Source organism: Rouxiella silvae, from assembly GCF_002093625.1.
Lineage (GTDB): Bacteria > Pseudomonadota > Gammaproteobacteria > Enterobacterales > Enterobacteriaceae > Rouxiella > Rouxiella silvae.
This window is the reverse complement of the sequence record NZ_MRWD01000019.1, coordinates 1-57671: the sequence shown is the minus strand read 5'-3', so window position 1 is coordinate 57671 and position 57671 is coordinate 1. Positions and strand designations below refer to the sequence as shown.

At 52.2% G+C, this 57671-nt stretch carries 44 protein-coding genes and 1 pseudogene (1 of these 45 running past the window's edge); 15 read left to right on the top strand and 30 right to left on the bottom strand.

Annotation, left to right across the window (positions count from 1 at the left end):
- Positions 1 to 384, bottom strand: the start of a protein-coding gene (locus BS639_RS09810; protein ID WP_084982986.1) for a carboxylesterase/lipase family protein. Its footprint begins 1161 nt before the window's first position; the window shows 384 of its 1545 coding nt (coding positions 1-384); it begins with the start codon at positions 382 to 384; its stop codon lies off the left edge, out of view.
- 553 nt (positions 385 to 937) lie between these two features.
- Between BS639_RS09810 and chaA the strand changes: the two genes are divergently transcribed.
- Positions 938 to 2038: a sodium-potassium/proton antiporter ChaA gene (gene chaA, locus BS639_RS09805; protein WP_055779922.1), complete on the top strand. Its 1101-nt coding sequence runs from the start codon at positions 938 to 940 to the stop codon at positions 2036 to 2038.
- Between the two features lie 124 nt (positions 2039 to 2162).
- Here the strand turns inward: chaA and phoH are convergent, their stop codons facing one another.
- From phoH to BS639_RS25115, 4 genes are all read right to left on the bottom strand, one after another.
- Entirely contained in the window at positions 2163 to 2951 is a 789-nt protein-coding gene (phoH, locus tag BS639_RS09800; protein ID WP_084982985.1) for a phosphate starvation-inducible protein PhoH, read from the bottom strand.
- Between the two features lie 61 nt (positions 2952 to 3012).
- Positions 3013 to 3405, bottom strand: a complete 393-nt coding sequence (locus BS639_RS09795) for a hypothetical protein (protein ID WP_072156492.1) — start codon at positions 3403 to 3405, stop codon at positions 3013 to 3015.
- A gap of 215 nt (positions 3406 to 3620) precedes the next feature.
- Positions 3621 to 4802, bottom strand: coding sequence for an N-acetylmuramoyl-L-alanine amidase (locus tag BS639_RS09790; protein WP_084982984.1), 1182 nt, complete (start codon positions 4800 to 4802; stop codon positions 3621 to 3623).
- Between the two features lie 237 nt (positions 4803 to 5039).
- On the bottom strand, positions 5040 to 10712 hold the full coding sequence (locus BS639_RS25115; protein WP_084982983.1) for a hypothetical protein: 5673 nt from the start codon (positions 10710 to 10712) through the stop codon (positions 5040 to 5042).
- A 175-nt stretch (positions 10713 to 10887) separates the two neighbouring features.
- On the opposite strand from BS639_RS25115, the gene BS639_RS09780 reads away from it, so the two are divergent.
- On the top strand, positions 10888 to 11784 hold the full coding sequence (locus BS639_RS09780) for a LysR substrate-binding domain-containing protein (RefSeq protein WP_055779932.1): 897 nt from the start codon (positions 10888 to 10890) through the stop codon (positions 11782 to 11784).
- A 188-nt stretch (positions 11785 to 11972) separates the two neighbouring features.
- Here BS639_RS09780 and BS639_RS09775 read toward each other — a convergent pair whose 3' ends face one another.
- On the bottom strand, positions 11973 to 12254 hold the full coding sequence (locus BS639_RS09775) for a CBU_0592 family membrane protein (protein ID WP_055779935.1): 282 nt from the start codon (positions 12252 to 12254) through the stop codon (positions 11973 to 11975).
- A 201-nt stretch (positions 12255 to 12455) separates the two neighbouring features.
- Between BS639_RS09775 and BS639_RS09770 the strand changes: the two genes are divergently transcribed.
- Genes BS639_RS09770 through BS639_RS09750 form a run of 5 tightly spaced genes read left to right on the top strand, consistent with a single transcriptional unit; the run spans position 12456 to position 19518 of the window.
- The gene (locus tag BS639_RS09770; protein ID WP_055779938.1) at positions 12456 to 14042 is read left to right on the top strand and encodes an ABC transporter substrate-binding protein; all 1587 of its coding nucleotides are present in this window, start codon (positions 12456 to 12458) and stop codon (positions 14040 to 14042) included.
- On the top strand, positions 14042 to 14989 hold the full coding sequence (locus BS639_RS09765) for an ABC transporter permease (protein WP_055779942.1): 948 nt from the start codon (positions 14042 to 14044) through the stop codon (positions 14987 to 14989). The genes BS639_RS09770 and BS639_RS09765 overlap by 1 nt, the downstream gene beginning before the upstream one ends.
- A gap of 22 nt (positions 14990 to 15011) precedes the next feature.
- Entirely contained in the window at positions 15012 to 15845 is an 834-nt protein-coding gene (locus BS639_RS09760) for an ABC transporter permease (RefSeq protein ID WP_055779945.1), read from the top strand.
- The gene (locus BS639_RS09755; RefSeq protein WP_055779948.1) at positions 15842 to 17467 is read left to right on the top strand and encodes an ABC transporter ATP-binding protein; all 1626 of its coding nucleotides are present in this window, start codon (positions 15842 to 15844) and stop codon (positions 17465 to 17467) included. The genes BS639_RS09760 and BS639_RS09755 overlap by 4 nt, the downstream gene beginning before the upstream one ends.
- 29 nt (positions 17468 to 17496) lie before the next feature.
- Positions 17497 to 19518: a CocE/NonD family hydrolase gene (locus tag BS639_RS09750; protein ID WP_084982982.1), complete on the top strand. Its 2022-nt coding sequence runs from the start codon at positions 17497 to 17499 to the stop codon at positions 19516 to 19518.
- Between the two features lie 93 nt (positions 19519 to 19611).
- Here BS639_RS09750 and efeB read toward each other — a convergent pair whose 3' ends face one another.
- The 4 genes from efeB to putP all read right to left on the bottom strand — a co-directional run bounded on the left by efeB (position 19612) and on the right by putP (position 24801).
- Positions 19612 to 20922, bottom strand: coding sequence for an iron uptake transporter deferrochelatase/peroxidase subunit (gene efeB / locus BS639_RS09745; RefSeq protein ID WP_055779955.1), 1311 nt, complete (start codon positions 20920 to 20922; stop codon positions 19612 to 19614).
- Positions 20923 to 21005: 83 nt separating this feature from the next.
- Positions 21006 to 22145, bottom strand: coding sequence for an iron uptake system protein EfeO (gene efeO / locus BS639_RS09740; protein WP_084982981.1), 1140 nt, complete (start codon positions 22143 to 22145; stop codon positions 21006 to 21008).
- 43 nt (positions 22146 to 22188) lie between these two features.
- Positions 22189 to 23037, bottom strand: a complete 849-nt coding sequence (gene efeU, locus BS639_RS09735) for an iron uptake transporter permease EfeU (protein WP_055779961.1) — start codon at positions 23035 to 23037, stop codon at positions 22189 to 22191.
- Between the two features lie 279 nt (positions 23038 to 23316).
- Entirely contained in the window at positions 23317 to 24801 is a 1485-nt protein-coding gene (gene putP, locus BS639_RS09730; RefSeq protein ID WP_055779964.1) for a sodium/proline symporter PutP, read from the bottom strand.
- 443 nt (positions 24802 to 25244) lie between these two features.
- On the opposite strand from putP, the gene putA reads away from it, so the two are divergent.
- The 3 genes from putA to BS639_RS09715 all read left to right on the top strand — a co-directional run bounded on the left by putA (position 25245) and on the right by BS639_RS09715 (position 32078).
- On the top strand, positions 25245 to 29216 hold the full coding sequence (putA, locus tag BS639_RS09725) for a trifunctional transcriptional regulator/proline dehydrogenase/L-glutamate gamma-semialdehyde dehydrogenase (protein ID WP_084982980.1): 3972 nt from the start codon (positions 25245 to 25247) through the stop codon (positions 29214 to 29216).
- A 351-nt stretch (positions 29217 to 29567) separates the two neighbouring features.
- Positions 29568 to 31736 carry a catalase/peroxidase HPI gene (gene katG / locus BS639_RS09720; protein WP_173882084.1) on the top strand — a complete coding sequence of 723 codons (2169 nt, stop codon included), beginning with the start codon at positions 29568 to 29570 and terminating at the stop codon, positions 31734 to 31736.
- A gap of 132 nt (positions 31737 to 31868) precedes the next feature.
- Positions 31869 to 32078 carry a hypothetical protein gene (locus tag BS639_RS09715; RefSeq protein WP_055779974.1) on the top strand — a complete coding sequence of 70 codons (210 nt, stop codon included), beginning with the start codon at positions 31869 to 31871 and terminating at the stop codon, positions 32076 to 32078.
- Here the strand turns inward: BS639_RS09715 and BS639_RS09710 are convergent.
- Entirely contained in the window at positions 32068 to 32982 is a 915-nt protein-coding gene (locus BS639_RS09710; RefSeq protein WP_084982978.1) for a LysR family transcriptional regulator, read from the bottom strand. The genes BS639_RS09715 and BS639_RS09710 overlap by 11 nt on opposite strands.
- Positions 32983 to 33131: 149 nt before the next feature.
- Between BS639_RS09710 and BS639_RS09705 the strand changes: the two genes are divergently transcribed.
- A complete protein-coding gene (locus BS639_RS09705; RefSeq protein WP_082457414.1) occupies positions 33132 to 33740 on the top strand; it encodes an FMN-dependent NADH-azoreductase in 609 nt (202 codons plus the stop codon).
- Between the two features lie 84 nt (positions 33741 to 33824).
- The gene (locus BS639_RS09700) at positions 33825 to 34871 is read left to right on the top strand and encodes an LLM class flavin-dependent oxidoreductase (RefSeq protein ID WP_084982977.1); all 1047 of its coding nucleotides are present in this window, start codon (positions 33825 to 33827) and stop codon (positions 34869 to 34871) included.
- Between the two features lie 53 nt (positions 34872 to 34924).
- Here BS639_RS09700 and BS639_RS09695 read toward each other — a convergent pair whose 3' ends face one another.
- Positions 34925 to 35497, bottom strand: coding sequence for a sugar O-acetyltransferase (locus BS639_RS09695; RefSeq protein ID WP_084982976.1), 573 nt, complete (start codon positions 35495 to 35497; stop codon positions 34925 to 34927).
- Between the two features lie 201 nt (positions 35498 to 35698).
- Here BS639_RS09695 and BS639_RS09690 point away from each other — a divergent pair, with 201 nt between their 5' ends.
- Positions 35699 to 36250 (top strand): TetR/AcrR family transcriptional regulator, encoded by a 552-nt coding sequence (locus BS639_RS09690; RefSeq protein ID WP_084982975.1) that lies wholly within the window; start codon positions 35699 to 35701, stop codon positions 36248 to 36250.
- Between the two features lie 19 nt (positions 36251 to 36269).
- Here the strand turns inward: BS639_RS09690 and BS639_RS09685 are convergent, their stop codons facing one another.
- From BS639_RS09685 to tcyJ, 17 genes and pseudogenes are all read right to left on the bottom strand, one after another.
- Positions 36270 to 37142, bottom strand: a complete 873-nt coding sequence (locus tag BS639_RS09685; RefSeq protein ID WP_206601155.1) for a helix-turn-helix transcriptional regulator — start codon at positions 37140 to 37142, stop codon at positions 36270 to 36272.
- A 23-nt stretch (positions 37143 to 37165) separates the two neighbouring features.
- Positions 37166 to 37795, bottom strand: a complete 630-nt coding sequence (locus BS639_RS09680) for a YbhB/YbcL family Raf kinase inhibitor-like protein (RefSeq protein WP_084982974.1) — start codon at positions 37793 to 37795, stop codon at positions 37166 to 37168.
- 193 nt (positions 37796 to 37988) lie between these two features.
- On the bottom strand, positions 37989 to 38399 hold the full coding sequence (locus tag BS639_RS09675) for a copper-binding protein (RefSeq protein ID WP_173882083.1): 411 nt from the start codon (positions 38397 to 38399) through the stop codon (positions 37989 to 37991).
- Positions 38400 to 38401: 2 nt separating this feature from the next.
- The gene (locus tag BS639_RS09670) at positions 38402 to 41575 is read right to left on the bottom strand and encodes an efflux RND transporter permease subunit (protein ID WP_084982973.1); all 3174 of its coding nucleotides are present in this window, start codon (positions 41573 to 41575) and stop codon (positions 38402 to 38404) included.
- Entirely contained in the window at positions 41572 to 43125 is a 1554-nt protein-coding gene (locus BS639_RS09665) for an efflux RND transporter periplasmic adaptor subunit (RefSeq protein ID WP_084982972.1), read from the bottom strand. The genes BS639_RS09670 and BS639_RS09665 overlap by 4 nt, the downstream gene beginning before the upstream one ends.
- On the bottom strand, positions 43115 to 44416 hold the full coding sequence (locus BS639_RS09660) for a TolC family protein (RefSeq protein ID WP_055780001.1): 1302 nt from the start codon (positions 44414 to 44416) through the stop codon (positions 43115 to 43117). Before BS639_RS09660 ends, BS639_RS09665 begins: the two co-directional genes overlap by 11 nt.
- 240 nt (positions 44417 to 44656) lie before the next feature.
- Positions 44657 to 44968, bottom strand: coding sequence for a hypothetical protein (locus BS639_RS09655; protein ID WP_139804079.1), 312 nt, complete (start codon positions 44966 to 44968; stop codon positions 44657 to 44659).
- A 221-nt stretch (positions 44969 to 45189) separates the two neighbouring features.
- Entirely contained in the window at positions 45190 to 45870 is a 681-nt protein-coding gene (locus tag BS639_RS09650; protein WP_055780008.1) for a DUF1989 domain-containing protein, read from the bottom strand.
- A 14-nt stretch (positions 45871 to 45884) separates the two neighbouring features.
- Complete coding sequence (locus BS639_RS09645; protein ID WP_084982971.1) at positions 45885 to 46550, bottom strand: amino acid ABC transporter permease; 666 nt, start codon at positions 46548 to 46550, stop codon at positions 45885 to 45887.
- Positions 46550 to 47207 (bottom strand): annotated as a pseudogene (locus BS639_RS09640) (amino acid ABC transporter permease). Before BS639_RS09640 ends, BS639_RS09645 begins: the two are co-directional and overlap by 1 nt.
- A 3-nt stretch (positions 47208 to 47210) precedes the next feature.
- Positions 47211 to 47861 (bottom strand): urea carboxylase-associated family protein, encoded by a 651-nt coding sequence (locus tag BS639_RS09635; RefSeq protein WP_084982970.1) that lies wholly within the window; start codon positions 47859 to 47861, stop codon positions 47211 to 47213.
- Positions 47845 to 48474 (bottom strand): DUF1989 domain-containing protein, encoded by a 630-nt coding sequence (locus tag BS639_RS09630; protein ID WP_084982969.1) that lies wholly within the window; start codon positions 48472 to 48474, stop codon positions 47845 to 47847. Before BS639_RS09630 ends, BS639_RS09635 begins: the two co-directional genes overlap by 17 nt.
- A gap of 2 nt (positions 48475 to 48476) precedes the next feature.
- The gene (locus BS639_RS09625; RefSeq protein WP_055780023.1) at positions 48477 to 49313 is read right to left on the bottom strand and encodes a transporter substrate-binding domain-containing protein; all 837 of its coding nucleotides are present in this window, start codon (positions 49311 to 49313) and stop codon (positions 48477 to 48479) included.
- A gap of 249 nt (positions 49314 to 49562) precedes the next feature.
- Positions 49563 to 50414 carry a MurR/RpiR family transcriptional regulator gene (locus BS639_RS09620; RefSeq protein WP_055780026.1) on the bottom strand — a complete coding sequence of 284 codons (852 nt, stop codon included), beginning with the start codon at positions 50412 to 50414 and terminating at the stop codon, positions 49563 to 49565.
- 119 nt (positions 50415 to 50533) lie between these two features.
- Complete coding sequence (gene tcyN / locus BS639_RS09615; protein WP_084982968.1) at positions 50534 to 51286, bottom strand: L-cystine ABC transporter ATP-binding protein TcyN; 753 nt, start codon at positions 51284 to 51286, stop codon at positions 50534 to 50536.
- A complete protein-coding gene (gene tcyL / locus BS639_RS09610; protein WP_055780032.1) occupies positions 51283 to 51951 on the bottom strand; it encodes a cystine ABC transporter permease in 669 nt (222 codons plus the stop codon). Before tcyL ends, tcyN begins: the two co-directional genes overlap by 4 nt.
- 12 nt (positions 51952 to 51963) lie before the next feature.
- On the bottom strand, positions 51964 to 52767 hold the full coding sequence (tcyJ, locus tag BS639_RS09605) for a cystine ABC transporter substrate-binding protein (RefSeq protein WP_084982967.1): 804 nt from the start codon (positions 52765 to 52767) through the stop codon (positions 51964 to 51966).
- A 343-nt stretch (positions 52768 to 53110) separates the two neighbouring features.
- On the opposite strand from tcyJ, the gene lldR reads away from it, so the two are divergent.
- Together lldR and lldD are read left to right on the top strand one after the other, a co-directional pair.
- Positions 53111 to 53866, top strand: a complete 756-nt coding sequence (lldR, locus tag BS639_RS09600; RefSeq protein WP_084982966.1) for a transcriptional regulator LldR — start codon at positions 53111 to 53113, stop codon at positions 53864 to 53866.
- A 33-nt stretch (positions 53867 to 53899) separates the two neighbouring features.
- Positions 53900 to 55045: an FMN-dependent L-lactate dehydrogenase LldD gene (gene lldD / locus BS639_RS09595; protein ID WP_055780040.1), complete on the top strand. Its 1146-nt coding sequence runs from the start codon at positions 53900 to 53902 to the stop codon at positions 55043 to 55045.
- 104 nt (positions 55046 to 55149) lie between these two features.
- On the opposite strand, the gene BS639_RS24910 is transcribed toward lldD, so the two are convergent.
- Positions 55150 to 57671: hypothetical protein (locus BS639_RS24910; RefSeq protein WP_158086931.1), on the bottom strand; the 2522-nt coding region annotated here is incomplete at its 5' end.

The window sequence follows — 57671 nt, the reverse complement described above, 5'->3', positions numbered from 1 at the left end:
AGGAGAAAGGCCGCCGGAGCCAATGGTATAACCACCGCCGTGGATCCACACCATGACCGGCTTCTTCTGCTCACTGCTCGGTAATGTCGTCCACACGTTGAGATAAAGGCAGTCTTCACTGAATACGCCAGGATCGCCCCCGCCGACTGCCGTACAGTATTCTCGGCTTTGCCAGCTTGATTGCCCAAAGAGGCGAGCATCTTTTACACCCTGCCATTTTTCCGCTGGCTGCGGTGCCCGCCAGCGAAGTTCGCCAACCGGCGGTGCGGCAAAGGGTATGCCTTTGAAGGTTGCAATACCGTCTTCCCATTCTCCCGCGACGATCCCAGCGTCAGTACTGACTAAAGGAGGCACATTGTTGGAGAGAAACTGCTGGTTGGGCATGCTGAGTCCTTATCTAATCGACCAATTTATTTGGGATACTGGGTGCCATCATCCCCTATTGTTTGAGAATGTTTGACCGTTGACCAGACTACTTGATGTTTCACCGCGTCAATTGATTCTAGCTGCTACGCTTGAAGATACTGCTTTTTGTGGCAATTAGGGGTATTGCGAGCGGCCTTGTTTTAAAAATTTCATGAGGACCACAACCAGCAAGTTAATTTACATATTTTTTCAAAAGCAAATAACCCGCATAAAAACAAATTAAACCACTGTTTTTTATACTAATAATATTTTAACAAATAAATTATAAACTCAGTTACACCCACTTTTTAATGCAGTTTACTGACATAAATGACAGACACACATAAAATAGCGTATGAGTTGTATTTTTACTATCATTTGAATGTTTTATGGGCTATAGTGTAACACGAAATTACTGTTATTTATTAAAGAGGTATCGTTCTCTCTTTCGGATCGGCGCAATGTTTCTCGTCAAGGCTATTTTCACCTTATGTCTTAACGACCAGCATCATATAGAAGGAAAATTCCCACCATGGTGTCAGCACAGGACCAACACAAGCAAAAATCCCGTCATAAAGAGTATTCCCTGGTTTTCCCTATTATCGCCCTGGTAGTTCTTATGCTTTGGGGCAACAGCAGCAACTTTGGTTACGTGGTCGGCATTAATGCAATAGCCTTGGTTGGTATTCTTGCCAGCGCTTTCAGCGTGGTACGACACGCCGACGTATTGGCACATCGCCTCGGTGAACCTTACGGCTCCCTCATTTTAAGCCTCTCGGTGGTTATCCTGGAGGTCAGTCTCATCTCTGCACTGATGGCAACCGGCGATGCTGCCCCCGCCCTGATGCGCGACACGCTATTTTCAATCATTATGATTGTGACCTCCGGACTGGTTGGTTTCGCGCTGCTGCTCGGTGGCCGCAAGTTCGCGACGCAGTACGTTAATCTTGGCGGCATAAAACAGTATTTAATGGCGATATTCCCGCTGGCCATTATTGTGCTGGTGCTGCCTGCGGCCCTGCCGGGTGGCAACTTTACGACTCTTCAAGCACTGTTTGTCGCGGCAATTTCTGCGGCCATGTACGGCGTTTTCCTGCTGATTCAAACAAAAACACACCAAAGTCTGTTTGTTTATGAACACGAAGATGAAGACGAAGATACTCCACACGGTAAACCGTCTTCACATAAAAGCCTGACCCATGCTCTGTGGTTAGTCGTGCATCTGGTGCTGGTTATCGCCGTCACCAAATTTAATGCTAATCCATTGGAAATGCTGCTGACCGAGCTGAATGCCCCGGCGCAGTTCACCGGCTTCCTGGTGGCGCTGCTTATTCTTTCGCCTGAAGGTTTGGGTGCGTTAAAAGCGGTATTGAAAAATCAGGTACAGCGCGCGATGAACCTGTTTTTTGGTTCGGTATTGGCCACTATCTCGCTGACCGTACCTGCGGTGACCATTATCGCCACCCTGACCGGACAGCAGCTGATGTTTAGCCTTGAACCCGCAAATATCGTCGTGATGCTGTCGGTGCTAATTCTGTGCCAGATCTCCTTCTCGACCGGGCGTACCAACGTGCTCAACGGTACCGCTCACCTGGCGCTGTTCTGCGCTTATATGATGATTATCATGCTCTAAAATTTAGACGCTTTAATTGAACAGCTAATCGTCAAGACTGTTAATAATAATAAAGGCCGCCAAAATTGGCGGCCTTTTCTTTTTTACGCTGCTGCTACAGGATTAACGTAAACTGGGTTTATTCTTAGGAATAGGCATTCAGCGCATGTTGGCACAAGTCTGAACGCACACAGTCCTCTTTGGTAAAGCGAATGATGCCGACCATCTCGTCTTCCTGGAAGCGAGTAAGCGCATCAGAAAGCCCTGACGCCACGCCGCGTGGTAAATCGCACTGCGTGATATCCCCGTTAACAATAACGGTCACGTTTTCACCGAGACGCGTTAAGAACATTTTCATTTGACTGGCAGTGACGTTCTGGGCTTCGTCCAGAATAACCACTGCATTTTCGAAAGTGCGTCCGCGCATATAGGCGAATGGCGCAATTTCAACTTTCCCTATTTCCGGTCGCAGACAGTACTGCATAAAAGAGGAACCCAGACGACGAACTAGAATGTCGTAAACCGGCCTGAAATAAGGAGCAAACTTCTCAGAAATATCACCGGGCAAGAAACCGAGGTCTTCATCGGCCTGCAACACCGGACGAGTCACTATAATCCTATCTATCTCTTTATGAATTAACGCCTCTGCCGCTTTCGCAGCGCTGATAAACGTTTTGCCACAACCTGCTTCGCCTGTGGCAAAAATCAACTGCTTATTCTCTATGGCTAATAAGTAATGACCTTGAGCTTCCGTACGCGCTTCGATAGCGGAGGTATCGCGAGAATCGCGAGCCATGCCGATAGATTCCAAACCGCCCATTTGTACTAATGAGGTCACTGACTCTTCCTCGCGTTGGCGGTGACTGCGTGAATCACGTCTAATAACACGTTTAGCTTCACGACGAGCTTGGATCACTGCTTTTTGTCTTCCCATAGTGGCACCTTACAGTTTGTTTCACTTAACGCTATAGGCCTAAGGCCCGCACAGTTATGTTTCACACACAGATTAGGTTTTGGTCTCCTTTTAGACCAAGTTGAGCCAATGAATAACGTGAAGAGGAAATAAAATGCAGTCGGTTAATAACTAACCGGCTTCTCCATTTCTTTTCACGTGGAGGCATTGTCATAAATGACAAACCACTGACCATGACAGTCAATAAGCCAGTAAAAAATCCAATGGAGGAGTTGGGTTCATTCAGTGAGAGAGTAAGGTCAGTTAAAGAACGTGGTTGCTGAGAAGTCTTAGAAAAAGAGAATAAATTAAAACGAACTTGGGTTGATAAAAGAGAGTCGATGTTCTGGCCCTCGTCTGCTGATAAGTCAGGACAACGAGTGGTTGGTGATAAAGCGTTATTTTTACAGCCTAGCCCAAACATGGACTTTACCATTCGCTATCCCCGCAGTTGCTGCTAGTTAATTTCAGTATAACGATATCTCAAAACTTCGCTAGCGGTGTTGCTTGAATGTAAAAAAAATATTTGAAGGAGTCAATAGGATCCCAGATCCTTTTTTAGATCTGACTATCCGGCTTTTTTCCGGATAGTTTTCAGAACCGTATCAATCTGTAGCGTGGGGAATAAAAAAAGTACTGTCGAGGATCTTTTTAAGCGATCAAATTCTCTTTACGCTCTTGCATTAAATAACCATGAATTCCCTTCGCCAGCGCCTTGGCCATTTTAAGCTGAAAACTCGGCTGTTGCAGCAGCTGCTCTTCCTGATGGTTGGTGATAAATGAGGTTTCTACAAGCACAGAAGGTATCCGTGGTGACTTGAGCACCACAAATCCTGCCTGCTCGATATGGTTGTTGTGCATATGATGGACAGTAGAAATATTGGCGGCCATATGTTTGCCAAAATCCAGGCTGCGATTGATGGTTTCTGTCTGATCGAGGTCGAACAAGGTCTGCTTGAGATAGGCATCATTTGTTTTAACATCATTGTCATATATCACATCAACGCTGTTTTCACTCTGCGAGAGATAGCGGGCCATCGCGCTGCCTGCCCCGTGCTCAGAAAGGGCAAATACCGATGCGCCAGACACCTGATCGTTGGTGAACCCGTCGGCGTGAATAGACACAAACAAATCAGCTTCGTGCTGATGTGCCAGGCTTACGCGGTGATACAGCGGAATAAACACGTCATCTTCCCGCGTCAACACCGCATGTATTTTAAACTCTCTTTGCAACTGCTGCTGAAGGTGTTTGGCGATATCCAATACGACGTGCTTTTCATAGGTCCCTTTGCCGCCAATCGCGCCGGGATCTTTACCGCCGTGGCCGGGGTCAATCATCACCAACAGCGGACGCGCGGCTATTTTTCTCGCGCTTTGCGCAGGCGCTTCCGTCGTTTCTTCTTCCACCACCGCCGGGGCCGCAGCAATCGCCCCTTTCATCACGCTGACGCTTACCCACTTTACACCATTGCTGGTTTGATGATTAATTTTCGCCGGCTGATTGAGCTGGAAAACAATACGCGCCGTTTCGGGATTAAAATGAGCAATTTTCGCATGCACAATCCACGGAAACTTTTGCCTTACCACCACCAGTGAGTGCATTAACGACGATGAAAAGGCTGTCATTGACACATCAATCACTACTCTGTTCGGATTGTCTAGCCTGAATACCCGTGCATGAGGATCGCCTGCCGGAAGAGAAATATGTAAACTGTCGCTGGTTGATTTGAGATCCAACAAAGCTATTTTTTGTGCGGCAAATATCTTTGGCGATACCAGACTCATGCCCATTCCAAAGATAAGCAGTTTTCTTCGGGCTTGATTAATGGTCATAAATTACTCACTCTCCAGGGAGCACGTTAGAAACAAAATTGGCGTGCTTGATTCTGGAGTAGCAACATTATGGAAACCAGTAACAATCTACTAATAATCCGTTAAATTAATCTCTGTTTATTTCTATTTCATTGAATATTTATCAAAGTACGTGAAATGTATTATATTTTTTCACTTTGAATTATTTATTCACAACCACATTCGCAAAAACGTTTATAAGGAATATCAGCGAAGTGATTAGACCCGCAGGTCGTTCCCCACTGCCTGTAAGTGTTTTTCGTACAGCGGTTTAAGTAGCAGGTTTATAAACAATTGCTCGGTTTGGTTAAACTCCACGTTAAAAGCGTGCCTCTTCACCCTGCTGGATGTGTCAGATGTGTCGGAAGGCGGTAATGTCTGCGCCCGCTCGTAGGCGAGCTGAAATAAACCACAAAATATATCTGGATTATAGTAAGCCATACTGAGTTTGATATCAGGTTGTGAATAGAGATAATCAACCAGCGGCCTCAGCGATCTCTTCTTTAATGAATTATCTCTCAAATAGGTTGAGTCGGCGGTATTTTTATCCCAGAAAAGATTGTAGTAATTTCTCAATGCGCGCTTGTGCGTGTAATTATTCGAATGAGCATAAAAATGGCGATAAAACGCATAGGCAAAGCGGGAGTTTTTAGCGAGATAATCAATAAAGAATTCTTTATCAATCATAAGTTGTTTCGCCAACCTTGCCGCACCGGCAAAGCTGAAGTTCTTGGAGATACTGCCCGGCTTTAAATATATCTCCTCTTGAAAGACATAGTTTTTGTCATCGAAGACTAAATGCCCTAGTTCATGGGCAAGCGCAAACTCCAGAAAATGGCTATTAGATAAATAGTCGAACAGATAGATGCTTTTATCCTCATCGCTGTTGTAAACGAAGCTGTAGGCACCGTCACCATAAATCAGCTTTTCGACCGGCGTTTTGAAACATCCAGAGACTAACTTACCCTCGGACATTCGGTCGGCAACCACGACGATGTCATCCATTTTAAAAGACGCTATTCGGTCTAAGTATTTTTTAATTTTATAATTAAATTCATGAACTTGCCCCGTCGAAAAGTCCGCATTAAAGAAGGTGGATAGCAGTTGGGTTAGATAGTCAGGCGTGGCCAATGCTTCTGAAATTGTCGTCGCCATTTTGTTCAAATTCGTCAAAGCGCTGATAATCCCCCGGTGCAAAAAGGGGTATTTACGCGCTATTTTTTCAGGCGTTGCTGCTTTAATCACATAGTTACCTTCGGCTTTTCCCGCATAACGTATCCGGTTCAACCATCGATTTAACCAATGATTGGCTTTTAAGTTTCGTGAGATATAGGTCTCATAATAAGCCTTACTGCTTTCTTTAAACTCCTCTTTTAGTCGTTTTTGTTCGCTGACCTTCTCTTTCAACGCTTGATATTCAGTAATGAGCTGACTCACCCTAGCCATAAAATCGTCTCTCACTGCCAACTGCTCGGCGCTAAGATTATTTTTACTTTTAAGAGAGAAAGCATACTCAAATAGTTTATTTGAGAAAGCCCCTATCTCATGAACATTAACCACATCGACCTTCCAGTCACCAATATTGATAATAAATCTGCGCAACATTTCAGGAACAGTTTCCCAGATATCGGTGAATTTCTGACTAATTTCTTTAGCCATTGTGGCGCAGGCTATTTTATTTAACACCACGGGTTCAGCCAGATTTTTTAACTGCCGAGTTAATGCCTCAAGGGCAGTGGCTCGCGCTGGGCAGTTTACGTGCGGTACCGTTAAATACCCACAGTGCTCGGGAGAAAAAAGCTCGGCAATTAATCCCTGTGCTAGAGGATCGTTGCGTTTCTGGCGGCTATTGTGCAACGTGACCGTTTGACAAAAAACACCGCGATGCTGACTGTCCCACAAGAGCCATCGCCCCTCGCCGTCGGGATGCCGATAATGAATTTTCCCCTCAGCGTCCTGCCAGCCGACCACGATACGCTGCGTGCTTTGCTGCTCTATCCATATTGATTCAATACGCCAACCGGCGGGAACATTCTCCAGTTCACCCAGTAAACTGGTATACACATCCTCAGTTCCTGTAAGATGGCTTGACCGCGGGGTCGAACTAAAATGAATAGTATTATCGTTGCGATAGCGTAATTTACCGTCATGCTGCGCAACCTCAATCCACTGATCCTCAGGCATGCCATTGGGTGAGATTATATAAATATTCTTATTCCCGAGACGTTTTTGGGCCGGGTAATATCGCGGACCCTCGGCGCTATCTTCTCTGAGCGCAATAAGCGGCGCGCTTATTTCCGCAGCCTGAAGGTGTGAATATTGCGCTAAATTATCCATGGTCTCCCGCTGGTAAATTGCCCTGCGTAGCATGGATATATCTCGGCGATTTAACGTTGTACGCAGCGTCGCGCTGTCTTGCAGACTCGGTGCTCTTTCAATTAGGGCAAGCAGTGAGGGGGTATGATTGGGCATCAGTAATTTATTGTGCTCATCGAGACGGTAAACGCGCTTCTGCCCTTCAGCAGTATTGAAAATAAAGTACAGGTTGTCGTGCAGCGGGTCGCGCCAAGCGAGGTACGGCTGGAAACTTTGCGGAACTTCATCTAAAGCCAGCGTGGCATAGGCGGCCGGTGGCGCGAGCAGAGGCACTAACTTTAGGTTGGCCGTAAGTCGATGGCGAACCTGATTACTAGACAATAACCCAGAGGTCATCTGCTCTTCAACTTCACTTATCAAGCTATCCAGCTTTGTCAGTATTATTTCATGCGTACTGGTTGCAATATTGTCCTCAAGACACTTTTTCAACACATTTTTGATCACGTTGCCCACCGTTTTCAGCCCCTCTTCCTCTTCACTCCCTGCTGGGAAAAAGGCATAAAGGCAAAAAGCACCGTCGAGAATAAACGTTCCAATATGTGCATTAATTAAGTCCACCACGGCGTCTTTACAGCTCCCCAGCGGGGTAAGATAAATCAATTCGTTCAATAGGCGGGCAAACCAGCTTGTATGATGTGCTTCGGGTTTAGCCTCGCTCGCAGGCGAATCAGCGTTCGAAGGCAATATGGGAGAAACAACGGCAACAAACTGTCGTTGTGTAATTTCACGCGCTAGGCTGCTGGCAGTCTGGGTCCAATTCTTTATACCGATATTAGAATAAAGCTTCCCTTGACTCTCCAGATTGAACCGATAGCGCGAAGGCTCTGTAAGCAAAGCGCCTGATAAACGTACAAGGAATTCGTTTTTCCCCTGATGATTCAAAAAGTTTTCGCGCTCAATAAGGGTTACCGGCATGATGCCGGTGAGATTAAATGCCAACCCTTGGGTGGTGTCGCTTTGAATCGGCATGAGGGAAATGAAGTAGTCGGTTTTATGCTGCGCGACAGTAGGCTGATCATTACTGCTGCCGCAGGAGAGAAAAAAACCAACATAGGGGGACTTCACTTGCGTGCCGCTGCCCTGTGAATCAACCATGCGCACAAATTGCAGGTCTACACCGTCAATATTTTGCAAATAACGGAGCAGAATATTTCTATCTTTCAGCGCAATTGTTTCGAGCGCCAACGCATAAAGTCCCCGTTTCACGGCGAGAAAGTTTTGATAGGCTTTAACACGCAACGAGTCATCATTCCTCAGGGTTTTTAATTCGGCCGCCAGCCTGCGTTTAGCTTCCAAAAATTGAATAACCAATACCCCTTCCCGCTTAAGGCTGTCCGCAGATTGTTTAATCCCCCGAGTAAAATAGGCGTCTGGCATGGTGAACAGCGCCTCCGTCTCTGCAAACTCATCCAACAGCGCCTCAGGGGAATTATTGAGCAACAAGTCTTGCCCCAGCTCGGCAAGTTCCTTTCGGCTGGCGGTTGCGATTGTTTCTCGGTCGTTTAAACGCCTAACACCCAGACTCATCATCAGGCCTTCACGCGACAGACAGGCTACGTCGCGCAGGTCTACCCTGCTTCTGAGTGCCATGAAGGGATACTCGAACTCCATCAACCGCTTGTGCCAGTGCATCATTCTGACAAGCCTGTGCCTTGTCAGATATACCGGCAACACGTCCTGTTCTCCCTGAATTAAACTTATGACCTGTGATTTAAACAGCTCCTGAACTTCGTTTAAAAGGTCATCAAGCCTGCTAAACGTTACCCGCCCTGCGCCATTGATAAGCCTCCTTATCTGCTGATAGCTGTGGGCCAGTAGCTGCCCGGGAACCGGCATTTGTCTGTCAAGCTGGCTAAGTAACAGCTTTGCCAGCATAAATTCGGCAATGGGAGAGGCCATCAGTGCAGCTCTCAGTTCTTCGTTTTTATCAAAAGGAGAATCAGCCAGCAGAAGAGTAATAAAAATGTTTTCCTCTTCTGGTGAGACGTACAATTTTCTGTCACTGGCTTGCCGTATCACTAACCGTTCTAAAGTAGTGATCACGTTAAGCAACCCAGGGTTATGCCCAGACGCCATGCTGGCACGAGCCCACCCCGTACTCTGGTTGTCGTGAACGTATTGCTGGATGATTTTGTGCAACCTTTCAACAGGTAGACGATGCATCCAGTCATCAACCTGTTCAAATAAGTCCCCCATATTTTTAGCCGAGGCGGGTGCGGGTGAATCGTTTAAACCGTTCAGGCAGTCTGGGGGCGAGTCGTCAGGGGCAAACAGTGGGCCAATCGAGCCATCATCAGCCAAGATGTTTAACATTTGCAGTTCTTCTCTCTGCGCAACGCCGTTGGCTGAGCGGACTACCGTAACGGTCCTGAGCCTTTCGAGTAACGCATGGCGCTGTGCCTGGCTTAATTCAAATTGCCTTTCGCGGTAGACCACCGATAAAGCCCCATCATTGATGACGCTTCGCCGACTTCTTGCAGCGGGTGCTGCCACAAACTGTGCCCCTGATGATGCCCACTGTACTGCACGTACGGCTATTTCTGCCGATTCGGCAACCGGAAACAACAAAGGATCGTTGAAGCCCAGTGAAGGCAGGGCCAGAGAAGCCGTGGCCGTGGGATGAGAATTAACATTCATCGCGGCACCGCCGGTGCTTATCGCGTAAAGTGCACGATTTTTGCTCTCTTCAATATGTACATACACGTTTGCTCCGGCTAAATCTGCCACCGCCCCACGGGTGACATTGTGCGACGGCGGCGCATGACAACGATTTAACAGGGTGTCGTGACAACGGCCGATGAACACGGCCGTTGAATCCGGGCGGATGCGATAAGAGGACGTAGGGCTAATCGGACCATACGCAGGTCGTGTGTCCGGTAACCCCAGTGAGGGTAATTCTCCAAGACTGAGTGGGTTTGGCGTATCGAAAAAATCGTCGTTCGAATTCTCCCCCGCCAGAGCCGAAGCCTGTATCCCATCGCTTTGCCAGGTCAGCGTTTGCGCAGGGATATTGTGCGAGAATGTCGTGTCCATTGAGAATTCGCAGGCACCGGCTAAATAGCTTGCCAGCTCTCGGGTATAAATCGCGGAGGGAGGGGTCTGCAACGAGTGGCCACACCATTTCGCCATCAGAGGATAAATCATTAAAAAGGTCGAGGCAGGTCCTAACAGTTGAGTTGAAGACAGCGCATATCCCTCGTTTCTCAAATAGTGGTTAAGACTGGCGAGCAGCGGTTGGTGCAATGAAGGGTACTCAGCTAGCCCAACGTCGGCCGCCGTGCTCTGGATCTGTTCAATCAGTGAAATTGCTAGCGCAAAGGCTCCGTCGCTGAGTTTCCAGATAAATGCTTTGGGTGATTGGGTCAGTGAAAATGAAACCGGTACTGGGAGGCTATTGACTGCGCCATCGATGAAACCTATGAGGGTGCGAACAAATGTGCTGCTTTCATCCGGACTCTCAATCCCTCTCCCGGTTAACTCTGCTTTATTTAATATCGCTCGTTTAATCAGCGGCATCGATGCTCCCGTCGTTAAAATTTAGCGGGCTTTATAGCAGACTTAACGAGCTGAAAACTCCAACAATTCGCTTAACAACTCACTGAGTTAGATAACCATATCGTGCAAAACGGCTTAACCACTGGCAGACTCAACGCTATGTTTCAGTTCAGTGACACTCAGGCAGGAAATTAGCGTGCAGATCGAACCGTTACCCCCGCTCAATACTTTAGTTGCGTTTGAATGCGTTGCTCGCTATTGCAGTTTTTCTCGCGCCGCCGACGAGCTGAATCTGACTCAAAGCGCCATCAGTCGCCAAATTCTTCAGTTAGAAGAGACACTTGGCTGTAAGCTGTTTACCCGCACTCAGCGTCAGGTCACGCTTACGCCGCGCGGGGAAGCTTATGCAGCAGACATTCGCAAATCGCTGAGAGACATTTCCCACTCTACCGCCGAGGTTATGGGCTGGAGCGGCATGCCGCAGGTTACGTTAGCCTGTACCAGCGCAATGGGTTCCCTGTGGCTCTCTTCTCGACTTTCGGCACTGCGCCAATCGCTGCCGGATTTGCAGATCCGCCTAAAAATCTCTGACAGTTTTTCGTCTTTAAAAACATCAGAATTTGATCTGGCCATCTTCTATTTGCGTGAGCCGCCGGAGGGGTTTATCGCCGAGCCGCTGTTTGACGAAATTTGCTATCCCATGTGCTCACCGGCCTATGCCAAAACGTTGCCGCACAATATCAGCGCCGAAGAGATGCTTAATCATCGCTTGTTGATTCAGGATGACCCTCAGCGCGAGTGGACAGGTTGGCGCGACTGGTTCAGCTCTCAGGGTGTTAATCACTTTGCGCCACGGTTAACCTGGCGGGCCAACAGTTATCCCTTTCTGGTGCAGTCTGCTGTTCAGGGAGACGGAATATTGCTCGGTTGGGAAGGATTAGTGCAGGACTCTATTAATTCTGGTCAGTTGGTAGCCGCGCATCAGGGCAAACTGGCCGCGGCGGGAAAATGTTATTTGATGATCCCGCAAGACCGTTACGTCCGTCCGGTTATCCGCAAGGTGAGCGAATGGTTAAAACAACACGCTGAATAAAGAAATAGGCACACTGCCCGTTGGCACTCCGCGCTGTTTATTTTTTGTGCAATCCATTCATTGGAGGGAAATAAAGTATAAAACAACGTTAATTTGCAATTGTACTGTGCGTTTGTCCTCTGCAATAAATATTAAATCCTCTCATTCATGCGCCTGTTTATAATAAAAAAGGCGTTTCTTATAATCGATTACTCATTAATATTTATCGTTGGCAGCTTGGTTTTATTAAGAAAGCGGCGTTTTCTTGCCGATTTCATACCAATCAAGGTGAAAAGCAGCCACATTGACTGTGAAATGCAGGACGCCAAATTAAAATCATGGCTCAAAGAATACAGCCCAAACACACCACCGATAATATTAAGATAGGCATAAATATCAGCATCAACCGCTAGTTTCCGCATTTGAACCAGCGCATAAGCCAACAGATAGCAAAACACGCCAATTAAGCCGACTACCGTGTGCAATTCCATGCCCTACTCCGTTTTTTTGTCATTCAGTGCAGGGAAATTAAATCTTTTTTGGCTGTCTTGCTGCGCAAATTTCGCATACTCTCATGATAAATTCTCATACTTGTTTCGCAATACGTTTTGATATAACTCATTCAGGCAAATAACAAAATCTACGATGCCTTCACAACAGACACAACAGACACAACAGACCGGGAGATATTAATGATTGATGATAACGATAAGCACCTGTCCCAATTAATACACAACGCCAAACTGAGCCGTCGCGGCTTTATTACCAGCGCTGCCGCTGTGGGATTAACCACCGCCTATGGTCTGTCGCCATTAAACGCCTTTGCCGCCGAACCCAAGAAGGGTGGCGTATTAAAACTCGGCATGTCCGGCGGCAATACCAGCGATACGCTGGACCCGACCTTATTCAGCGACTGGGTGCCGTTAAATCAGGCCTATATGCTGATGAACGGCCTGATCGAAATTGACGAAAATAACAAAGCCACACCCGAGCTTTTCTCCGCTTGGGAAGCTAAACCCGGTGCAACCCAGTGGTTATTTACGGTGAGAGACGGCGTCACCTTCCACAACGGTAAAAAACTCACTGCTGAAGATATTATTTACTCGATTAATCTGCATCGCGGTGATAAGTCGCGCAGCGCCATTAAAACGCAGCTAGCGCCGGTAACTGATATCAGTAAACAGGGGGATAACAAAATTCTGGTCACCCTGTCTAGCGGTAATGCCGACCTGCCTTATCTGCTCGCCGACTACCATCTGGTGGTGGTGCCTGAAGGCTTTACCGACTGGTCACATCCTATCGGCACGGGTGGGTTTATCTTCGATCAGTACGAACCTGGCGTGCGCTCCTATTTCAAACGCAATCCAAACTACTGGAAGCCGGATCGTGCCTTCGTAGACGCCGTCGAAGTACTGGTCATCAATGACCCCACAGCGCGCACCAATGCGCTGATTTCCGGCCAGGTACACGCGATTAACCGCGTTGACTTTAAGACGGTCGACTTCCTCAAGCGCAGCCCGATGCTCAACATTGTGCGCTCATCCGGCGGTCAGCACTTCACTTTCTTGATGGATTGCAGCGTCGCGCCTTTCACCGACAATAATATTCGTATGGCAATCAAAGAAGGCATCGACAGGCAGAAAATTCTCGACACTGTGCTGCGCGGCTATGGCTCACTGGGCAATGACCATCCAATCCCGAAAACCGACCGCTTCTTTAACCATCAGCTGGAGCAGCGTACTTATGACCCTGATAAGTCGGCGTTCTATCTGAAAAAAGCCGGACTCAGCGAGCTTAAACTTGAACTCTCATCTTCCGATGCGGCGTTTGCCGGCGCCCTGGACGCGGCGGCGCTGTACCAGCAGGAAGCGCAGAAAGGCGGCGTTCAAATCAGCATCAAACGCCAGCCAGCGGACAGCTACTGGGACGACGTGTGGATGAAAGCCCCCTTCAGCATGGGCTACTGGGGCGGCCGTCCAACTGCCGACCAAATGTTTTCGACCGCCTATCAGTCGACTGCAAAATGGAACGATACCCACTGGAAAAACGACAAGTTCGACGCCCTGCTGCTGCAGGCCCGCTCGCTGCTTGATGATGGTAAACGTGCCGAAATTTATGGCGAACTGCAAAGCATCGTACGCGACGACGGCGGCGCAATGATCCCCCTGTTTGGTGACTATCTCGACGCAGCCAACAAGAAAGTCGGCGGAATCAAACCTCATCCAATGTTCAACTTTATGGGTGGCCGTTTAGCCGAGCGCGTCTGGCTGGAGGGATGATGATTCAGCGTATTTTTTATCGTGTTTTATTAGGTATAGGTACGCTGTGGCTAGTTTCGGTGCTGATTTTTATCGGCACTGAAATGCTGCCAGGCGACGTGGCTACCGCTATTTTGGGCCAAAGCGCTACACCGGAAACCGTGGCGGCACTGCGTTTACAGCTAGGGCTGGATCAGGCGCCTATTCTGCGTTATCTGCACTGGTTGTTCTCGGTGTTGCACGGTGATTTGGGTAATTCGCTGGCTAACGGCAGGCCAATTAGCCTGGAACTGCTGCCGCGTCTTGGTAATACGCTGTTCCTGGCCGGTTATGCTGCGCTGGTGGCTATTCCGCTGGCGGTGGGTCTGGGCATTGCTTCGGCAATCTGGCGCGGTTCAGTGTTCGACCGCCTGGCCAATACGCTGACGCTACTGAGCATCTCGGTGCCAGAGTTCTTCGTGGGCTATGTGCTGGTGATCCTGTTCGCGATTCGCCTGACTTGGTTCCCGAGTCTGGCGATGGTTGACCCTACCACCACCTTCACCGGCCGGCTTTATGTCTGCACCTTGCCAATGCTGACCCTGACGCTGGTGGTGCTGGCCCACATGCTGCGCATGACCCGCGCCTCGGTGACGGCCGTGATGGCGAGCCCGTATATCGAAAGCGCGGTGCTGAAAGGTATTTCGCGCTGGCGAATTGTGGTACAGCACGCGCTGCCCAACGCGCTGGCACCGATCATCAACGTGGTGGCGTTCAATCTGGCTTATCTGGTGGTGGGCGTCATTTTGGTCGAAGTGGTGTTTGTTTATCCGGGCATTGGTCAGTATATGGTCGATGCGGTAACCAAGCGCGACCTGCCCGTGGTACAGGCCTGTGGTCTGTTGTTTGGTGGAACCTACATTTTGCTGAACACCACCGCTGACCTGTTGGCCATCTGGTGCAATCCGCGCCTGCGCCACGCCAGATAACGTTAAATGGAACCTGTACACAATGAATAAGAAACGTTCTTTTAGCGCCATCCCCCTCTCGGCCTGGATAGGCATTATTATTATTGCCGTGAACCTGATTGGCGCGATATTTGCCCCGTGGTTGGCACCGCACACTGAAACCGAACAGGTAGGTGATATCTGGCTATTGCCCTCTGCTGCCACGCCGTTCGGCACCGACAGTCTGGGCCGCGATATGTTGTCACGCATTCTGTTTGGCGCCCGTACCACGATTGCAATCGCACTGGCCATCACTTTCACCTCTTTTATCATCGGTATTGTCAGCGGTTTCGCGGCAGCAATTTATGGCAAGTGGATTGACGTGGTGCTGTCGCGCATCGTCGACACGGTAATGTCGATTCCAGTGCTAATTTTTGCCCTGATGGTGCTTTCAGTAATGGGCACCTCGATTCCTGTGCTAGTACTGACCATTGCCCTGCTCGACGCCACGCGGGTGTTTCGCCTTGCCCGCCTAGTGGCGCAGGCTATCGTCTGTCAGGAATATGTTGAAGCGGCCCGGCTGCGCGGTGAAGGGCTGCGGTGGGTGCTGACCAAAGAAATTCTCCCTAACGCTATTCCGCCGCTGCTGGCCGAATTTGGGATGCGTTTCTGCTTCACCTTCCTGTTTATCGCCGGATTGAGCTTTTTGGGACTTGGCATTCAGCCACCTTACGCCGACTGGGGCAGCATGGTGCGTGACAATGCACAGGCGATTAACTTTGGTCAATTTGCGCCGCTGTATCCGGCGGCGGCCATTGCACTGCTGACCATCGGCGTCAATCTGGTGGTTGACTGGCTACTGGCCCGCAATAGCCTGCCACATGGAGATCAGGCATGACCACAAATACCCTTGAAATACGCGGCCTGTGCGTCGACACGCTCGACGGCTCACCGTTGGTTAAATCAGTTTCACTTCAGTTGGCACCGGGCGAGGTTCTGGGGCTGATTGGTGAGTCTGGAGCCGGTAAATCGACCATTGGATTAGCCGCACTGGGCTATGCACGTCAGGGATGCCGTATCAGTGCCGGTGAAGTGCTGGTCAACGGTACTGATCTGCTTACACTCTCTTCGGACCAGAAACGCCAGTGGCGCGGACGTCGCGTGGCTTACGTGGCGCAAAGCGCAGCGGCTGCCTTTAACCCGGCGTTGACCATTGAGCGTCAGGTGTGTGAAGGCCCCATTCGCCACGGACTGATGAACAAACAGCAGAGCCGCGAATGGGCAGTCACTCTGTTTCGCGCCCTCGACCTGCCGGATCCTGAAAACATCGGTCTACGCTATCCGCATCAGCTTTCCGGCGGACAGTTACAGCGCGCAATGGCGGCGATGGCAATGTCGTGCAAACCTGATCTATTGGTGATGGACGAACCCACCACGGCGTTGGACGTCACTACGCAGATTGAAGTGCTGGTAATGCTGCGCAAACTGGTACGCGAGTTCAATACCGCTGCACTGTACATTACCCATGATCTTGCGGTCGTTGCGCAGTTGGCTGACCGAATTCTAGTACTGCGCCACGGCAGTGAAGTCGAGACCGGCAGCACAGAGTCCATTCTTAATGCCCCGCAGCAGGAATACACTCAGCGACTGGTCGCGGAGCGTGTGCACGGCATGACCGAAGACGCCGCACCGAGCGGCATTGGAGCCGAAGCACCGCTGCTGACCATTGATCAACTTAGCACCGGCTACAATGGCAAAATGGTGGTCGAAAACGTGAGCCTCTCGCTACCACGCGGAAAAACGCTGGCCGTTATCGGCGAATCGGGCAGTGGTAAGAGCACGCTGGCTCGGGCGCTGGTTGGCCTGCTGGCCGACACTCGCGGCACCGTCACTTTCGATGGTGTGACACTGTCACATAACTATGCCCAGCGTGATAAAGAAACCCTGCGCCGCATCCAAATGATCTACCAGCTTCCAGACGTGGCCCTTAATCCGCGTCAGACCATTCTGGAGATTATCGGCAGACCGGTCGCCTTCTATTTTGGACTTAACACGCGCCAAGTCAGAGCACGCGTTGAAGAGCTACTCAGGTTGACCGAACTGCCGCTCAAGCTAATCGACCGTTTGCCGGGAGAACTTTCCGGCGGGCAGAAACAGCGCGTGTGCATTGCCCGTGCGCTGGCGGCCAACCCAGATTTAATTATCTGCGATGAAGCCACCTCGGCGCTGGATCCCTTGGTCGCAGAGGAAGTGCTCAACCTGCTGCGCAGGCTACAGTCACAGCTCGGCCTCTCCTACCTCTTTATTACTCACGACCTGGGTACGGTAAAACGTATCGCCCATCAGGTGGCGGTCATGTACCGCGGTAATATCGTTGCCAGCGGGGATACTCAGGAAGTATTCAGTCCGCCAATGCATGAATACACCGAAAAACTGCTGACGTCCGTGCCAGAGTTGCGCACGGGCTGGCTCGACGAAGTCCTTAATTTACGTCAGGCAACCCGTAACGACGTGGCCTGAGACATGGAAAAACAGCATATCGGAGCAGTATGAAACAGATAATCACCGAATTTGCGCACAGCGTGACCCAAATAGAACACCTATGGTTGCCTCTGAGCGACGGCACGCGCCTCGCCGTGCGACTCTGGTTACCGGACAGCGCCTCAGAGCAGCCGGTGCCGGCCATTCTTGAATACATTCCCTATCGCAAACGCGACGGAACCCGCACACGCGACGAACCCATGCACGGCTATTTCGCCGGTAACGGTTATGCCGTGGTGCGCGTTGACATGCGCGGCAGCGGCGAATCAGACGGCCTGCTGGCCGACGAATATTTGCTGCAAGAGCAAAATGATGCGCTTGAAGTGATTGAGTGGATAACGTCCCAAGCGTGGTGCAGCGGCAACGTCGGCATGATGGGCAAATCCTGGGGCGGATTCAACTCGCTTCAAGTGGCCGCACGACGCCCCGCCGCGTTAAAAGCCATCATCACCGTGTGCTCCACCGACGATCGCTATAACGACGACATTCACTACAAAGGCGGCTGCCTGCTCAACGATAACCTGTGGTGGGGCGGCATTATGCTGGCCTACCAAAGTCGCCCTGCCGATCCGGCATTGGTCGGCGACGGTTGGTACAACGAGTGGCTGCATCGGCTTGAAAACATGCCGTTTTTCCCGGCATTGTGGATGGAGCACCCGCTGCGCGACCGCTACTGGCAGCACGGCTCGGTGTGTGAAGACTGGTCGGCGATTCAGTGCCCGGTGATGGCCATTGGCGGCTGGGCCGATTCCTACAGCAATGCGGTTTTCCGCCTGATGGACAACCTGCAGGTGCCGCGTAAGGCAATTATTGGCCCATGGGCGCATATTTATCCACAGGACGGCACGCCTGAACCGGCTATCGGCTTCCTGCAAGAGGCACTGCGCTGGTGGGACCATTGGCTGAAAGACGAACCTAACGACGTGCTCGACGGCCCGATGATTCAGGCCTGGCAGCAGGACAGCCAGCCGCCTTCGGCCCTGCGCCCTACCAGCAAAGGCCAGTGGCTGGGCTTTGACGCAGGCACCGCCAGCAACGTGAAGGGTCAGAGCTGGTGGCTTACACGAGGACAGCTTAACCCGCAGCTCGATGCACAGCCCTCAAGGCTGGCACTGTGCTCTGCGCAAAGCCACGGCCTGATGGCCGGTGAGTGGATGGGCGCAGGCGTACCCGGTGAAAACCCGCCGGACCAGCGCGTTGACGACGGTCAGGCCGAGATATTCGACAGCGCCCCACTGCGCGAACCGCTGTCTATTTTCGGCTTTACCGAATTCAGCATTGAGCTGTCCAGCGATAAACCGGCGGCGATGCTTTATGTGCGTCTCTCGGACGTCGCACCTGACGGTGCGGTTAACCGCGTGACCCACGGCTGGATGAACCTTAGTCATTTGCAGGGTCAACATAAATCGGTGCCGCTGGTTGCCGGTGAAAAAGTGCGCGTCAACGTACAGCTCGACGGCATATGTCACCGCTTTGCCGCCGGTCACCGGATGCGGATATCATTGGCCACCACCTATTGGCCGATGGTGTGGCCAATGGCCGAAACAGCAACCCTGACGCTAGACCTGCAAAGCGCGCAGCTGACGCTGCCGGTTTGTGCTAATCCGCTGGAGATTGACGGGCCTAATCCGCATCCGCAAAGTGCACCACCGACCGCGCAATCAGTACTTTCCGCCGGTCGCGTTGACCGCACGCTAAGCTATGACTTCTTGCAGGACAGTTGGACCTCGGTCACCAACGGCGTCGGCGGCGTGTTTGGTGAAGGGATTTATCGCTTCGATGACATCGACACCACCGTCGATCACAACCTGCGCCGTGAGCTGACCATTAACAATGCCGACCCGCTATCCGGGCGCTATCTGCTGACGCAAACCATGAAAATGGGCCGTGAAGGCTGGTGGATTGAGGCGGAAATCACCCTCGAAATGCGCAGCGACCTGACACACTTTATCGTCAGCGGTGACATGGTGGTGAGCCTGAACGGTGAGGAAGAGTTCACCAAGTACTGGCACCAAAGAATAGCGCGCTGATCACGCGGTCTTGAAATAATAAAAGCCCGCCGTACAGTAGACTCGGCGGGCTTTGTTATGGCGTACTATTTACCCTAAAAAGAGTCATGCAGATTAGGCTTCAAGCAGACTCTGCCCCAGATAGCGGCTTTCATCTTTAATGCCAGGCAGCGTAAAGAAGAATCCACCGCCAACCGGACGGATATACTCCTCCAACGGCTCGCCGTTTAACCTTTTCTGCACATTCAAAAAACCTTTTTCCAGGTCATGCTGATAGCAAATAAACAGCAGCCCCATCTCCAGTTGGCCCGAGTTCGTCACGCCCAGTGAATAGCTGTAACCTCGGCGCAACATCAGGTTGTCGTCCGTCTCTTTGGTACGCGGATTCGCCAGGCGAATGTGGGCATCTAACGGGATCACTTTCCCCTCGGGATCTTTACTGTAGTCCGGCACGTCGTGCTCATTTTCCATGCCGAGCGGCGCACCTGAAGCCTTGTGCCGGCCAAAAATAGTCTGCTGCTCCTGCAATGGCGTACGGTCCCAAAACTCAACGCGGAAGGGAATAATTCGCGCCGCCTGATAGCTGCCGCCGACCGCCCACGCGGGTTCCCCCTGGTCCGGCGTCACCCAGATAGCCTTGTTCATCAGCCCCGAATCTTGGGTGTCTGGATTCGCGGTGCCGTCCTTGAATCCCAGCAGATTAATCGGCGTCTCTTTGCCCTGACTGCGCGCGGCGTGCGACGAGATAAAACCGTCGCGACGCCAGCGCACACTGAGCAGGTCCGGAGTGTGTTTAATGATATCGCGCAGCGCGTGCAGCACGGTATCGGCATTGTTGGCACAAATTTGCAACAGCAAATCACCGTGGCACAGCTTGGCGTCGAGCGAGTCATTCGGGAAGCGCTGCATGCGCTGCAAACTTTTAGGCTTATGCGCGGCTAAACCGAAGCGTTCGTCAAACAACGAATCCCCCACTGAAAGCGTAAGAGTCATGTTGTCGGGGTAGATATCCGGCCCCATAATACCCGAGTCCATCGGTGGAAATTTAGGGTCAACGCTGGGCGCCTTACCCCCGGTGGTCAAAAACTGAAAGCGCGCCGTGAGCAGGCGAAAAAGGCGCTCGAGATCGGCCTTGTTAGCGGCCAGCACGTCAAAGGACACCAGTGACATCGATGCCTGCTGCGGCGTGAGGATACCGGCCTGATGTTCGCCGTGAAAAGGTTGCATGCTGTGGCGTTCATCAGGTGACACAGTACCTGGCTCATAGCCCTGTTTTGCACCCGGTGCCTGCGCAGCGTGGGTTGCTGTGCCGCCGAAGGCCATAGCACCGCCGAGCAATCCTGCGCCTTTGAGCAAGCGGCGGCGTGAAGAAGAAACATTCTGCGCCCTATTTTGGGCTTCGTTATTACTTTTAGAGTTGCTCATTGCTTTGCCTCTACTCACCCGGTGCAATGCACCGGGTGTGACTGATTATTCCAGTCCATTTATTGCCTTGCTGAACGCGGGGATTAATCGAGACCCAGCACGCCACGCAGTTTGGCCAAGTCCTCGGCCAAGGTAGTGATCGGGCCTTTCATTGCATTACGGTCGGCATCTGACAGTTTTTCATAGTTTTCATAGCCCTCTTTGGTGCGGTATTTATCCAGCAGGGTATCGACAGTTTTAAAATTGACGTCAATTTTATCCAGCAGCGGCTTGTCGGCTTTTACCAGCAGCGGGCGCAGCAGATTAACGATTTTTTGTGCACCGTCGAGGTTGGCGCGGAAGTCCCACAGGTCGGTGCGGCTGTAGCGGTCTTCTTCACCGCTGATTTTACTTGACGCCACTTCTTCAATCAGACCGGCCGCGCCGCCCACCACTTTGCTCGGCGGGAAAGTCAGGTCAGTGATACGCTTTTGCAGGTCCTGGGTGTCGGCATACAGTCGGTCAGCCAGCTCCGTAGTGCCTTTCGTGGTTTTATCGGCGAAGAGAATTTTCTCTAGGCGGTGGAAACCGGTAAATTTAGGATCATCGGCCTTTTTCTCGAAGTCATCTTCACGGGCATCGATGCTGCCGTCCAGGTCTGAGAACAGTTCGGCAATAGGTTCAATACGCTCATAGTAAACGCGCGTCGACGGATAAAGTTGCTGGGCCAATGTCAAATCACCCTGCTTGATGGCGTCGGTGAAGGCCTTGGTGTGGCTCACCAGCTCGGCAACCTGTTGCGTGACGTAGACTTTATATTCGGCAATAGGCCCTACCAGCGCCATGGCGTCCGGCTTGACCGAGGCAGCCTCACCCACGGCAGTCACTGTCAGCTTACCTTTCGGATTGCTCAACAGGCCGCAGGTCATGTCGTATTCGCCAGCTTCAAGGTTGGCAGTCATCTTCTGAGTAAAGCCAGGCGCGACGTTTTCACGTTCTTCTATCACCATCACGCCTTTAAGGATCTCCCATTCGAGTCCTTTTTTACTGGCGTTGTGAATAATAAACTGCGTTTTTCCGGCAGGAACGGTCAACTGCATCGGCTCACACTGTTTATCGGTCACTGTAATTTTCACCTGCGGAACCTCAGCGGCAAACAGGCTGGCGCTGAAAGAAAATGCAGGCAGAGACAAAAGCGCAATCTGCAACGCCTTACGGCGAAAGGCGGTACGTGAATCAGACATAAAAAACTCCCAGAGGTAGTGATGTTAACTGTGCGCTGTTAACTCAACGCTGTGTTTTTTGGCCAACCGCAGAGGCAGAACTCCCCTGCTGTTTACTCGGAAAGAAGAAGAACAGCAGTGCCGGGATCAGATACAGGAAATAGACCAGCACTTCGCTTACCGATGGCGCCTGCTGGTAGCCCAACAGGCCTTCGAGCAGCGTGCCGAACAGTGAATCCGTTGACAGCACGTTACTCAGGTCGAACGCCGTTGTTTGCAGCCCGTTCCACAGACCCGCCTCATGGAAGGCGCGAATGGCCCCTGCCGCCAGACCGGCCGCCACGAACAGAATGAACAGGCTGGTCCACTTAAAGAATTTGGCCAGCTGAAGTTTCACGCCGCCGTAGTAGATGGCAAAGCCGAGAATAATCGCCGCGACGAGCCCCAGCACTGCACCAATCGGTGCCTCGATGCCAACGTCCTGCTGAAAAGCGGCCAACAGGAAGAACACCGACTCAAGCCCCTCACGCGCTACGGCGAAAAACACCATCGCGACCAGCGCCCAGCCTTGCCCCCTGCCGGAGCTGAGTGCGTTGTCGATGGCCCCTTCAAGATGCACCTTGATTGACCGCGAGACTTTACGCATCCAGAACACCATGTAGGTCAGGATAAATACCGCCACCAGCGCCACCAGTCCTTCAAACAGCTCCTGCTCTTTTTGCGGGAACTCGCCGGTGGTTTCATTGATAACGATACCCAGTCCAAGACACAGGGCGGCGGCAATAATCACGCCAATCCAGACAATGCCGAGCCACTGCCCGCGCTGAGTCCTTTTTAGATAGCTGGCAATCAGGCTGACTATCAAGGCGGCTTCCAGCCCTTCGCGGAACATAATTAAAAAGGGAACAAACATAGCGGTGACTCCGAATACGGGTTTTAAAGCACAAAGTCGATATTTCAACCTGCGTACAACTGTAAAGAAGGGTAAAAATGAAAACGATTGTGATTATCATTCCATTGAAAATAAATACAAGCGGAGACTGTAGGATTTTCGAAAATAGTTATTAGGGATTGTGTGATTTCTTAAGGTTAAATTAAGGTTAGTGAGAAATTAAAAAACCCTCTTCCCCCGCCGCTGAGCCGAAGAAAAGGGTTTAATGCCGAACTATCAATAAATTATAATATTAATCAATTAAACGGTGCGGTACTCCGCTTCTGCGGCATTAAAACGTTTTTCAACCGCGGCGGACGGTTTACGCCCCATCAGACTAACGACTACGATGGCAATGCAGGCGAAAGCGAAGCCGGGGATAATTTCATACAGGTCCAGCCAGCCGTAGTTTTTCCATACCAGAACGGTCACTGCCCCGACTATCATCCCGGCCAGCGCGCCGTTGCGGGTCATACGCGACCACATCACGGAAATCAAGATAACCGGACCAAAGGCGGCGCCAAAACCAGCCCACGCATAGCTCACCAGACCCAGCACTTTATTTTCAGGGTTGGCCGCCAGCGCGATGGCTACCACGGCCACCACCAGCACCATTAAACGACCGACCCACACCAGCTCCTTCTGGCTGGCGCCTTTACGCAGGAATGCTTTGTATAAGTCTTCTGTTATCGCGCTTGAACACACCAGCAGCTGGCAGCTCAAGGTGCTCATCACCGCGGCGAGGATGGCAGAAAGCAACACACCCGCTATCCACGGATTGAACAGGATTTTCGCCAATTCGATAAATACGCGTTCACCATTTTGGGTCACGTTACCGGCATCGCCCGGATTATTGGCGAAATAGGCAATACCGAAGAAGCCCACCGCGATGGTCCCCGCCAGACACAAGATCATCCAGGTCATGCTGATGCGACGTGCATTTTTAATAGTATGGTGCGAGTCTGCGGCCATGAAGCGCGCCAAAATATGCGGTTGACCGAAATAGCCAAGCCCCCAGCCCAGCAGCGATAAAATCGCAACCAGATTCATGCCTTTAAACATGTCGGTGTATTCGGGGTTTTTAGCACTGATGACCAGCATTGAAGTATCGATACCGCCCACCGCCAGAATAACGATAACCGGCGTGAGGATCAGCGCGAAGATCATCAGCGTGGCCTGCACGGTGTCGGTCCAGCTAATGGCCAGGAATCCGCCGATAAAGGTATAGATAATGGTCGCCGCCGCACCGGCCCACAGCGCGGTTTCATAGGTCATACCGAAGGTGCTTTCAAACAGACGGGCACCGGCTACTACGCCAGATGCACAATAAATCGTGAAGAAAATCAAAATAACTACGGCAGAGATAATGCGCAGCAGTTTGCTGGAATCTTCGAAACGATGAGTAAAATAGTCCGGCAACGTTAAGGCGTTATTGTTGGCCTCGGTGTGCACACGCAGGCGTCCGGCGACCAGCTTCCAGTTAAGATAGGCTCCGAGAGTCAACCCGATGGCAATCCAGCTTTCTGAAATCCCCGAAACAAAAATCGCCCCTGGTAAACCCATGAGCAGCCAACCGCTCATATCGGAAGCACCGGCAGAGAGCGCGGTAACAAAGCTACCGAGGCTGCGACCGCCGAGGATGTAGTCGTCAAAGTTTTTGGTGCGTAAGTAGGCGATGAGCCCAATTAAAATCATACCAAATATATAGACACAAAATGTCACCAGCATTGGTGTGTTCATTGTCATGCAAGTTCTCCATGTATTTTCTTTAATTATCAGTTCCACCCCGAAACGCAGAATTACCCTGTCCGCATCTCTAAGAGATTGACGCGAAATGCGCAGTCACCCTCGTCCTTTCTAACGTGCTACAAAATTTTTCAGCCCGAGGATACTAGTGGAGCACGTTCTACAGGCCAAGACTTTTAACGCTCATTGAACAATGTGCCAACCTTAAAACTGCAAAGTTGTGACACGGAGTTGCATCTTTTTCACTTGCCCAACCTCAGCAAGTTGCACTTAGTACAACCCCACAAACAGGTTAAGCAACAATCATGCCGTTATTTTTTTGTTAATTTGATCACTAATTTCACCTTCGGCATAGTTCCTGCATTTATCCAGGTTGCACAAAGTTGCAACATCACAGATAGTAGCGAAAATAACAGGTATTACTGACAACGGAGTTATTGGGAATGGCAACGACGACTATGGGCGTGAAGCTTGATGAAGCCACGCGTGACAGAATAAAAATCGCCGCGCAGGGCATCGACCGCACGCCCCACTGGCTTATCAAACAAGCCATCTACTCGTATCTTGAACAGCTTGAATCGGGCGTTGGCCTGCCCGATATAACGGGCACCCACGCTGCCGATAACGAAGACGCCGCCGTGCCAGTGGTAATTGAGCACCAGCCATTCCTCGACTTCGCCGAGCAGGTTCATCCCCAGTCGGTGACCCGTTCTGCTATTACTGCCGCCTATCGCCGCCCTGAGCCGGAATCTGTTGCCATGCTACTCGAACAGGCGCGTTTGTCCCCGCCTGCCGACACCGCCGCACATAAACTGGCCTATGACCTCGCCAATGCGCTTCGGCACCAAAAAAGTGCAAACGGCCGCGCCGGTATGGTGCAAAGTCTGCTACAGGAGTTTTCGCTCTCTTCCCTCGAAGGCGTGGCACTGATGTGCCTAGCCGAAGCGCTGTTGCGTATTCCCGACAAGCCAACGCGCGATGCGCTGATCCGCGACAAAATCAGCAACGGCAACTGGCAGTCACACCTTGGCCGCAGCCCTTCTTTGTTCGTCAACGCCGCCACTTGGGGTCTGCTGTTTACCGGCCGACTGGTCGCGACCCATAACGAAGCCAAACTTTCAAACTCGCTGAGCCGCATTATTGGCAAAGGCGGCGAACCGCTGATCCGCAAAGGCGTGGACATGGCAATGCGCCTGATGGGCGAACAGTTTGTTACCGGCGAAACCATCGCGCAGGCACTGGCCAATGCCCGCAAGCACGAAGACAAAGGATTCCGCTACTCCTATGACATGCTCGGGGAAGCGGCGCTGACTGAAAAAGATGCCCAGGCTTACCTCGTGTCTTATCAACAGGCGATTCACGCCATAGGCAAAGCGTCTAACGGTCGCGGGATTTATGAAGGTCCGGGCATCTCAATTAAACTGTCAGCGCTGCATCCACGCTACAGCCGCGCGCAGTACGAGCGCGTGATGGAAGAGCTTTATCCCCGCCTGCTGTCTCTGACTTTACAGGCACGCCAGTATGACGTCGGCATTAATATTGATGCCGAAGAAGCCGACCGTCTGGAGATCTCCCTCGATTTGTTGGAAAAACTGTGCTTTGAGCCAGAGTTGGCAGGTTGGAACGGCATCGGATTTGTTATTCAGGCCTATCAAAAGCGCTGTCCGATGGTTATTGACTATTTGACCGAGCTGGCGCAGCGCAGCCGTCGTCGTTTGATGATCCGTCTGGTAAAAGGTGCCTATTGGGACAGCGAAATCAAACGCGCTCAGGTTGATGGCCTAGAAGACTATCCGGTCTATACCCGCAAGGTGTATACCGACGTCTCTTATCTGGCCTGCGCGCGCAAGTTACTGGCGGTGCCAAACCTGATTTATCCACAGTTTGCGACCCACAATGCGCACACGCTGGCAGCAATTTATCAGCTGGCGGGCAACAACTACTATCCGGGGCAGTATGAGTTCCAGTGCCTGCACGGTATGGGTGAGCCGCTTTATGAGCAGGTAGTGGGTAAAATTTCCGACGGTAAATTGAACCGCCCTTGCCGCATCTATGCGCCGGTCGGGACGCACGAAACACTGTTAGCCTATCTGGTACGCCGCCTGCTTGAAAACGGGGCCAATACGTCGTTCGTCAACCGCATTGCCGACGCTACTTTGCCGCTGGACGAACTGGTCGCCGATCCGGTTAAAGCCGTTGAACAACTGGCTGCCGAAGAGGGGCAGATCGGGTTGCCGCATCCGCGCATCGCTCTGCCGCGCAATTTATACGGCGCAAATCGCGTCAACTCTGCCGGTCTTGACATGTCAAACGAACACCGTTTGGCGTCACTTTCCAGCGCCCTATTGACCAGTGCGGCACATCCGCTGCGGGCTGAGCCTATTCTTGGCGCTGTGCTGGCCGACGGTGAGCCGGTGAGCGCAGGCTTTGAAAACGTGATTAACCCCGCCGAGCCGACGGATATTGTCGGTCAGGTGCGCGAAACCACCGAGGCAGAAATCAGCCTCGCCCTGGACTGCGCCACTCATGCGGGCGCTATCTGGTTTGCCACACCGCCGCAGGAGCGCGCCGCTATTTTGCACCGCGCCGGTGAGTTGATGGAGTCGCAGATGCAGAATCTGCTCGGCGTGTTGGTGCGTGAAGCCGGAAAGACCTTTAATAACGCCATTGCCGAAGTGCGTGAAGCGGTTGATTTCCTACACTATTATGCAGAGCAAATCGAAGAGGCATTCAGCAATGACAGCCATCGTCCACTGGGGCCGGTGGTGTGTATCAGTCCGTGGAACTTCCCACTGGCTATATTTACCGGACAAATTGCAGCCGCGCTGGCCGCAGGCAACAGCGTGCTGGCAAAACCTGCGGAGCAAACACCGCTGGTTGCCGCCAGTGCAGTGCGTATTATGATTGAAGCCGGTGTGCCTGCGGGCGTGCTGCAACTGCTGCCCGGACGGGGCGAAACAGTGGGTGCGCGGTTGGTGAATGACGAGCGCGTTCACGGCGTGCTGTTTACCGGTTCCACCGACGTGGCTGGAATTCTGCAGCGCAACATAGCAGGACGCCTCGACGCTCAGGGTCGCCCAACGCCGCTGATTGCCGAAACTGGGGGTTTAAATGCCATGATTGTTGACTCTTCTGCACTCACCGAACAGGTGGTGACCGACGTGGTTGCCTCGGCCTTCGACAGCGCCGGTCAGCGTTGTTCTGCCCTACGTGTGCTGTGTATTCAGGAAGACGTGGCAGAACATACCCTGCAAATGCTGCGTGGCGCGATGGCTGAGTGCCGCATGGGTAATCCTGAGCGCCTCTCAACTGACATTGGTCCAGTGATTGACGCCGAAGCCAAAGCTAACATCGAGAAGCACATCGAAGCCCTGCGTGCCAAAGGCCGTAAGGTGTATCAGGCGGCGCAAAATAATGCCGACGACAGCAAAGAGTGGTCGCGCGGCACCTTTATCAAGCCAACGCTGATTGAGCTAAACGGCTTTGACGAGATGAAGAAAGAGATTTTTGGACCGGTGCTGCACGTGGTGCGCTACACCCGTCAAAATCTTGATGCGCTGGTAGATCAGATTAATCATGCCGGTTATGGCCTGACGCTTGGCATTCATACGCGCATTGACGAGACCATTCAGCGTGTCACCTCGCGTGCCAAAGTCGGTAACCTCTACGTTAACCGTAATATGGTGGGTGCCGTGGTTGGCGTGCAACCGTTTGGGGGCGAAGGCCTGTCGGGCACGGGTCCTAAAGCCGGCGGTCCGCTGTATCTTTATCGCCTGCTGGCAAGCCGTCCTGAACAGGCCATTAACAGTCTGCTCAATCGGGAGACGAACCCCATGCCGCTTGATGCCAGCGTACGTTCTGCGCTGCTGGAACCGCATCAGGCTTTGAGTGAATGGGCAGCGAAAGACGCGCCTGCGATTACTGCTCTGTGCGGCGATTTTGCACAATGGAGCCAGGGTGGAACCCTGCGTACGCTGCCGGGGCCAACGGGAGAACGCAATACCTACGCCCTGCTGCCGCGCGAACGCGTACTGGCCTTGGCCGACAACACCCACGATGCGTTGATTCAGCTTGCGGCGGCAACCTCAACCGGCTGTCGCGTGCTGTGGCCTGAATCCAGCGTGCAGCGAGAGTTGTTCCAGCGTTTGCCTAAAGTCATTCAGGCGCGTATCGACTTCGCCGCCGACTGGGAGAACGCCAACCTTGAGTTTGACGCAGTGATTTATCACGGTGACGCAGACCAGCTGCGTGACCTGTGTCAGACCTTGGCGAAACGTTCCGGTGCGATTGTTTCGGTGCAAGGATTCGCACGTGGAGAAACCAACATTCTGCTTGAACGCCTGCTCGTCGAGCGTTCACTGAGTGTTAACACTGCGGCCGCGGGCGGCAATGCGAGTTTAATGACCATCGGTTGATGCGTTAGAAAAATAACGAAATACGTCGGGTTCTCTCTTTCGGGATAGAACCCTTTTTTTTGCTTATACGGCATCCGTTCTCCCACGCGGTCTCTTTTATAAAAAGGAACAGCGGATCAATCTCTCAGAAACCCTACCAATCTTTGGCTATTATTATTTTTGCCTTTAGCCCTCCCCCACAATCTATAAATTTCATTTATGTATAGCCAATTACCAAGGGCAAAGGCTATCAAATCCATAGAGTAATACAGGTATGACTTATCAATGGCCGTGTATATCGTAGATACGGAAATCAAATAAAGGGGTATTCCTGTGAGCAATTCAAATGAAACAGAAAAAGCTGCAAAACCTATCGTTGAAGCAGACCGAGAAGCACCAGCCGGTAAATGTCCTTTTCATCAAAACAACCCTAATGAAACTGCAGGCGGCGGGACAAATAATCGAGACTGGTGGCCCAATCAGTTAAGAGTTGACCTGCTGAACCAACATTCAAACCGCTCAAACCCGCTAGGCGAAGATTTTAACTATCGTGACGAGTTCGCAAAATTAGATTACTACGCCCTCAAAGGTGATTTGAAGGCGCTGCTAACTGAATCACAACCTTGGTGGCCCGCTGACTGGGGTAGCTACATTGGCCTTTTCATTCGTATGGCATGGCACAGCGCCGGCACCTATCGCTCAGTCGACGGGCGCGGCGGTTCGGGTCGCGGTCAGCAACGCTTTGCGCCATTGAACTCTTGGCCAGACAACGTCAGCCTCGATAAAGCGCGCCGTTTACTGTGGCCGGTGAAGCAAAAATATGGTCAAAAAATTTCCTGGGCCGACCTGTATATCCTTGCCGGTAACGTGGCTCTGGAAAACTCCGGCTTCCGCACCTTCGGTTTTGGCGCAGGACGCCAAGACGTTTGGGAGCCGGATCTCGACATCAACTGGGGTGACGAAACAGAGTGGCTTGAACATCGTCACCCAGAATCGCTGGCTCAGTCGCCATTAGGCGCAACCGAAATGGGGCTGATTTACGTTAACCCTGAAGGCCCAAACCACAGCGGTGACCCCGCCTCGGCAGCGCCGGCCATTCGTGCCACCTTCGGCAATATGGGCATGAACGATGAAGAGATCGTCGCGCTGATTGCCGGCGGCCATACGTTGGGCAAAACCCACGGCGCAGGCGAAGCTACCCACGTTGGCGACGATCCTGAAGCTGCACCCATTGAAGCGCAGGGCCTTGGCTGGGCCAGCACCTACGGCAGTGGCGTCGGTTCTGACTCCATTACCTCAGGTCTGGAAGTTATCTGGTCGCAGACGCCAACGCAGTGGAGCAACTACTTCTTCGAGAACCTCTTCAAATATGAGTGGGTTCAAACGCGCAGCCCTGCCGGAGCGATACAGTTTGAAGCGGTCGATGCGCCGGATATTATTCCCGATGCCTTCGACTCAGCCAAAAAACACAAGCCAACGATGCTGGTGACTGACCTTACGCTGCGTTTCGACCCTGAATTCGAAAAAATTTCGCGTCGTTTCCTCAACGATCCTCAGGCATTTAATGAATCCTTTGCCCGCGCCTGGTACAAATTAACGCATAGAGATATGGGGCCGAAGGCGCGTTACATCGGACCCGAAGTGCCAAAAGAAGATCTGATTTGGCAAGACCCTCTGCCACAGCCGGTTTATCATCCAACGGCCAGCGATATCGCGCTGATTAAAGAAAAAATTGCCGCTTCTGGCCTCTCCGTCAGTGAACTGACCTCGGTCGCTTGGGCCTCGGCCTCGACCTTCCGCGGTGGCGATAAACGCGGTGGCGCAAACGGTGCGCGTCTGGCGCTGTTGCCGCAAAGAGAATGGGAAGTTAACGCCACAGCCTCTCGCGTTTTGCCAACGCTGGAATCTATTCAGAAAGAGTTGCAGAAAGCCTCGTTGGCCGACGTTATTGTTCTTGCCGGTGTGGTGGGTGTGGAGCAGGCAGCTAAAGCGGTAAACGTTGACATTGAGGTGCCTTTCACGCCGGGTCGTGTAGATGCAAGTCAGAGTCAGACGGACGTTGAATCCTTTGACCTGCTCAAACCCAAAGCCGACGGGTTCCGCAACTATCGCGGCGTTCACGGCAAAACGCCAACCGAAAGCCTGCTGATTGACAAGGCGCAGCAGTTGACGCTTACCGTGCCGGAGTTGACCGTGTTGGTTGGCGGGCTGCGCGCACTCGGTGCAAATTACGACAGCACTCAGCGCGGCGTTTTCTCTGACAAAGTGGGTGAACTTAACACTGATTTCTTTGTGAACCTGCTGGATATGCGCAATCAATGGAAAGCGGTTGACGGCTCTCAAGAGCTGTTTGAAGGACGCGATCGTTTAAGCGGAGAAGTTAAATTCACCGCAACCCGCGCAGACCTCGTGTTTGGATCGAATGCCATTTTGCGTTCGGCGGCAGAGGTTTATGCCAGCGGCGATGCCAAAGAGAAATTTGTTAAAGACTTTGTGGCAGCATGGACTCGAGTGATGAATCTGGACAGATTCGACATTTAACGGTCTTTGGCGGGGAAAGGGGCACACTCTTTCCCCGTTCATTCATTGAGCGTTATGTGTCGTTCGCAGAGAAGAATTCAAATTCAAGACGTTACATTTTCTGGGCCGTGCCTGATAAAGGGGTAAACGATCGTGCTGAAAGAGAAATTAGCGACCCGCCAGCAGTCTGACATGTTGGGTAATGCCTCACGGGGTAGCCTCGCCCCCCTGAGAGTGATTTGTTCAAACACCAAAGAACATTCACAAGTCATCAGCCTTTACAAGCTGGGCCTTTCTTGTCAGGCCATTGCCACCATCACGGGTTTTCACGAAGAGCAGTTTCAGCATTTCTTCAAATCGTAAAATGCTTGCCCGGACAGAGATTCTTAAGACGCTCAATGAGCCAACGACTCGCCGGCCCCGGAGGCGATGAAGTTGAATAAACGCCAAACATCGGCAAATTAAGCCCTCCCGTCGGCACATCCTCAATCAATAATTTTACCAGTCGTCCTTCACGAATATCCCGCTGAACCACCCGCGATGGCATGCTGCCCCACCCTAATCCGTCCAGCAAAAAAGCATGTTTGGCAAACAGATCGCCGAGTCGCCAGGTAGAAGGTGAAATCACCCCAAATTCCTGACCCGCCGACAGTTCTGAGCGGTCGGTAAGCACCAGTTGCACGTGTTTCGAAAGCTCAGACTTCGGCACAGTGCCTGTCAACTGCGCCAGCGGATGTTCCGGTGAAGCGACCATCACCAACTGCACGTCGGTCAACCGCTCTGCGGTGAGTGAAGCAGGCACAGACGGTAACGGGCCCAAAATGCCGACACTGGCGTTACCGTTCAGAATTTGTTGATATCCTCCGCCCAACGCCTCAACAAACAGCCGCAGCGGTGTGCCGGGAAACTGTTCGCGAAACGCCTTGGCCGCCGACGTGATAGCTTCAAGCGGAAAGAATACGTCAACCACCACCGAGAGTTCCGCTTCCAGCCCAGAGGACATACCTCGTGCGCGCGCCTTCATAAAATCAATACCGGCAATAATGCCGCGGGCATCGGCCAGCAGTACTACACCTGCCGGTGTCAGCTTGGGATAGCGCCCCGAACGGTCAAACAGCAACACGCCCATCTGCCCCTCAAGCCCTTTAATCAGATCACTAATCACCGACTGCGCGCGATACATTTTACGCGCGGCGGCCGAGAAACTGCCTTCATCAACGGCAGCGACGAAGGTGCGGAGTTGATCGAGGGAAATACCGTCTAGCATGGTGCGACCTATACACGAGGAATGTTAACTATCGGCATGACCGATGGATTGCATCGAAATATAACGGCTACTCAGGTGGCAAGCAGAGTGAGATAGTAATGCTCGTGTTCAACACGTCAATTACATTTAAACAATCAGGGGTTCACTTTATGTCAATTCTTCACATCGATTCCAGCATTCTTGGTGATTATTCCGTAAGCCGCGCACTGTCAGCCGAGACCGTGGCACGCCAGCAGGCGCTGCACCCTGAGGCAAACGTTCAGTATCGTGATCTGGTGCGTGACCCGGCGTTGCATCTTTCAGACAAACACATTGCCGCCTTCCAGGGTGCTGAAGTGACTGAGGCGGCGTTGGGTGAAGACTTGGCGCTCGGCGGGGCTTACATCGATGACCTGTTCGCCGCAGACGTCATTGTTATCGGTGCGCCGATGTACAACTTTTCTATCCCTTCACAGCTGAAAGCCTGGATTGACCGCGTTTGTGTGGCGGGCCGCACCTTCCAGTACGGTGCCAACGGCCCAGAAGGCCTGCTGCCAAAAGGGAAAAAAGTCTTCGTGGTGTCTTCACGCGGCGGTTTTTATACCGGAGAAAGCCCGGCGGCGTTCCTCGAGCACCAAGAAACCTACCTCAAGGGCGTGCTCGGTTTTATCGGCCTGACCGATGTCACCTTTATTCGCGCTGAAGGCCTCAGCCGCGGTGATGAAGCAAAGACCACCGCCATTGCCAATGCGCAAGCGTTAATTGCTTCGCTTTCTTAACAAATTCGCTTTCTTAACAGATAAAGCAACACGCTACTGGCCCGTCGCGGTCGCAAAAAAGATAACACGAGGTCTGCATTCACCATGGAAATCGGCATTGACAGTTTTGTCGCACGTTTACCCAACCCCGCTACGGGCGAGGTGCTTTCCGCCAGTGAGCGGCTTGACAACCTGCTCGAAGAAGTTGAAACCGCAGACAGGGTCGGGCTAGACGTGTTCGGGATTGGTGAGCATCATCGCCCCGAGTTTCTGGATTCGGCCCCGGCTATCATTTTGGCGGCCGCGGCGGCGCGAACTAAAAATATTCGATTAACCAGCGCCGTGACGGTGCTCAGCGCCGCCGATCCGGTGCGGGTATTTCAGGAGTTCGCGACCCTGGATCTTCTCGCCAAAGGCCGCGTCGAAATCGTGGTTGGCCGCGGCTCGTTTGGTGAAGCTTACCCGTTGTTTGGCTTTAAGTTCGAGGATTACGACTCGCTGTTCATCGAAAAGCTGCAATTATTGCTGCAAATACGCGATAACACCCACGTCAATTGGTCGGGTCGACATCGGCCCGCGCTGAGCGGGCAAGGAATTTACCCCCGTCCCTATCAGGAACAACTTCCTGTGTGGCTCGGCGTAGGCGGCACACCGCAGTCTTTTGCACGTGCGGGAACGCTGGGTTTGCCGCTGATGGTGGCGATTATTGGCGGTGATTTTAGCCGTTTTCGTCCGCTGGTTGACCTCTACCGCGAAGCCGGACGCCAGGCAGGTCACTCACCCGAGAAGCTAAAGGTCGGCGTGCACGCGCTGGGTTTTGTGGGTAACACCACTGAGGAAGCCAAGGAGAGTTTCTATCCTGGCTGGCGATACATGTTTACCGAAATTGGGCGTGAACGTGGCCGATCACCGGCAACTCGCGCCCAGTTCGAGGCGATGTGTGGTCCGCACGGCGCATTTTTAATCGGCGATGCGCCCACGGTGGCGGCAAAAATGCTCGCGGCCAGCGAAGCACTCGGCGGCGTGGCACGTATTACGTTGCAGATGAGCTCCAGCTCGACCGAACACGCGGCAATGAAGCAGTCAATTGAGCTGCTCGGCGATGAGGTTGCCCCGATTATTCGCCGCTCAACTCAGTCCTGGAGCCTGTAATGCTGAGGATTATTCGCCGCTCAACTCAGTCTTGGAGCCTGTAATGCTGAGGATTATTCACCATCTTGTTGAGTAATAGGCCGCAATACGCGGCAAGGATTGCCCACCGCCACCACGTTTGCCGGAATATTTCGCGTCACCACGCTGCCCGCGCCAATCACGGTGTTATCGCCAATGGTCACACCGGGTAAAATAGTCACCGCCGCCCCAATCCACACATTGCTGCCGACAGTGACCGGCAGCGCAAATTCTAGCCCTTTATTGCGCCGTTCGGCGTCAATGGGGTGCCCTGCGGTATGAATGCCCACGCCGGGCGCAATAAACACGTTATCGCCAAAAGTGACCGTTGCACCGTCCAAAATCACCAGATTATGGTTGGCGTAAAAGTTTTTCCCCACGAAGATATTTTTGCCGTAGTCACAATAAAAGGGCGGCTCAATCACGATGCTTTCACTGCTCTGACCTAATAGGGATGCAAGCAGTGCGCTGCGGGCTTCGTCATCACCCGGTCGCGTATGGTTGTAGTCATAGCACACTGTTTTAGCAGTTTTTCTCATTTCAATCAGCACACTATCATAGTTAGCATCGTATAAAACGCCATCTTCCACACCGGTCACTTTATTCATAAATCGCCTTTGGTTGCTTATTCACGCGTTTTTGATCCACGACTGATGGCACGCAGGCTTATCCCCTGCCCATCACAGCGTGTTGTGCCTTTGCACGCCAATAAATCGTACATTCGTACAAATTGATGTCAAGCTTATATTCGTACGTTTGTACAATTTAGGGCAGCTGTGTTACCTTGCTTGCCGATTAAGGAGATTATTATGGCAACCGCCCCGCGTAAAACCTGGCAGCAAGACCCTCAGCGCAGAACCATCATTTTACGCGCCACGCTTGAGACTATTGCCCTGCACGGCGTTGACGGCACTACTTATCGCAAAATTGCGCAGTGTGCCGCTATTCCACTCGGCTCGGTGACCTATTATTTCCCCAGTATGCAGGCGCTATTACTTGAGGCCTTTAGCACACTGGCGCACGACGCATTTACCGCCTTTGCCGCTACGCTAAACCGCGCGCAGGATAAAATGCAGGCGCGTCAAGCGATTGTGGAAATCATTTTCGGTGAGGTAACCGCGGGCGATAAAACTAATCAGCTGAGCTATGAACTGTACAGCTATGCCTGTCGTACGCCGGTGATGAAGCAGGTGATGAAAAACTGGATGAACCAGAGCCGCGCCTCGCTCGAACGCCATTTTTCGCCGCTGGCGGCCGTCGCGCTTGATGCGCTGATTGAAGGCATGATTCTGCACCGCTCGGTTATCCCGGTGGCTCAGGAAGATGTGTATCGCATGGTGGTGCAGCTTAGCGAACTGTAAATTATAACCGGCGGTTGGATTATTTAACCGAGGAAGGCAGATACCCGAAACGCTTAGTAAACCGCTCGGTAAATCGAGCGCGAGAAAGATAACCGCAGGCCTCTGCCACCTGAATAATGCTCCAATGAGTACTTTGCAGCAGCATCAAACCGTGGTGCATTCTCACCTCAATCAGCAACTCGTCAAAACGCACCTGCTCCTCAGATAAACGTCGGCGCAGCGTGGCTTCACTCATCGCCAGTGCGCGCCCCACTTCCCGCGCTGTCCACGGATGCGCAGGGCTTTCACTGAGCATTAAACGTACTCGGCTTGCGGTACTAGGGGCCTGATACTGGTTAAATGCGAGGCCACGTTCGGCTAAAGCTGCAAGCAGGTCAAGCAGGCGAAAACGCAGGCGATCTTCACTGATATCCGCTGATAACACACTGTTGCAAACCCATTCCAAGGTCGTTTTAAGGTCAGTATCCAGCGGTGTTCGTTGCACGGTATTAAGGTTTTTCGGCTCAGCATGGGGTCGACCGCGCTGGAAATATTCCAGCAGTTCGCTGCTAAAGGTCAGATAATAAGAGCGGAAACACTGCTGTGGCCCTGTCGGCGTCTTGTGTAAATTAGCCCAGGTACCCGGCTTTACCAGTAGCAGAGAATCATCGTTATCGACGATAAGCTCATCCGTGGCGTTACTCAAACCGAGCGTCCCGGAGACAATAAGCAGCAGCGTAGCATCCTGAAAAAAGAAGTTGGGAATGTACTGGGTACGTCGCAGATAAGGCTGTGCAAAGCCGCACAACCCTCGCAGCATAATCGGTGCGCCAGACGGCAGCGGGCTGATCCCGCCACTGCTGTTATCGGGGGTTGTCGTCATTTCAGGTAGCGATAGCATCGTGTGATTCACTTTACCCCCAATATTGAACAAATTTACTTCACGTCAGGATTCAGCGAATACAGGCCGGTAATGCTTGCCTGTGCTAACACGTTGGCTTCCTTTAACGCCTGCACAACGTTTGGCCCGGTGAGACTGCCTTGAACATCTAGCTTAGGCGTATCCAGAGCATAAAGGGTAAACGTGTAATGGTGAACTATTGTATCGTTCCACGGCGGACAGGGGCCATCATAACCAAAATAATTACCGGTCATCTGCGCATCACCCGCGAACCAAAGGGTGTAATCATTGATTCCGTGACGCAGGCCGTTGCTCGCTTCAGGACCCGCTTTCCCCTGTGGCGTCACGCTATTAGAATGTGAACCCGCGGCAATCTCGCTTAAATTTGCAGGAATGTCCAGCAGCAGCCAGTGGTAGAAGGTGATGCGCGGCAGAGAGGCAGGCACCTCTTTTCCTTCCTGATTAACATCATCAGCCTTGCTGGGAACATCGGGGTCATGGCAAACCAGCACAAATGACTGCGTTCCGGCAGGCGCATCGTGCCAGGTCAAGTGCGGATTGGTATTAGAAGAAAGTGCGATATGGCTGGCCGCATTAGGGACAGCAAAGGCGAATTCACCTGGGATATGCTCACCGTCGCGAAAACTTTGACTCGTTAATTGCATTTAATTTCTCACTGTATTGGGTATTTGATATCAACATGTTACCCAAACGACAGCAGTGGCATAGTCACCCAGCCAATCAAAATCATCACCAAACCCGTCAAGATGAACTGATCGGGCATGAATTCGACTTTTTGCTGCATCATACAGCGGTTGAAAAACAGGTGGAGTTTCCCCCACCTGGCAACAGTGCCTGCTACTGCTGATCTTGCAGCGTGGTTATGGTTAAGGTGTTGTCTACACTCTCGACGAGTACCTGCACTTTGGCCCCCGCCTTCGCGCTGTCCAGCATCTCGGCGTTTTTGGCCTTGTAAGCCATGGTCATGGCGGGCATGTGGATGTTCGACAGTGCGCCGTGTTTCAAGGTGATCATGCCGGTATTTTTATCAACGCTCACAACAGTTGCGTCAGTTAATGCCTGCGTGGATGACGGTTTTTTCTCCGACATTGTCGTCATCGGCATGTTCATATTCATGCCAGCCATCGAATTTGGGTTATTCATGGTGTGGGTATCCGCAAATGCTGACAGGCTAAAACCGGCAGAGAATGCAGCAGAGAGTGCAGCAGAAAGTGCAGCGGCAAGCAGAGTCATTTTATTCATGTTCATGGTCATTCCTTATCGGAGGGTTGAGTGCCCAAAGCGGGCGTTAAGGGTTGAAGAGATTGGCGACGCAATGCTCGGCGCTGAACCAGCAGCCAGGCAACGGGGATAACTAACATAGACAGCAGCGGCGCGGTTATCATGCCGCCGACCATCGGTGCGGCGATGCGCTGCATCACCTCTGAACCGGTTCCGTGGCCCAGCATGATGGGCAACAGACCGGCCAATATCACCGCAACCGTCATGGCTTTTGGACGAACGCGCTGTACCGCACCTTCGCGGATTGCCGCCAGCAGCAGCGCATTACTTAGCGTTTCTCCGGCCTGTAGTCGTTTGTTCAGCGCCTCTTTCAGATACATCAGCATCACCACCCCAAATTCGGCCGAGACGCCCGCCAGCGAGATAAACCCAACGGCCGTGGCGACTGAAATAGCGTGCCCGAGGGCCCAAATCAGCCAGAACCCGCCAATCAGCGCAAAGGGAATGGTTAGCATCAGCAGCAAGGCTTCTGAAATTGAGTTGAAGGTCAGGAACAGCAGCACCAAGATAATTGCCAGCGTGGCGGGAATGACCGTTTTTAAGGTGGATTCAGCGCGTTGCAGATACTCGAACTGCCCCGACCAGGAGAGCGAATATCCCGCCGGTAGCGCCACCGCTTTCCCTACCGCCGCCTGCATATTGCGGACCGCGGTTTGCAGGTCTGTGTTGCGCAGGTCAACATAAACGTAGCCCGCCAGACGAGCATCCTCGCTGCGGATCATCGTGGGTCCGTCGGTAACACTCAGCCTGGCGACATCGCCCAGCTGAATTTGCGCCCCGCTGGCCAGCACCATCGGCAATTGACGCAGTTTCTCGACCGAATCTCGCACTTCGCGTGGATAACGCACATTGATCGGGAAACGCGTGCGCCCATTGATCACCTCACCGACGTTTTCACCGCCAATGGCGGAGGCAATCACGTCCTCGATGTCACCCACCGCGAGGCCGAAGCGCGCCGCCCTCACTCTGTCGATAGCGACGTCGATATATCGCCCGCCGTTCAGCCGCTCGGCAAACGCCGACGTCACGCCACTCACCGGACGTACGGCGGCGGCAACCTGATCGGCGATCGTGTCGATTTGCGCTAAACTCGGGCCAGAGATACGGATACCCACCGGCGTTTTGATGCCGGTTGAGAGCATATCCAGACGGTTGCGGATGGGCGGTACCCACACGTTTGACAGGCCGGGAACCTGCACAATCCGGTCCAACTCGGCCACCAGTTTTTGAGGCGTCATTCCCTGTCGCCACTGGGTACGCGGCTTGAACTGGATCATGGTTTCAAACATCTCCAGCGGCGCGGGATCGGTGGCGCTGTCTGCTCTCCCCGCTTTGCCAAACACCGTGTCAACTTCCGGCACCGTTTTAATAAGCCTGTCGGTAACCTGCAGCAGCTGAGCGGCTTTTTCCGCCGACAGCCCGGGCAGTGCGGTCGGCATATACAGCAAATCACCTTCATCCAACGGCGGCATAAACTCCCCGCCCAGTTGCGAGAGCGGCACGGCGGTCAGCCCGAGCAGGACTAGGGCAAGCAACAGCGTGGCCCACGGATGGTTCAACGCTTGCTCCAGCACCGGCCGGTAAATACGAATTAAAAACCGGTTAAGCGGATTAGCGTTTTCATGAGGAATACGTCCACGAATAAGCCAGCCCATCAATACCGGCACCAAGGTAATGGAAAGCAGCGCCGCCGCCGCCAGCGTGTAGGTTTTGGTGAGCGCCAGCGGGCTAAACAGCTTGCCCTCCTGCCCCTCGAGTGAAAACACCGGAATAAACGACAGCGTGATGATTAGCAGCGAGAAGAACAGCGCTGGCCCTACCTCGACCGCCGAGTCGGCAATCACCTCCCACCGCTGTTGGCCGGTAAGCACTTTGCCCTCATGCCTTTCAAGGTGTTTATGGGTGTTTTCGACCATCACAATGGCAGCATCAACCATGACACCGATGGCAATCGCGATGCCGCCGAGCGACATCAGGTTGGCATTAACGCCCTGATAATGCATGGCAATAAAAGCCGCCAACACGCCGACCGGCAGCGCAAGAATGGCCACCAGCGCACTGCGAAAATGAAAAAGAAACAGCGCACAAATAACCCCGACCGCAATAAACTCCTCAATCAGTTTGTCGGTCAGGTTATCGACCGCGCGATCGATAAGCTTTGAACGGTCATAAGTGGTCACCACCTCCACGCCGGGCGGCAGTGACTTTTTAAGCTCGGCCAGCTTGTCCTTCACGCCATTGATCGTCGCCAGCGCATTTTTGCCGGATCGCATAATAATTACCCCACCGGCCACTTCGCCCTGACCGTTAAGTTCGGCGATACCGCGACGAATTTCAGGGCCAATTTGAATACGCGCGACGTCGCCCAACAACACCGGCGTTCCGTTGGCGTCGCTGCGCACCACCACCTGACGAAAATCCTCCGGCGTGTGCAGATAGCCATTGGTTTTAACGATGTAGTCCGCTTCGCCCATTTCCAACACCGAGCCGCCAGTCTCCTGATTCGACTTGCCTAACGCTGTGGTGATGTCGCTTTGCGTGATACCAAAGGCGCGCATTTTATCGGGATCGAGCACCACCTGATATTGCCGCACCATCCCCCCCAGAGACGCCACTTCCGAGACATTGGGCACCGTTTTAAGCTCAAACTTAAGGAACCAGTCATTTAAGGCGCGCAGCTGACCTAAATCATGCTGACCGGTTTTGTCTACCAGCGCATATTCATAAACCCAGCCTACGCCGGTGGCATCTGGCCCAAGCGACAGCGTTGCACCTTTCGGCAGGCGGCTTTGTACCTGATTGAGATACTCAAGCACGCGGGAGCGCGCCCAATACTGGTCAGTTTTGTCGTCAAACAGCACATAAATGAAGGCATCGCCAAAGGATGACCAGGCGCGGATTGTTTTCGCACCGGGCACGCCAAGCAGCGTGGTGGTTAAAGGGTACGTGACCTGATCCTCCATAACCTGTGGGGCTTTACCCGGCCAAGAGGCTTTGATAATCACCTGGGTGTCGGATAAATCCGGCAGCGCATCGAGCGGCGTTTGCCTCAGGGAATAAATACCCCACGCCAGCAGAAAAAGTGTGCCGATGACCACCAGCAAACGGTTATTGATTGAGGCGCGAATAATACGTGCAATCATGGTTTCGCCCCGCCCGCAGTTGTCATGCGGGTTAGTTGCCACCCGTCTCCGTCGGCGATGAAGCTGAAATTCACCTTGTCACCTTGTTTGAATGCCTCAAACTCGGCCGAAGCAGGTTTTTTATACATCATGGTCATCGCGGGCCATTGCAGAGCCGGAACCGCCTCATGCGAAAGCGTGATGCTGTCGGGCGTGACCTGTTCGATGACACCGGTAGATTGATAGGTTTTAATGAGCGTAGTGTTATCCACGCTGGGGTGTTGGCGTACAGCACTGACCGAACCTTGCGTCGGGGAATTGTTTACCGCCGCTTCGGCACCGTCGATGCGGGGCATAACTGACTTTAGGCTCGCTTCGGAGTCGATCAAGAATTGCCCTGAGGCGACCACTTGTTCCCCGGCCTGTAGACCGCTCAAAATCTCGGTTTCTTCCCCCACTTCGCCCCCCAACGTGACGTTGGCCGGTTGCAGACGACCGTCGTGGTTTCTCACAATGACTACGGTGCGTTTGCCGGTCGAAATAATGGCGTCGGAAGGCACTAACAGGCCCAACTTGCCCGCAGTTTTCGTGAGCTGTACCCGCATTAGCATGCCCGGCACCCACTCATCGTTGGCATTGTCGATAATGAGCCGCGCCTGTAGCGTCCTGCTGCTGCCGTTAATTTGCGGCAAGATTTGCTGGATTTCGCCGTGCACGGTTCTGTTTGGCTGATTGGCGGGCGTGGCGACAACCTGCATGCCAACCTGCACCTGAGTTGCCAGTGCCTCCGGAATGTCAATCTCCAGCCACAGCTTGCCCAAACCGTTAATTTTGGCCAGCGTTTGTCCGGGTGCTACCATCGCGCCATCGCGCACGTTCAACTCACTGACAACGCCGTCATGCGGGGCCGAAATCAGCAGATTATTCTGCACCTTACCGGTTTTATCTAGCGCGGTGATAAGCTCGGCGGGAATCGACAGCGCCCGCATTTTAGCCTTGGAATCATTGAGTATTGCCGTGCCGAGGCCGCCGCGCTTCAACGCCAGATATTCCTCTTGCGCCGGTAGCCATTCGGGTACAAACAGCGAGGCAATCGGATCACCACGATGCACCCGCTGCTGCGGCGCATTGGCATAAAGTTGGGTGATATAGCCGGTCGCCCGCGTTTGAATCACCTCGGCTAAAGACTCGTCAAACTGCGTAGTGCCAATCACCTCCATCCGAGTTTGCACTTCTGTTTGGCGGACAGTGGCAAAACGAATGCCCAAGCTCTGCTGCATCGCGGGGTCAATCGCCAGTCCCGGACGTTGATTGTCCTGGGCATATACCGGCACCAACGGCATATCCATAAAGGGGGATTTACCGGGCTTATCAAAATGCTGCTGCGGCACCATCGGGTCATGCCAATACAGCACTTTCTGTCCGGCTGAGGGCAACGATGCTGTACCCGCCACCTGCGGCACTGATGGCTGCGCCGAGGCGACGTAGCGCCCGGCGAAATAGCCTCCCGCCACCAAAATCATCGCGCAGGCGACGCTCGAAAGCGTGAAAATCACCGATTTATTTTGCATCTGCTGGCACTCCTGAGGTGGCCATCAGAGCGGGCGGAAGAACTTGGTATTCGAGCTGCGCCCACGACAAAGCCACCTCCTGCTGTAGTGCAAGCAGAGAGAGGGTGGCCTCTATTTTTTCTCGCCGGGCGGCAAATACCTTGCTGAGTGCGCCATTACCCGCGCGATAATCGGCTTCGGCCAGCTGCACTTTTTGCGTTTCCAGTGGCAAAAGTCCGTGCTGTAACAGGGCAATACGCTGTTGACCTAGCGTTAACTGCGAGGAGAGATCGGCGATGTTGGCCTGAATTTGTCGCTGCTTATCGAGAAATAACTCACGGGCGCGCGTCCCTAATGCCGCATTTGCCTCAACGGCGCGGTCCTGCTTGTTGCTGCTGTAAACCGGCAGCGGAATACTCACTCCCACCGAGATCATATTCGTTTTCGGGGCACTGCGGTTTTGATAATCCACTTCCCAGGTCCAATTGGGTGAGCGGTCACTGTTGGCCACGGCGGTATTGGCATCGGCCAGCGAAATATCTGCCGAGGCGGCAATCAGTTCGGGCTGTCGAACAGTAAGCTGTTGCAGACTCAAGCTGGCGACGCTGCTTTGTAACGGCGGTAAGCTCCCCTGCACACCGTCGGCATCCACACCGGTCCAGCGTGAAAGCGCAATGAGTGCGGCCTGATAACGCTGCTGCGCCTGCAGGCGGATAATTTTTTGCTGCGTCAGTTGAGACTGCACCTCAACCACGTCATTGGACGTTGCATTGGCACCGCGATAAGAGGCGCGGGTGGCCGCTATCTCACTGTCCATTTGGCTAATCAACTGGTTATAACTTTCCAACGTGAGTCGTGCATAGTAGGCCGAAAGCCAGGCCGAGGCGGTTTGGATACGCAAAGTGGCAAGATTGCCGAGATAGGTGGAATGGGCGCTGTTGACCTTGCGCTCACCCGCAGCAGTGGCGAGGCTGCGCTTTTCTCCTGACACCCACTCCTGCTCAATACCCATGCGTTGCATGGTCATGTCATCATCGCTGACGCTTAAAGGATGACCTCCATCGGCAGGAAGATTATCGATACCGGCTTTTAATACCGGGTCGGGAAGTTGCCCGGCCATCACAGTTTCAGCCTGGCTGGCGCTGACCAGTGAACGATCGGCAATCAACGCCGATGAGTGATTCATGGCGGCCTGTAGTGCAGTGTTGAATGAAAGGTCGCTGGCCCAGGCAGAACCTGAAGCGAAGAAACTCATTACAACAATCGGCACTAAACGCGGCGATAAAGGGCGCGTTTTAAAATATAAAGACATGGTCGACTCCTGAGAGACGATGCATGTGGCTAAGGCGAGCGGAGAAAGGCGCGTCGAAATTGAGTCTTAGCCTGCCAAACGGCAACGGCTAATTTTCAGAAGGAACTGTCGCAGGCTCCATCGTTTTGACTCAAAACGGCCGCAATAATCCCGCTCTTTAGGCCACAGGCACACTCTGGCTAAAGACTGTTAACTGCGTAAGCACGCAAGTACGCAAGTACGGATTAATTCAGCGTTTAGTCAAACGACTCTGGGAGGGCGCCAGTTGTTGTCGGTAGAGCCGACCTGAGGCGAATCAGAATAAAGGGGGGTTAAATAAGAAAGTTCGGGGCTAGAATGTGTTTCAGGGGCAGAAACGGGATGGTATAGACCCCCAAAGTGGCACTGAGCGTCCATATTGCACGGCGCTTTTTGCACCGCGTTCTTGCTGCTCATGTCGTGCATAGCCATGTCGCCACACTCAGCACCGCTGGCACTCATGGACATAGCGTCATCCTGCATAGGACACTGACCGGTCAAACCACTGCTTGCCAGCCCAGAAACAGGCAGCATAAGTGATAACCATAACAGCATAACAACGCGGATAATTTTCATAAATTGAATTATATACGGCAAAAAGCATCGTTGAAAAGGCGTTTAAAAGTAACAAAACGCGAATTTTTGGCAATGCCAGAGCGCTGGAACGATGAAGGAAAGTGCAGTCCGAACGCCATCAACACGAAGCGTAACCTGCGGCGCTGGTGATGGGGGCCAGCGCCGCTTGGCTTTTATCTTTAGCGAGCTGACTCAGGCACCCACGGCCCCTGACGTTTTAATGACGGAAATCCCGCCGTCAGGATGCGCAGCTCGGCATCACGCGGGGTATTATCCCCCTGCCCCTGAATGGGGACAATATCCTGCGGGCAGGCTGAAAACGCCACATAGCAGTCCATCTCCGCCTGCAATATGATGTAGTCACCCGGACGCGTCACCGTTGGTAACGTCTTCAACGTGCGCCCATCCGGCTGAACCTGAATGTTCATAAAAATATTAAATGATGCCAGGTTACCGTGCGGCAGTGTGACACCTAACGCTGCCATCCCTTCAAACAAATTGTCGTGGCAGTTACGGTGCGGTTCGGTGCAACCCAGCAGCTCATAGCGACGCGCATCGCACGCGGCCATGAAGGTGTCGTGCACCCCCGGAGAAGTGTCTGCCACCAGCGTCAAAATCGGATGACGCTGACTGGTAATAAAGCTGTCGCCAACCTGCGGGTTAAGCCGCTGATTCCACACCCGCGTGGCTTCCATGCACATATATTCACTGACATCACTGGCGTTATAGGCCCAACAGTCCACCACCTGCGTGCCGTGCAAATTAACCACCTGCACCGCTTCACCCTTGGCCAGACGCACAGCTTTACCGTGGCGCGCCGCAATTAACTGAATGTCACGATGCTCAAATTCGGCCGACATATTTTCTCTCCTGATTAGTGTTGCATACCGCGACGATAGCGCGTCATGCGTTGTTCAAAATAGCGAGCCAGCCAGTCAATGAGGCTGGTCAGCAGCCAGTAACAAAGCGCGACGGCCAAATAAATCTCCAGTGGCGCATAAGTCGCAGAAATCGCCTGCTTCGCGGCATACATAAACTCCTGCACCGAGACAATCGACAGCAGCGCTGAATCCTTAATAAGCCCGATCATCAGTCCCGCCAGCGGCGAAAGCATCTGTGGTAGCGTTTGCGGCAACACCACATCGCACAGCTGTTCGCGGCGACTTAATCCTAAAACGCGGCAGGCTTCCCACTGTCCCGGCGGCAGGGTTTCCACGGCAGAGCCGATGACCTGTGCTATGTAGGGCGCGTAATACAACGTTAACGCCAGCACGCCAACCTGCGGCGAGGTAAAGGTGATGTTGTACTCGGGTAACACGAAATAAAGCAGGTAGATAATCACTAGCAGCGGCAACGCTAGCGTCAGGCTGGTGTAAATATGCAACAAGCGCTGTAAAAAACGCGGCGCGCGTTTAAATGCCACGGCCATTATCGTGCCCCACAGCAGCGAGCAGAACGCGGCCAGTGCACAGAGTTTAAGCGTGGAAATCATGCCATCGCCCAGTGACGGCAGTGAGTCGATAACTGCCTGCCAATCCATTATGCCGTCCTCCGTTTCGCCTGAAGATGACGCGCTAAGCCAATCAGCGGCAGTGCAATCAGCAGATATCCTGCCGACACCAGCAGCAGCACCTGCGTCGCCTCGTAGGTGCGGGCAATCACGATTTGCCCTGCATAGGTCAGTTCGGTAAGGGCAACCACCGAGGCCAGAGGTGTGGTCTTAAGCAAGCAAGATAGTAAACTCATTGACCAGCATCGGCAGGCTTGCACGCATCACCTGCGGATTGATCACGTACCACCACGTCAATAAACGGTTTAGCCCCAGCGTGCGCGCCGCCTCACGCTGTCCACGCGTGACCAGGCTCTGATTAACCCGCAGAATTTCTGCCACATAAGCCCCGCTGTTACACCCTATGGCCAGCACCGCCGCCAGCATCGGATGTCCACCGAGGCCAAGACGTGGCAGGGTAAAAAACACCACAAACAGCTGCACAATTGCCGGGGTACCGCGCATCAGGCTGACATAAAGTCGCCCAAGGGCGCGCCAAAACCACGCACGACGAAGCTGGAGGAAACAGCCAAGCTGCCCCATCACAAGGCTGAGCAGCGCGGCCTGCACGGTGAGACTCAGCGTCACCAGGAGTCCATGCCCTAATTCTGGCAGTGCTGCCAGCACCTGTTGATCCAGCCCAAACATGCGTTATTCCTCGCTAAAAGCCGACAGATTTTCCGCCACCGTAATCCGCAGCGGAGCCGGTTTATCATTGCCCTCAATACCGGTGCTACAGGCCGCAACGATGAACTGCGTATCCACCACTACGCGGCAGGTAATGCTGTCACCCACCTTAGTCCGGTTGATCTCTGGCAATATTTCACCTTCGCGCGTTAAGCGAACGTGCATAAATAGGTTGATAGGATCCGGCAGTTTTGGCACCTCAATGCCAAGGCGAGCAAGCTCACGGCTCACGGCGTCAATACACCCTTCCTCATCATGATAGCCGCGCGCCTTGAGCCAGGCCGTGGTCGAGCCTGGCAGCAGCAGGTCATGGCGTTTCACGCTGTCTTTGCCAAGCACCATCATCGGGCGACGACGGTTATTTACCAACCGCATACCTGAGCCCAGCAAATAGCTGTTGCTGAATACGCGAGTGTGATGCACAGACAACCAAACCGCCGGGTCGGCCATGCTAAAACCGAACAGTGAGGCTACTGCGCCTTCCCCCACTGCGGTAATGCGCAACAGTTGGCCACGCAGCACGCGAATAGAGCCGACTTCGCCGGCATTAATAGTGACCGGTGCGGCCACCGGTCGTACCTCACTTTCGGCCCATTGATCACGCATTAACAACATGAGACACCTCCGTGAGATAACGATTACCTACCTGAATCTCAATGGGCGTGACCTGCAAACCGTTGCCGGGAATAATATCCTGCGGACAAGACGAGACCGCACAAATCAGGCTGCACAGCGCTTCAAATACAATGTAGTCCCCTGCCTTGCTGCTCGGATCGGTCACTTCCATACGCCCATCGGCGGTAACCGGACCGTTTTGGAACAGATTGAACGGCTCAGGGAGACTGAAGTAAGTCACACCGTGCGCCTTCATGCCTTCAAGCAGGTTATCGACACAATTTCGATGGCCCTCGACCCCGAAATCGATACTGAAGCGAGTCCGATCGCAGGCAGGTACGTTGGCATCGTGCACGCCGTTGGTATCGGCCACCACGCGCAGCATGGGGCGATTTTCACTCGACCAAAGCACGTCTCCCGGCTTGAAGAAGATCGAGCGAAGATGTTGACGCGTATGCACCGGCGAAAGTTTTTCATCAAGATTATCGGCGTTAACCGCCACGAAATCGGCGGCCTGCTGCCCTTCGCTATCAATGACAGTGATAAATTGTCCTTTACTGACTAAAAAGGTTTTGCCGTGACCGGCAGGCACTGTCAGTGTTGATTGACACATAGTTACTCCTGAGGAATGAAATCGCTGGCTGGCACAGTGAAAGTGGTGCCGAGATACTGTTTTTGTAGCGCAGAAAGTTCGCCGTCTTTCTGCATCGCCAGAATGTGGTCGCTGATGGCTTTATTTAAGCTCAGGTCGTCTTTACGCGTTGCCCACGCCATCCACTGGGAAGGCCCGACTTCGCCAACCTGCGCCACTTTGTTGGGGAATTTTTTCACTACCGGCGCGAGGGCCGAAATGTCGTCAAACACAAAATCAGCGCGGTGAGTCATCAAGGTACTCACGGTTTGGTCAAGCGTGTCGACGCTGATAATAGTGATCGGTTTCTTCCCTTCTTTGCTCAGCGTGACGTTAAAACCTTTCAGTAACTGCTCCGGCAAACTGGCGCTTTTCACCGCGCCGCTCATGCCGGAGAGATCTTCAGGGGTCAGTTTTTTACCGCTAAATTTGCTCACGTCACTTTCACGTACCAGTACGCCGTTGACCGTTTTACTGAACGGGGTGGTGAAGAGCACTTTCTTCGCCCGCTCGGCGGTCACGTTCAACGATGACCCTTCGGCATTGAAGGAACCAGAAATCAGGCCGGGCAGGATCCCGCTGAATGCGGTTTTCTGAAATTCCAGTTTCACGCCAAGGTCTTTGGCAAAAGACTGCATGATTGCCACGCTATAACCGGTTATCTCGCCGCTGTCGTTGGTGAACTCATACGGCGGGAAAGTGGGGTCAATACCCACGGTGATTTTGCCGCTGCTCTTGATGTCTGAGAGTGTGTCGGCCTGTGCGGCCATAGCGGCAGAAAGTGTGAGTAAAGTAACCGCCAGCAGTGCTATTTTTTTCATTATGTTGATTCCCTGGTGTTGTGAAATGTCATAACAGACAGAGCAGTTTCCATGCCAGTTTTCCGGGCGCAGGTCAGCGAAAAGCGGCGAGCAACTTTTTTTTCTCAGGGAATCAATAAGAAACAAGTGTTTCTTGTTTTAATATTTTAATTTCTACAGTTTCATGAAAAGGCGTGCAGAGTCAGAGCCGGAGGGAGCCTCTGCACGTAAAGGGGGAGAAAAACGCCTGCTGCGCACCAACGAGGTGCGTCACTCGAGTTCATCGAGACTCTGATGCAGGGATTCAACGGTTGCGAGACGATCATTACTGGCTTTACCCATGCTGCGCGCCACTAGAGAACAGAGCAGATTACATACGCCCGACAGTGCGACGGTGCTGTCAAAAATCAGGCTGCCGTCTGTTTGGCAACGCAGCACCCAGCGCGCATGCTTGGCTGGCTTTCCGGCTAAGACATCGGCGATGTAAAGCATCGGAACATCAAGCTCCTCGAGTGCCGCCATTGCCGCCTCAAGTGCGGGCATACGGCGACGCAGCCCCACGCAAATAACGACATCCTGCGGGCCGAGCGTGGCTAAATGCTCTGCCAGCGAATCGCCGGCGCGCGGCAGAAGGCGGACGTCCGAATGAATATGCACCAGGTCACGGTAAATAAGCAGGGCAATAGTCTGACTGTGACGCCACCCCATTACAACCACACGGCGCGACTTGGCGATGGCATCGACGCACGACTCCAGCTGTGCGCTCTCCAGCGAACGATAAGTGTTCACCAGATTGGACACCTCTTTCTCAAGATGGCTCTGCATCAGGCTGGCGAGCGGAGAGGAACTGGGCGCAGACTGTAGGTAAAGCGGCGAACCGCTATTTTGCATTTCACGCGCCTGACGACGAGCGGCGTCGTAGCTCTCATAGCCGAGGTGGCGGAAGAAACGAGTGGCGGTAGCTTTAGAAACACCGGCACTTTGTGCCAGTTCGGTCGCGGTATTCATCGCTAACTGTCCCGGTGCCGCTAACAACACATCGGCTAGCCGCTGCTCGTGCAATGAGAGTTGATCCCACTGTTGGCGGATACGGCCTTCTAACGATGCCGTTTTTGCACTCATGGATATTCCCTATAATAGAAAAGTCTCATCCTGCACAGAACTCGGCGGGTTGTCATCATGAATTTACGTGAACCCGCGACCCTCATCTCCTGCAGTGAGCGTCGCGGATTATGACCGACTTAGTGCTGCAAAAATTTCTCGAGGAACTGTTTGGTGCGGTCGTGCTGCGGATTGGAAAATAAGTCTTTCGCCGGTCCCTGTTCGACTATTTTACCTTGGTCCATGAAAATCGCGCGGTCGGCTACGTCGCGGGCAAAGCTCATTTCGTGGGTGACGATAACCAGAGTACGATGCTCCAAAGCCAGCGCTTTGATGGTGTTTAACACCTCGCCCACCAGCTCAGGGTCGAGCGCGGAAGTCGGTTCGTCAAACAGTATCACTTCAGGATTCATGGCGAGCGCGCGGGCTATGGCGACGCGCTGCTGCTGGCCGCCTGACAGACGACGCGGATAGGCGCTCTCTTTGCCTACCAGCCCGACCTTGGCCAAAAGCTGTCGCGCATAGGCCTCGGCTTTGACGCGCGACTCGCCTTTAACAATCACCGGACCTTCTATGATGTTCTCCAGCACAGAACGGTGTGGAAACAGGTTAAAGTTCTGGAACACAAACCCCACCTGCTGACGCAGCTTACGCACCTTCTCTTTCTGTTTGCTCATCGGCACGCTGGCGTCAATTTCAATATTGCCCACGGTGATCGTGCCAGCGTCCGGAATTTCCAGCAGATTAATACTGCGCAACAGCGTGGTCTTACCCGAACCACTCGGCCCGATAATTGCCACCACTTCACCCGCATTCACCTGCAGGTCGATACCGTGCAGCACCGTTTGACCATGAAATTTTTTGACCAGTTTTTTCACGTCGATGGTACTCATGATGGCTCCTGATCCTGACGGTTAACGCGGTCTTCCAACCGATTTTGCAAATAAGACAATAGAGTGGCCAGCACCCAATAAATGACCGAGGCGGCCAGGTACATGGTGAACACCTCCAGCGTACGTGAGGTCACTAACTGCGCCTGGCGGAACAGTTCGGGCACCTGAATAGTGGCGGCCAGCGAGGTATCTTTTACTAGCCCAATAAAGCTGTTACCCAACGGCGGCAGCGCGGTGCGAGCGGCCTGCGGGAGCACAACACGGCGCAGCGTTTGCCATGAATTCATGCCGATACTGGCAGCAGCTTCCCACTGCCCCTTGTCAATCGACGAGATAGCGGCGCGCAGCGTCTCAGAGGTATAGGCGGCGGTGTTTAGCGACAGGCCAATCATCGCGGAAGGAATGGGGTCCAGCTCTATGCCGAACTGCGGCAGGCCGTAGTAAATCATAAACAGCTGGGCAATAAGTGGCGTGCCGCGAAAGATAGACACGTAAAAGCGCGAGAACCACGACAGTGGCCAGAAACGCGAAAGGCGCATCAGCGCCAGCAGGAAGCCCAGTAACAGTCCAAAAACCATTCCCCCGAGACTAAGCTCGAGGGTAAACAGGGTGCCTTTTAATAAAAAGGGTGCTGAATCCAGCACCAATTGGAGACTTTCTTGCATCAGGTTCAAACCTTACTTGGTAACGTCTGCGCCAAACCACTTGTCGGAGATTTTCGCCAACGTGCCGTCTTTCTGCATCTCGGCAATCGCCTTATTAATCGCGGCGACCAGTTCAGGGTTGTTTTTACGCATTGCCACGCCAGACTCCTGACGAGCAAAAGGTTTACCCGCAACGGCCAGCGTATCGCCGGTCTTTTTGACCAAGTCCAGCGCGGCCAGGCGGTCAACCAAAATGGCATCAATGCGGCCTACGCGCAGGTCTTGATATTTCGTTGGGTCATCATCATAGGTACGAATGTCAACGCCAGGTTCGTTAGCACGCAGCCACTGTTCGTAGTTACTGCCTAAACCAACGCCCACTTTTTTGCCTTTCAGGTCGTCCGGCGTAGAGAATTTATCTTCGTTGCCTTTTTTAGTCAGCACCTGAATGCCAGAAACGGTATAAGGGGTTGAGAAATCGTATTTTTTCTCACGCTCAGGGGAAATAGTTACCTGATTGATCACCACATCAATACGTTTTGACTCCAGCGAGGCCAGCATGCCGTCCCACTTTGTTGGTGATAATTTTGCCTTAACGCCCATATGCTGAGCCAGCGCTTCGGCGAATTCGACCTCAAAACCGGTCAGTTTGCCGTCGGTGCCCTGAAAGCTAAACGGCGGATAGGTCCCTTCCAGCCCGACAATTAAGGTGCCACGCTGTTTGATTTTGTTGAGAACGTCTTCAGATGCTGCAAAAGATGGACTGACCATACCGGCAGTGAATGTCACTGCCATCGCACCCAGAATCAAACGACGACGCAATTGGGAAAAAACCATACTCACCTCATTCTTTGTTTTAATGGTTGTCATAACGTAGTGTTCGTTACGTTATTTTGATTGAATATAACCAGAAAATCTTAGCATTAATAATTATATGTTAATGCCAGAAGTGCGGATCAACTTAATTCTGCCCTGCCTTGGTCCTACCAATCCAGGTAAATCCTCGACCCTGCTCGCAAAATACAAAATCGCTAACGCCATCAACTTGCTAGGCGGCAACAAATCGTTAACTATTCTCCCCTTCACCCCTTTCGCAAACAGGCTTGGTCGGACCAAAAAAGGCCAGCCGTGCTGAGTCTTATGTTTGCCACAAGGGTTTTATCCTTGTCAGGAGGCAGCAATGACCCCAACGCCCGCACGCGTGGCCGAAAGTCTGATCGGCAGACTGACGTCTTTCATCGATGAGCAGCGCTTCGAGACTGGTATGCGGCTACCCGCCGAGCGGCAGTTAGCTGCAACGTTGGGCGTGTCTCGCTCTTCACTCCGAGAGGCGATTCAGAAACTGGTCAGCGCCGGTTTGCTGGTGAGTAAGCCAGGCGGTGGCACCTTTTTGCGTGAACGGCATCAACCCTGGGCAGACGTGCAAATTGTTGCGCCACTGCGCGAGCTGGTTATCAAAGATCCCGACTACCGCTATGACATTCTTGAGGCGCGACACTCGATTGAGGCCAGCACCGCCTGGTACGCCGCGCTTCGCGCCACCGCTTCTGACAAAGAGCAGCTGCAATACGCCTTCGACGCCACGCTGAGGCTTAACGAAAGTGAGGATCCCGATTTAGCCGCACAGGCCGATGTGCGTTTTCATCTGGCGATCGCCTCAGCCTCGCACAACGTGGTGCTGCTGCAAACCATGCGCGGTTTTTTTGAGTTAATGCAGTCCTCGATCATGCAAACTCGGCAACGGATGTACAGCCAGCAGGGGATTTTCTCTAAATTGACCGACCAACACTTCACGCTGCTTGAGGCGATTTTGGCCGGCGAGGCTGAAAAGGCACGTCAGGCGGCGATGGAACACATCGGTTTTGTTCACACCACCATCAAAACGCTACACGAAGACGAAGCGCGTCAGGCCCGAATTACCCGTCTACCGGGCTAAAGTGATTAAATAGGAAAATAAGGAAATCGATTAATGATTATTTCAGCCTCTAGCGACTATCGCCCTGCCGCACAGCGTATTCTCCCGCCGTTTCTATTCCACTACATTGACGGCGGCTCCTATACGGAAACGACCTTGCGACACAATGTTGATGATTTGTCGCAGATAGCGCTTCGCCAGCGGGTGTTGAAAAACATGTCGGATTTAAATCTCGAAACCAAACTGTTTAACGAAACATTGTCGATGCCGGTAGCGCTGGCTCCGGTCGGGCTGTGCGGCATGTATGCCCGACGCGGTGAAGTGCAGGCGGCGCGGGCGGCGGCGCGAAAAGGTATCCCTTTTACGCTGTCGACTGTTTCAGTGTGTCCGATTGAAGAAGTGGCACCCGCCATCGACCGGCCCATGTGGTTCCAGCTTTATGTGCTTCGTGACCGCGGATTTATGCGCAACGCTCTCGAACGGGCCAAAGCGGCAGGCTGTTCAACGCTGGTGTTTACGGTAGACATGCCCACGCCGGGCGCGCGCTACCGTGATGCACATTCGGGCATGAGCGGCCCCAATGCCGCAATGCGCCGTTACTGGCAGTCAGTGACACATCCACAATGGGCATGGGACGTGGGCATTAACGGGCGGCCGCACGACTTGGGCAATATTTCAGCTTATCGAGGCAGTCCGACTGGATTACAAGATTATATCGGCTGGCTTGCCAACAACTTTGATCCTTCAATCTCGTGGAAAGACTTGGAGTGGATCCGCGAATTTTGGGACGGCCCGATGGTAATTAAAGGCATTCTTGATGCCGATGACGCACGAGACGCCGTGCGCTTTGGTGCCGACGGCATTGTGGTTTCCAATCACGGCGGACGCCAGCTGGACGGTGTCCCCTCTACCGCCCGCGCCCTGCCGGCCATCGCCGACGCGGTCAAAGGCGATATCGCGATTCTAGCCGACAGCGGCATTCGCAACGGGCTAGACGTGGTACGCATGATTGCGCTGGGTGCCGACACGGTGCTGCTGGGGCGCGCCTACCTCTACGCATTGGCCACTCACGGCGAACGCGGCGTCGAGGCATTGCTGACGCTGATTGAAAAAGAGATGAGGGTCGCCATGACTCTCACCGGGGCCAGAACGATAGCTGATATTACTTCTGATTTGCTAGTGCGCGAGCTTGGGCGATAATCGAAAATTCGACGCTGTGATGCTCAACCTAAAATCGCCTAACTTAAGTAGAGTATAAAAAACAGCCAAGAGATGCTTAACGTTTTTCTTTAAACCCTTGGGCTTCAATCTCTCTGATTGGAGTCTTCATTCACATCGTCCTCTCCATCAAGTTTGAACACGGGATAGTGTTTGTTTTTAATAAGTTCGGCTATCTTACTGTTTACGCTATCATTATTAGGGAATTCTTTTAATTTACTGTTGAATGTTCTTTTGATTTCGTCATGATCCCCGGCGCCAACAAGAATATATTTATTATCCCCCCCGTGCACGAGCAGACCTCTCCAGTTCGACCTTCCTGACTTTTTTTGATCGGCCAATGATTTATCCTTTGGTTTTAAGTCAAAGGTGCTAAATCTCGTCTTTTCACTGTGACTATTATAATAAGCATGAAACTTCAAACCATGTGTAAGCTGTATCGATGAAACAAATGAATTCAATACGTCACTTAAATCATCGATAACAGATTGATTAATGTTAAAATCATCCATATCTTTATCTAAATATACTTGCCTTGGCGTGATTTTCTTTGGTAACTTAACGCTGTCCGTTGCCGATTCGCTCGTCGGCAGTGTAATGGCCTTTCTGTTTTTTCTGTTTTTTATCCTATGCCTATTTTCTGCTAAATCAGATTCGCTGGCACTGGTAGTGCTGTATTTTTTATAACCTTTCGCGTCGTCTTTAAATATAGGAGGGTGATACTCTTGAACCGCATCATCCTTAACAAATTCGTCCAGCTTTATGGACAGTGCGTCAAACTGCTCGGGGTTTTTAACTTTATCTATTTTTTTGAGCAATCCGGTTAACGTGTTTTTAGATACCGTTCTTGCATTAAAACCCGCTTCTTTTAACTTTTGGAATGTATCAGCAATAAAATTGGCGATATCAACAATGGAATCAGGGTTTGTAATTTGTACAGTATCAGAGATAATGTTGAGCGTAATACCTAATTTTTTATTTTTATCTGGAGAGTTTGTCGTTATCCCACGTTGCATTTCGACTAAGCATCGTATTAAAAAATCGGAGAGATTTGCCCCTAATGTAGAATGAAGCCCTAACATTTTGGCTTGTACGTCAGAATGCGCCGCTAAAAAAACCGTAGGATTCATTACCCATTCGATATCAAGCTCATTCATTCCAATATCGTCCTTACATGCGCTTTCAAAACTCCACCAGGCATCGAGTGTTGCTGTTAAAAATTTTGCAAAATCTCCGCGCGCTTGAGGTTTAAGAGCCTCCTTCCGCTCTGGGGATATTATCTCTTGAGATACCAATCGAGTAAACCAGTGAAACTCTCGATTATGGTTAACGCTCAGATTTAATGATACTCTAGAAAACGCCTGGCATAATTCAGCAAACTTACCCATCGAATCCATTTTTTTACAGGCAATATTTACCATCGCTGTTCGGTAGGTAACACCAATTGTACTGGTATGATTACTCAAGTCTCCAGGCATATTAACAGGTTTAACAATAGATGTTTTGAGCAGATTGACTACAATATCAAGATAACAACCCACATCGATTTTACCTCTGTTTAATACCTCTCCGATCATGTTTAACTTACTCATTAAAAGGACCACGCTTTTACATGAAGAAAGATTACCATTCAAATCCTCCATTAAGACACTATCAATCCTCTTACTGTTAAGCATATTAATCTGTATCAACAAAATCATTTCCAGTAATTTATCATGCTCATCTTGTTCATGATTCATATTAAGTATTTTTTGCAAACGATTATTGATAGTGCTGGTTGAGCTTCCTTTGGTAACCAGGTTAGCGGCAATAATATCGCGGACAATGTCCATCTTGTGTGCATTATCTGCCGCGGCTATCAATATCGCAGTCAACAAGTCATCACATTTATCTTCAGAAAAAATGTAGTGCTCAACGTCCTTGCATTTTTCCACCCAACCCCTTGCACTCACTAACGGTAAAGCAACAGGAAACTGACTTGATTGACTAAAACTACTTTTATATACATATTTGTCGACAGTGTAATAGCCATCATGATCAATAATGACATACTGGCCATCGGCAATTTTATCATTGGCGAGTTTTCTATAATGTTTCCAGTAAGTGCTAAAAATTCCGATAACTTCTTTTGAAATGAAATATTGATATATTGGCATACAAAACTCCTCAGGGTAGACACCACCAAGGGAAAGCATGACCATACCATTACTCTTGCGATTGGTTTTTATATTTGCATTGAATAAGCTTTGCAATATTTCCCTACCTCGTTCTTTGGAAACATTAAAATATGAATTATTGATAAGCTCAATCGTCGCCATTGGCATATTACCATCTTGGCCGGACACTTTTAATCCTAACTCAAAATTCACTGTAGCCGCTAATAACCACTTCGCTTTATAACGCATCGTTTTACTGATAAGCATTGATATCACTGCGTCATCTGTTTTTCCTATAAAACGACTAAAGTCACAGAACTTTCCAGCATTAACTATTGTTTTAAAGTGATAAACAGCTTGGTTTATAAATTTTTTATCAAAGTTATTGGGCTGAAATGAGATGATTGGAAACAACTCTAGTAATATAAAGGATTTCTTAAGTGGTGTTATAC

Bases quoted from the DNA above. Each gene is read 5' to 3' on its own strand.
- BS639_RS09710 (WP_084982978.1), bottom strand. From the start codon at position 32,982: ATGCTAGACGGTATTTCCCTCGATCAACTCCGCACCTTCGTCGCTGCC.
- BS639_RS09645 (WP_084982971.1), bottom strand. From the start codon at position 46,550: ATGGATTGGCAGGCAGTTATCGACTCACTGCCGTCACTGGGCGATGGC.
- chaA (WP_055779922.1), top strand. From the start codon at position 938: ATGGTGTCAGCACAGGACCAACACAAGCAAAAATCCCGTCATAAAGAG.
- putA (WP_084982980.1), top strand. From the start codon at position 25,245: ATGGCAACGACGACTATGGGCGTGAAGCTTGATGAAGCCACGCGTGAC.
- BS639_RS09660 (WP_055780001.1), bottom strand. From the start codon at position 44,416: ATGTCTTTATATTTTAAAACGCGCCCTTTATCGCCGCGTTTAGTGCCG.
- efeO (WP_084982981.1), bottom strand. From the start codon at position 22,145: ATGTCTGATTCACGTACCGCCTTTCGCCGTAAGGCGTTGCAGATTGCG.
- BS639_RS09690 (WP_084982975.1), top strand. From the start codon at position 35,699: ATGGCAACCGCCCCGCGTAAAACCTGGCAGCAAGACCCTCAGCGCAGA.
- BS639_RS25115 (WP_084982983.1), bottom strand. From the start codon at position 10,712: ATGCCGCTGATTAAACGAGCGATATTAAATAAAGCAGAGTTAACCGGG.
- BS639_RS09750 (WP_084982982.1), top strand. From the start codon at position 17,497: ATGAAACAGATAATCACCGAATTTGCGCACAGCGTGACCCAAATAGAA.
- BS639_RS09760 (WP_055779945.1), top strand. From the start codon at position 15,012: ATGAATAAGAAACGTTCTTTTAGCGCCATCCCCCTCTCGGCCTGGATA.
- efeU (WP_055779961.1), bottom strand. From the start codon at position 23,037: ATGTTTGTTCCCTTTTTAATTATGTTCCGCGAAGGGCTGGAAGCCGCC.
- BS639_RS09755 (WP_055779948.1), top strand. From the start codon at position 15,842: ATGACCACAAATACCCTTGAAATACGCGGCCTGTGCGTCGACACGCTC.
- BS639_RS09795 (WP_072156492.1), bottom strand. From the start codon at position 3,405: ATGGTAAAGTCCATGTTTGGGCTAGGCTGTAAAAATAACGCTTTATCA.
- lldR (WP_084982966.1), top strand. From the start codon at position 53,111: ATGACCCCAACGCCCGCACGCGTGGCCGAAAGTCTGATCGGCAGACTG.
- lldD (WP_055780040.1), top strand. From the start codon at position 53,900: ATGATTATTTCAGCCTCTAGCGACTATCGCCCTGCCGCACAGCGTATT.
- BS639_RS09620 (WP_055780026.1), bottom strand. From the start codon at position 50,414: ATGAGTGCAAAAACGGCATCGTTAGAAGGCCGTATCCGCCAACAGTGG.
- BS639_RS09680 (WP_084982974.1), bottom strand. From the start codon at position 37,795: ATGCAATTAACGAGTCAAAGTTTTCGCGACGGTGAGCATATCCCAGGT.
- tcyL (WP_055780032.1), bottom strand. From the start codon at position 51,951: ATGCAAGAAAGTCTCCAATTGGTGCTGGATTCAGCACCCTTTTTATTA.
- BS639_RS09695 (WP_084982976.1), bottom strand. From the start codon at position 35,497: ATGAATAAAGTGACCGGTGTGGAAGATGGCGTTTTATACGATGCTAAC.
- BS639_RS09790 (WP_084982984.1), bottom strand. From the start codon at position 4,802: ATGACCATTAATCAAGCCCGAAGAAAACTGCTTATCTTTGGAATGGGC.
- BS639_RS09635 (WP_084982970.1), bottom strand. From the start codon at position 47,861: ATGTTGTTAATGCGTGATCAATGGGCCGAAAGTGAGGTACGACCGGTG.
- BS639_RS09705 (WP_082457414.1), top strand. From the start codon at position 33,132: ATGTCAATTCTTCACATCGATTCCAGCATTCTTGGTGATTATTCCGTA.
- BS639_RS09775 (WP_055779935.1), bottom strand. From the start codon at position 12,254: ATGGAATTGCACACGGTAGTCGGCTTAATTGGCGTGTTTTGCTATCTG.
- tcyN (WP_084982968.1), bottom strand. From the start codon at position 51,286: ATGAGTACCATCGACGTGAAAAAACTGGTCAAAAAATTTCATGGTCAA.
- BS639_RS09655 (WP_139804079.1), bottom strand. From the start codon at position 44,968: ATGCTGCCTGTTTCTGGGCTGGCAAGCAGTGGTTTGACCGGTCAGTGT.
- BS639_RS09630 (WP_084982969.1), bottom strand. From the start codon at position 48,474: ATGTGTCAATCAACACTGACAGTGCCTGCCGGTCACGGCAAAACCTTT.
- BS639_RS09765 (WP_055779942.1), top strand. From the start codon at position 14,042: ATGATTCAGCGTATTTTTTATCGTGTTTTATTAGGTATAGGTACGCTG.
- BS639_RS09650 (WP_055780008.1), bottom strand. From the start codon at position 45,870: ATGTCGGCCGAATTTGAGCATCGTGACATTCAGTTAATTGCGGCGCGC.
- putP (WP_055779964.1), bottom strand. From the start codon at position 24,801: ATGACAATGAACACACCAATGCTGGTGACATTTTGTGTCTATATATTT.
- BS639_RS09675 (WP_173882083.1), bottom strand. From the start codon at position 38,399: ATGAACATGAATAAAATGACTCTGCTTGCCGCTGCACTTTCTGCTGCA.
- phoH (WP_084982985.1), bottom strand. From the start codon at position 2,951: ATGGGAAGACAAAAAGCAGTGATCCAAGCTCGTCGTGAAGCTAAACGT.
- BS639_RS09700 (WP_084982977.1), top strand. From the start codon at position 33,825: ATGGAAATCGGCATTGACAGTTTTGTCGCACGTTTACCCAACCCCGCT.
- efeB (WP_055779955.1), bottom strand. From the start codon at position 20,922: ATGAGCAACTCTAAAAGTAATAACGAAGCCCAAAATAGGGCGCAGAAT.
- BS639_RS09625 (WP_055780023.1), bottom strand. From the start codon at position 49,313: ATGAAAAAAATAGCACTGCTGGCGGTTACTTTACTCACACTTTCTGCC.
- BS639_RS09770 (WP_055779938.1), top strand. From the start codon at position 12,456: ATGATTGATGATAACGATAAGCACCTGTCCCAATTAATACACAACGCC.
- BS639_RS09670 (WP_084982973.1), bottom strand. From the start codon at position 41,575: ATGATTGCACGTATTATTCGCGCCTCAATCAATAACCGTTTGCTGGTG.
- BS639_RS09665 (WP_084982972.1), bottom strand. From the start codon at position 43,125: ATGCAAAATAAATCGGTGATTTTCACGCTTTCGAGCGTCGCCTGCGCG.
- tcyJ (WP_084982967.1), bottom strand. From the start codon at position 52,767: ATGGTTTTTTCCCAATTGCGTCGTCGTTTGATTCTGGGTGCGATGGCA.